This is a genomic window from Clostridioides sp. GD02377, from assembly GCF_045899875.1.
Classification (GTDB): domain Bacteria; phylum Bacillota; class Clostridia; order Peptostreptococcales; family Peptostreptococcaceae; genus Clostridioides; species Clostridioides difficile_A.
In genome coordinates this window covers 1-42,444 of the sequence record NZ_JBJODA010000026.1, presented here as the reverse complement: position 1 = coordinate 42,444, position 42,444 = coordinate 1, and the positions used below count along the sequence as shown (strand labels likewise).

Here is a 42,444-nt window from a genome sequence, read left to right as displayed (position 1 = left end):
AATTCTATGACGCAGGAACCCTGTGACTTTAGTCATGGGAGGTTCAGGAATTAGTTGAAGTTATTAAAAATATAGATAAAGTAGAAGCACAACCTTTACTTAAGGGAATAATAGAAAAATTAAATAGTATAATAGATATAGGTCTTGGATATTTAAGTTTAGATAGAGAGACATCTTCACTATCAGGAGGTGAATCTCAGCGTATAAAGATGGTCAAATATCTGAATAGTAATCTCGTTGATTTAATGTATATCTTTGATGAGCCGAGTGTAGGGCTTCATCCAAAAGATGTATATAAATTAAATAAACTTCTAAAACAATTACGTGATAAAGGAAATACAATTATAGTTGTTGAACATGACCCAGATGTCATTAAGATTGCAGACCACATTGTAGATGTGGGGCCAAAGGCTGGTAAGTATGGTGGAAAAATTGTGTATGAAGGAAGTTATGACAATCTACTTGTAAGTGGAACGGTTACAGGGAATGCCTTAAATAAATCTCTTTCTATTAAAGAAAATGTAAGAGAGCATAGAGGATATTTAGAACTTAAAAACTGCAATACAAACAACTTAAAAAATATATCTATTAAAATACCTAAGGATGTGTTGACTTTAGTTACAGGAGTAGCAGGTGCAGGTAAAAGCACATTAATTAAGGCTGAATTCTTAAAGCAAAATCCTAATACTGTACTTATAGACCAAAGTCCTGTATCAGTAAACTCAAGGTCAAGTTTAGCAACATATAGTGGCATTATGAACAATATAAGAAGCGTATTTGCAAAAACAAATGGAGTGAAGGCTTCTTTATTTAGTTCAAACTCAGAGGGGGTTTGTGATAATTGTAAGGGGTCTGGAATAGTAGAAATGAATCTTGCTTTTATGGATAGTATAAAGAACACTTGTAATATTTGTGAAGGCAAAAAATTTAAAAAAGAGGTTTTAGAATATAAATTTCAAGGGAAGAATATAATAGAAGTTCTTGAAATGTCCGTATTAGATGCGATTGAATTTTTTAGTTTAAGACAGATTAAAACAAAATTACAATGTATTGAAAAAATGGGTATTGGATACCTTACTTTAGGGCAAACTCTCGATACATTATCTGGAGGGGAATGTCAAAGATTAAAGCTTGCTAGTGAATTAAATAAGGAAAGCTCAGTATATATATTGGATGAGCCTACAACAGGACTTCATATGGCAGATATTGAAAATTTTATAAGTATAATTGAAGAAATTGTAGATAATGGAAATACAGTTATAATAATTGAACATAATATAGATGTAATTAAAAGAGCAGACTGGATTATTGATATAGGTCCTGAAGGTGGAGCAAAAGGTGGAAAAGTAATATTTGAAGGAACTCCAAAACAATTGTGCAACAATAGAGTATCATTAACAGCAAAATATATAGTATAATAAATAAAATATAATTAATATAATGATATATTAATGAGTAGAATGGGTATATAAAATGATACTTAAACTTAACAGTAGTAAATAATATGAGAAATATTCAAATTTAATTAAATATAGTGTCAGAAATCCGTTTAGATATCAAGCTTTTAACGGTTCTGGCATTTTTTATTATTTTTAGGGAGAATATTGAGCAATTATTCTCCAATAGTTACTTTTTTGTGCCTACTTGCAAGTTTGATATTATAATCTTAACATGTAATTTATGGAATAATTTATTGATATATTAAAATAAGGGTTATTACTAAATTAAATTTTAAATATTGTTAAGTAAAACTCATAAAAAGGAGTGAGATAAATGATAAATGATATCTTGACATTATTATCTGAGAGAAGTGATTTTTTTATAAAGTTATCTATAGAGCATTTGACAATTTCTATTATTTCTATAATAATCGCAATTGTTTTAGGTGGGATAATTGGTATTATTGTAAGTGAATTTCATAGTTCTTCTAAACCTATATTGGGAACTATCAATTTTCTATATACAATTCCATCCATTTCTATGTTAGGATTTTTAATACCATTTTCTGGGATTGGGAATACTACTGCTGTTATTGCTCTTACTATTTATGCACTATTACCTATGGTTAGAAATACATATACTGGAATCACTAACGTAGATAAAAATATCCTTGAAGCAGCTAGAGGGATGGGAAGTACAGACTTTCAGATACTATATAAAATAAAGCTTCCACTAGCTCTACCAGTTATCATGTCTGGTATTAGAAACATGGTCATTATGACAATTGCATTGGCTGGTATTGCCTCGTTTATAGGTGCAGGAGGACTAGGTGTAGCCATATATAGAGGAATCACAACAAATAATACAGTGATGACAATCACTGGAAGTATACTTATCGCTTTATTAGCGTTAGTATTTGATTTTATTTTAGGATTAGTAGAAAGATTTTTTCAAAGAAAAAGAAAAAAGAAAAATAGAAAAAAAGTTTTTGCCATTCTAGGAAGTTTTATTATAGTGCTAGCCATCTTTACATCATACTTCTTTAACTCTTCAAAAACTCAAACTATTCATATTGCTACAAAACCTATGACTGAACAATATATCCTTGGTGAGATGTTGGATATTTTAATTGAAAAGAATACAGGTTTAAAAGTAGAGATTACACAAGGTGTAGGTGGAGGAACGTCTAATATTCAGCCAGCTATGGAAAATGGGGAATTTGATATTTATCCAGAGTATACAGGAACAGGCTGGAATATGGTACTTAAGAAAAATGAATTATATACTGAAGATATGTTTAATAAACTACAGTCAGAATACAAAAATAAACTTAAGATGCAATGGACTGGTATGTATGGTTTTTCTAATAGTTATGCATTAGCAGTTAGAAAAGAAGTTGCAGAAAAATATAATTTAAAAAATATATCAGATTTAAAAGAGATATCTTCTAAATTGACGTTTGGAGCAGAGTATGATTTTTATGAGAGAGAGGACGGATATACTCCATTGTGTAATACGTATGGATTAAACTTTAAAAATACAGTTGATTTAGATATTGGATTAAAATATCAAGCTATCAATGAGGGTAAAATTGATGTAATGCCTATATTCACAACTGATGGTCAGTATAGTGTTTCAGACGTTGTAGTTTTAAAAGATGATAAAAACTTCTATCCATCCTATCAATGTGGAAATGTTGTTCGTTCAGAAGTGTTAGAGGAGCATCCAGAGTTATCAAAAGTATTTAAAGTGGTTGAAAATATTTTGACTGATAAAGAAATGGCTAAAATGAATTATGATGTAGAAAACAATAATTTAGAACCTAGAGATGTTGCACGTGAGTTTTTGAATAAAAAAGGTCTTTTATAATTGGAGGAAATATAATGACACCTATTATACAATTTAAAAATATTGAAAAACAATATGATGATAAATCTATAATAAATAATCTTGATTTAGATATAGAAAAAGGAGAATTTTTAACTGTTATTGGTTCATCTGGCTCAGGGAAGACAACACTTTTAAAAATGATTAATGGTTTAATTTTGCCAGATAGAGGAAGTATATTGATAAATCAAACAGATATTAAAAACGAGGATTTAATTAAATTAAGAAGAAAAATAGGATATTGTGTACAGGGAAGTGTTCTTTTTCCTCATATGACTGTTGAAGAAAATATTTCATATGTACCAAATCTTCTCAATAAAAAAAATAAATCAGAAGTGAAAAGTGCTGTAGACAAGTGGATGGGGATAGTAGGCTTACCAAATGATATGAAAGTTCGTTATCCATCGGAATTATCCGGTGGCCAACAACAACGTGTAGGTATTGCAAGGGCTCTAGCTTCTTCTCCAGAAATTTTACTTATGGATGAACCCTTTGGAGCGGTAGATGAGATTACACGAAAGCAATTACAGAAAGAGATAAAAGAAATTCATAAAAAAACAGGAGTTACAATTATATTTATTACACATGATATTTATGAAGCCTTGATTTTAGGCACAAAGACTTTGGTATTAAATCATGGAGTTATTCAACAGTATGACACTCCTAAGAATATTTTAAATTCTCCTGCTAATCAATTTGTGGACCAATTATTGAATATAAAAAAATCTATAATAGATGATGAGGATTTAAAAGAATAGATTTAATGAATAAATTAAAAGTTAAATTATCCTGATAAAAACTATTGCCTTAGAGTTAACTTCAAGTTGTATACTTAGAGTGTAAAAAAATTAGATTAGGCATAGGGGGATGAGAAATGAATAGAGAAAAAGATTTAGGTATAGGAGCAGTTTTTCCTATTGGAGAAGAAAATAAAGCATTTGCGCAGTATTTTACAGGAGAATGTTATCTGAATATGCTCACTACTAAGGGCGTGGCAGTTGGTAATGTAACATTTGCACCTTCTACAATAAATTCGTGGCATGTACATCATAAGGGCGGTCAGATTTTACTTGTAACTGGAGGTAGAGGATATTATCAAGAATTTGGAAAGCCAGCTCAGGAATTACATGCAGGTGATGTAGTAAACATACCACCAGAAATAAAGCACTGGCATGGAGCTGCACCTGATAGTTGGTTTCAGCATTTAGCTATAGAGGTGCCAGCTGAAGGTGCTTTCAATGAATGGCTGGAGCCTGTATCTGATGAAGATTATAGTAAACTCAAATAAAAATTTTAGATATGATGTTGAAATAGAGATGATATTAAAAGTAGTAAATATTAATATTTCATATAAAATGTAAATAGCATAGAGTGTATACTGAGTAAATTACTAAATATACACTCTTTTTGTTGTGTATAATAAAAAATTATGCAAAATAGTAGTATTTGAGAAAATAAAATTAGTATAATAAAAGAAACTAAAAGATTAATAATTCAGTATACATATGTAATTTGGGGGAAATAAAATGGAGACTATAATGGTTGTGGAAGATGATGTCATGCTTAATAATGGTATATGTTTTAACTTGCAAAGTGAAGGCTTTCAAGTTATACCAACATATAATCTAAAGGAAGCAAAAGAAAAGTTTAAGACAGAAAAAATAAATTTAATTATACTAGATGTAAATCTTCCTGATGGAAGTGGATTTGAATTTTGTAAAGATATAAGGAATGATTCAAAGATGGGTATTCTTTTTTTGACAGCTTGTGATATGGAATCTGATATTGTAAATGGATTTAAGATAGGAGCAGATGATTATATAACAAAACCATTTAGTATAAACATATTAATGCAGAGAATAAAAGCACTACTTAGAAGATGTGGTAGTGATATACAAGAAAATATTTTAATTGAGGGTGATTTTGAATTTAATTTTGACAAAATGACAGTTAGTAGAAACAATGAAAGTATAGTTTTTTCACCTATAGAATATAAGATTCTAAAACAATTAGTACAACATAAAAATGAAATAGTTACAAGACAAGCGTTGATAGATGCAATATGGGATAGCGATAGTGAATATATGGAAGAACATGCACTAACTGTAAATATAAATAGATTGAGAAAACGAATAGACCAAAAAACGTCTAAACATAAATATATAAGGACTGTCTATGGAATAGGATATATGTGGGCTGGTGAACAAGATGAGAAATAGCAAAACTTCAACGAAAAACTACTATAAAAGTATTTCTATTGTATATTTTATAGTATCTATCTTAACCTTTATAGTTATAAAATCACAAACTAATAAAATCTTGTATATGTATTCTGATTCAATTGATATTATTAAAAATATTGATTGTATTATTTTAATTTTTATAATCTTTATGTTTCTAATATCATTATTTTTTGTATTTAAAATAAGAAGAGATATAGTTGACTTTAGTAATAATATTGTATGTAATATAGATGATTTTATAGCAGGTAATAAAAATATTAAGTTTAATTTAAATGAAGATACTTTAACTGCAAAAGTTCAAAATAAAGTAAAACATATGATAGAGATAATTGAAATTAAAAATAATAAATATGTAGATGAAAAAGAAAATATAAAAACTTTAATATCAGATATATCACATCAAATAAAAATACCAATAGCTAATATATCAATGTATAATGAGACTTTATTGCAAAAAGAATTGGATAGAAAAAATCAAGTATCGTTTTTAGAAAATATGCAAAATCAGGTAAACAAATTAGACTGGTTGGGAAATTCTCTTATAAAAATATCGAGATTAGAAACAGGAATTATATCTTTAAATGTAACTAAAAGCAGAATAAGCGATACTATCGCAAGTGCTTTAAGTGGTGTGTTTTTAAGGCTTGAGGAGAAAAATATATCATTAGAAATTGATTTAGATGATAAGGTAGAGGTTTATCATGATAAAAAGTGGACTGGTGAAGCTTTATTTAATATTATAGAAAATGCAGTCAAATATACGCCTGAAGGTGGTAAGGTAGGAATAAAAGTTGACAAGATGGACATCTTTACTAAGATTATTATAAGTGATACTGGAATAGGTATAGATGAGAGCGATATAAATAATATATTTAAGAGGTTTTATAGAAGTATAGAAGTCACAAATATAGATGGGATAGGAGTAGGGCTATATTTAGCAAGAGAGATTATAAATAAACAGAGTGGGTTTATAAAAGTCGATTCTCAGAAAAATGTTGGAACTACATTCAATATCTATATGAAAAATTGAGAACAATATTAAAAAGTAAGTGTAATGTTTATAAAAAATTTATATTTAAAATCTTTGGAGATAGTGCATATAGTGTTTGTTAGATAACACCATATGCACTATTTTTATTTAAATGTCTCAAAACTGTTATAATTGATGTCTAAAATATAACAGTCCTGTGAGGATTAAAAGATGCTTAGATGATAATATTTAAGTAAGAAATTTATTCTAAGTAAAAAAACTTATCAAATTAGAATTTCGGCATACATTTAGGAAACATATTAAAAAAGTTAGTAGGGAGATATGATTATGAGAATATTGGAAACTAAGAATTTAAAAAAATATTATGGAAAAGGTGAAAATATAGTAAAAGCTTTAGATGGAATAGATATAAGTATAAATAGAGGTGAATTTGTCGCAATAGTAGGGACATCAGGAAGTGGAAAAAGTACATTACTACACATGATAGGAGGTCTTGATAGAGCGAGTAGTGGAGAAGTAATTATTGAAAGTAATAATATATTCAATATGGATGATGAAGAGCTTACAATATTTAGAAGACGTAATGTAGGTTTTGTATTTCAAAATTATAATTTAGTTCCAATACTAAATGTTTATGAAAATATAGTATTACCAATTGAACTTGATGGATGCAAAATAGACACTAAATATGTAGATGAAATAATACAAGTTTTAGGGCTTACTCAAAAAGTGGATGATTTACCAAATAATCTATCAGGGGGACAACAACAGAGAGTTGCTATTGCAAGAGCCTTGGCTACAAAACCATCTATAATATTAGCTGATGAGCCAACAGGTAATTTAGATAGTAAAACAGAACAGGATGTATTAGGTCTTTTAAAAGTTACTAGTAGCAAGTTTAGTCAAACTATAATTATGATAACCCATAATGAACAAATTGCTCAAATGGCAGATAGAATTATAAGAATTGAAGATGGAAAAGTTGTAAATAGAGGTGAGACTGATGTTAGAAAATAACAATAAAGAAATCATAAAAAAGTTGAGTGATAGAAGCTTTAAAGCAAATAAAACGAGGAATTTGGTTTCAGTAATTGCGATAGCGTTGACGACAATTTTATTTACATCGTTATTTACAGTAGGATATAGTATGTTAGAAGCCTTTGATAGCTATAAAGCTATGGAATATGGAACAAATAGCCATGTTCAACTTCAGGATGTAAATAAAAGACAGATTGAAATTATAAAAAAAGATAGTTCAGTAGACAAAAACAGTATTGGTATAATGAAGAATATAGGAAGTTTAAAAAATCCAGAGTTTTCAACACAGACGGTAAATTTGGCTGTCTATGATGAAAAAAGTCTTGAAAATGCTGTAAATGTAGAGATGATTGAAGGAAGTTTACCAAAGAATAATGATGAAATAGTTATGCCTATAGAAGTACTAGATATGTTGAAGTTACCTCATAAAATAGGTACTGAAGTAAAGGTGATAATTTCAAAAGTTAAAGATGGAGTATCAACTGATGAAAAAGAAACTTTCAAATTTATATTAAGTGGATATTTTGGATACAAGACAGCCACAGCAATACCTCTACATGATGTATATGCAAGTGAAGCTTTCTATAATAATTATAAGGAAAAAAATGAAGTAGCGGCTACAAGTCTAGTTCTTAATTTCTTAGATGATAATAATTTGCAAGCTAGATTTGATGAATTAATTAAGAAGATTCAACCATATTCAGGAAAAGCAAGCATAAATCCTGTATATCTAAGTAAACAAGGAACCACTTTTAAAGAAATGATTAAAAATATATTACCAATAATATTAATCATAGCACTTATTCTTTTAAGTGGATATTTGTTAATTTACAATATCTTTTATATTTCAGTAGTTAAAGATATAAAATATTATGGCTTATTAAAAACAATAGGAACGTCACCATATCAATTAAAAAAATTGATTATTAAACAAGCTAATAGACTATGTATAGTGGCAATACCAATAGGTCTAGTATTAGGTTTTTTATTGGGGATGATATTTGTTCCTTTGGTTGGTAAATTTATGGATGGATTAAATAGTAACGCATTTGAATATTTTAATCCATTAATATTCGTATTTGCCATTGTGTTTTCATATATAACTGTAAGACTTTCATGTCAAAAACCTGCTAAGATTGTAAGTTCTGTATCACCTATAGATGCAGTGAGATATAGTGACAAAAGTAATAGGGTTAGACGTAAATCTAAAAAAGGGAGAAATGGTTCCAAACTTCATAAAATGGCACTTTCAAATCTATTTAGAAATAAACGTAAAGCAATTTTAGTTTTAGTTTCTATGTCGTTAAGCTCTATAATATTCTTAACTGTATCTGCAATTATAAGTAGCTCTAATCCAGAAAAAGCTGCTGAAGGTATGATGTTAGGAGATATAGAAATACATCATGGTCTTGTTGATTCTGTAAAATTTGAAGAGAATGATATTATTCCAATTGATGAAAAATTAATTAAAGATATTAAAAATATAGATGGAGTAAGTAAGGTAAGTAAGTTATACAAAGATTTAAGTTATATAGCTTATGAAGGTGATTTGAAAGATGAGATATTGACTCAAGAAGTAGATACAGAATATAAAAAGCAATTTCTTCAAAATAGAAATCCAGATGAAGATGCAAAGGAAAGGGGATTCTTAACTTCTGATACAATTGGATTATCCTCAGGAGAATTACTAAGTAAATTGTCAAAGAATAATATCATATATTCTGAAAAAAATCCTAAGATATTATCAGGTAATATAGATGAGAAGAAATTTGATGCAGGTGGATATGTGGTAATTAATGGGCATAAAGGAAGTAAGATAAAAGCAGGAGACAAAATTAAATTTAAATATTTAAAAGGAAAGAATATAGATGAAGGGTATGTAAATACTGAGTTTAAAGTTATGGCAGTTCTTGATGGAGCAAAGAATTTTCAAATAAGAATGTATATTAATGAAAATGACTTTAAAAATATGGTTGAAAAATCATATATACAAAATCTAATAATAGATGTAAATGGCAATATGAAATCTATTGAAGGTAAAATAAAAAATTTGAATGAAAAATATAATAATCCCTATACAAAGATTTACTCAAAAAATATTTATATAGAAGAAGCACGAGAAAGTCAAAAAGTCATAAAAATCGTAGGTATGAGTGCAGTGTTTATAATAGGATTAATTGGAGTGTTAAACTTTATAAATACGATGATAACGAATATAATGTCTCGTAAACAGGAATTTGCAATGATTGAAGCAGTAGGAATGACAAAAACACAGCTTAAGAAAATGATAATACTCGAGGGATTTTATTATGGTGTAATAATAACGATTATAAATCTTATATTTGGAAGCATGGCTACATTTTTAGGATTTAATATTATGAAATTAAGATACTCTGTGTATACCTATCCAGTAGAAGCACTGATAATAAGTGTATTGATAGTATTCTTGATAACATCTATAGTGCCTTTGCTAGTTTATCATAATATTTCTAAAGATAGTATTGTTGATAGGATTAGAGAAGCTGAATAAAGTTTATATAGAGTGATTTTGATAAGATTTATATAGAGTATTTTGTAATTTCAAAAACGATATTGAGAGTATCAAAATAAACATGTAAGAGAGGCACTTCAAGTTGAAGTGCTTTTTATGTAGGAAAATAAATCAAAACATTAGCAAATAATGTGAAAAATAAAATAAAATAATATGCTATCGTTAAAATAGGAGGTGTTTCAGGTGGATAATAATTTAATTACTATTGAAAAAGCTTTGGATTATATAGAAATACATCTTTTAGATGAACTGTTGGATTTAGAAGCTATTGCTAAAGAAATGGGATATTCAAAGTACCATTTACATAGAATGTTTACATCCATTGTAGGTTTTACTGTTCATAATTATATACAAAGACGTAGATTGACTGAAGCAGCAAGAATGCTTATTTTTACAGAAAAGCCGATTATTGAAATCGCTTTAATTTCAGGGTATGATACACAGCGTTCTTTTTCAAAGGGATTTAAAAAGATGTTTAAGTATAGTCCAAATTTTTTTAGGAAACATAAAGACTTCTTACCAATACAATTAAAATTTGATATCAATAATCGGAAAAAGTTACGTGGAGATATGATTTTAGACATTAAAAAAGTCGATTGTACAGATATAAATATTGTTGGGTATTCTGGTAAAGTAAAAAGAGGATTTCATATTATTGGAAAGTGTTGGAGGGATTTGCATAAAAATAAAGAGCTGATAGAAAACAAAGTAGATTTAGATTTCTTAATTGGAGTCAATGATTATAGTGATTTTAAAGAAATTGAAAATACACCTTCATTTACATACATTGCAGGAGCACAAGTATCTTGTTTTGGTAAGTTACCTAATGGAATGGTAAAATTCACACTGTCAAAAAGTAATTATATTGTTTTTACTTTCATTGGAAAAAATGAAGATAGTATGCAAAATGTTGTGGAATATATTTATCGAGAATGGTTTCCTAATTCAAGTTGTCAATTAAATGAAAATAATTTATATGATTTTGTAAAATATGGAGAAAATGCTGATAATAGTGGTTTGAGCGAAATTCAGTTTTGGGTTCCAATTCTTTAAAAAAAGTAACAATATTAAAGTAGAGAAATTCAAATAAAAATAGTTTTATAACTCTATATGTCAATAAGGAATTTATAAACAATAGAAAAAATTACTTTATTATAAGACTATGATAAAATATAATTAAATAATGTATTTAATTTTGTAAAGGGTGAGGTGTTCTAAAACGAATGAATCCAGAAAATGAATTACTTAGAAATCTAGATAAATTACATACAACAGAATTAGGTATGGTAAGAATTAAGAAAAACCTTTCTTTAGAGACAAATGATGTAGTGGGCTGGTGTAAAATTAAAATAGAAGCTCCAAATACTATTATTAATAGAAAGGGAAAGAACTGGTATATAAGTGTAGATAATTGTATTATAACAGTAAATGCTTATAGCTACACAATCATTACAGCTCATAAAGAAAAGAAATGAATTGCAACATATAGAAATCAGGAGTATTTTATGCTATCTATTGTGTAGTAAATATGAACATTATGAAAACCATCAAGATGAATGGCTTTACTATACTTGATGGTTTTTTTGATATTGTTATACCATTCCATTTTTTTATTTCTTTAGTATATCATTCTTAGTTAAGCCATTTGATTTAGCTTGAGGATTCCATTGATAATTACCCATAAATTTATATAGAAATCTAGGAAAATTAGGTGAAATAAAAATATTATTTTTATCAGGATTATCAAGATTTATATTGTCATTAAGTATATTTCTTGATAATTCTTTTAGTGTAATGCCTAATTTTTTCTTAGGGCCTTTATCCAAAGGTATAGAAGTCAGTGAGCCAAACATCTCTCCAGCACCAATTCCAACACCTTGAACCCATATAAAATTGACCTTTTTACACCAATGTTCTACCATCTGAATTGCCAAATGATTATGTTTACCCTCATAGAATCCACAGTTAACAATTGCATACACTGGGATAGGCTTTTTATTTTGTGTTTTTAAAAACTTTTCACACTCCTCTAAAAAGTGAACTAAATGAGATGGAATCCCATCTACATAAAGAGGAAATGCAATTACCAATCTATCACAATTAAGTATAGAATTAAGAGCATCAGGATATTTAGAAGGGTTATCTACTTTAAATGTAAAAACTTTATTGTCCTTTTGAATAAGTTGTTCTACTTCAGATAAAAAATATTGTGAATTATTTTTATTTACTTTTGGACTACCATTTATCATTGTTATATTCATATAGATTCACCTCTTATATCTTGTATATTTTCATAAAAACAAACAGAGTGTCCTTTCATATTAAAATTTATAGAATTTCCACGTACTAATTTGGTAGCAGTATCTTTTTCAGCTTCTGTAATGTGATTTCCATAGAAGATGGCTTTTAAATTTATCTGTTTGCTATATCTACTTTTATGACGCATCATATTATCTTTCATTACAAAGTATGGTAGGATATAGCTAATACTTTTATCAAGTATGTTTTTTACAAAAGGGCTGAATCCTCCATAACAACATCTGCTTATTATAACAAGCCCATCAGATTCATTTATAAGTTTACCCATATTGCTATAATAATCTTTTACAACACATTCAGTAGGTGTTTTAATCCAGCAGCCAAAACAGCCAATACACTTGTGAATCTCCTTTGTGTTTGGAAGTATTTTTATATCGTCATCAAGTTTAGGTGATAATTTATCTAATTCTTCTTCAGTTAAATCATGTATTAAAAGTCTCATAAGTTTCATCTCCTTTTATGTATGCTTATTTCTAAAAATTATATCTTACAAATTTTTTAGTAAATCTTTACACCAGTTAATTACAAAATTATAATAGTCAACTCCATAAACCATTGTGGAATACATGTATGCATATTGTTCAATACAATGATTTTTTTCTGCATCAATTTTTTGTTTATTTAGTTTATCTGAGAGTGATTCAACCTCAGCTATAAATAGTTTTAAGTTTGTTTCAATTATTTCTTTAGGTAGATACTTGTAAAAGAATATATTAACAAGATGGTCTTGCTTTGTTTTAGAAAATTTTATCGGTTTTTTTAGCCATTCAAGAAAGTATTCTTTACCTGCATCAGTTATAGAATATATTTTTTTTAATTTGCTACCATCAATAGCTTCATGACAGTGGATATATCCCTTTGTTTCTAATCTTTTAAGTGCTGGATAGATACTGCCAAAACTAGCATCAAAAAAGTATGATGTACTATGTGACATCCATTGCTTTAAGTCGTACCCACTTAATTTTTCTTCCATTAAGAATCCTAAAATAATGTATTCTAACATATTGCCTCCTAATATCAATTAGATATATATCGATTCGATATAAATATTATTACAGATAATAAATATTGTGTCAATATGATTTTTAAAATAAACTTAAAAGGAATTAGGAATTAGGAATTAGGAATTAGGAATTAGGAATTAGGAATTAGGAATTAGGAATTAGGAATTAGGAATTAGGAATTAGGAATTAGGAATTAGGAATTAGGAATTAGGAATTAGGAATTATTTATGTAAATAGATTAATATAAAATGTAATTAAACATTAGTGAAAAATTAAAGATAGTTAAATTAAAGTAATGGTCTAATATATGAAATTTATAGTGACTTTATAATTTAAAGATAAACTTGGGTGCTATTGACAAAGAATAAAATTAGCAGTAAAATAATTGCATGAGCAAATAGATTATTGCGCACGCAAGAATCAGCGACAAATAATAAATAAGGAGAGAATATGAGAGAGCTATTAAAATGGGTTTCCATTATAAATAGATATAATACAAATTATATTGACAGGAAATTGGCGGACATTGGAATCAATAATAGCCAATATTTTTATGTGTTACACATATGTATTAATCCAGGTATTACACAAGATACTATATTTGAAAAAATCCTTGTAAATCCTAGTAATATAACAAGAGCTTTGGCGAATTTAGAAAAAGAAGGATTTATCACTAGAAAACCAAGTGTAAAGGATAAAAGAACATGGCATTTATACCCTACAGAGAAATCTTTAGAATGTTATGATGAAATATTAAAAATAACAAATGGATATGTAGAAGAATTGTTGAGTTCATTTGAAAAAGAAGAGAAAGAGTTGTTTATATCAATGTTAGAAAAAGTTGCATTTTTAGCTATTGATATGAATGAAGAAGCAAAATTGGAGGCGAAGGAAATTGGAAGAAAACTATAAAGAACCATTGGAATATGATAAAGTTTCAAAATTATTAACTAAGTATGCAATTCCTAGTATTATAGCAATGTTAGTAAGTGCCTTATATAACATTGTTGACCAAATATTTATTGGGCAAGGTGTTGGGGTATTAGGTAACGCTGCTACAAATGTTACTTTCCCATTAACTACAATATGTACAGCAATTGCCTTATTATTAGGTGTTGGAGGCGCATCTAAATGCTCATTAGAATTAGGAGCTAAAAACTCAGAAAAGGCTACAAAAGCAGCAGGAAATTCAATCTGTTTGATGGCTATTTTTGGAGTAAGTTTGTTTATAATAGTATCAATATTCTTGACACCATTATTAAAATTCTTTGGCTCTACACCAGAAATACTACCTTATGCACACACATACACAAAAATTACATCAATCGGATTACCATTTCTTATAATGTCCACTGGAATGAGTAAGTTGATACTTGCAGATGGAAGACCAAAAGCTTCTATGTTTTGTATGTTAGTAGGAGCAGTCATTAATACAATCTTAAATCCATTATTTATATTTGTTTTTAATATGGGTATTGCTGGGTCTGCTTTAGCAACTGTCATTGGGCAGTTTATATCTTTTGCAATAAGTATTTATTATATAAAGAACTTTCAACATATCAAATTACATAAGAAAAGTTTTAAATTAGAGAGTATAATTTATAAACATATATTTGCACTAGGTTCAAGTTCATGTTTTAATCAATTAGCAATGACTGTAACACAGATAGTTATGAACAATACATTGGCATACTATGGAGCTAGGTCAGTTTATGGAAGTGAGATTCCACTTGCTTGCGTTGGTATTATTATTAAAGTAAATATGATTTTTATATCTATAATTATAGGTATAGCACAAGGTATGCAACCTATTATAGGATATAATTATGGAGCTGAAAATTATAATCGTGTAAAAGAAGCATATAAGTTAGCAGTAGGAAGTGCAACTGTTATAGCTATTATTGCATTCTTATGCTTCCAACTATTCCCACGACAAATTACATCTATATTTGGTAATGGAAATGAGACTTATTTTATATTTGCAGAACATTATTTTAGGACTTTCTTGTTCTTAACATTTATAAATGGTGTTCAAATAATATCATCAACTTTCTTTACATCAATTGGGAAATCAGTACTGGGACTTTTTACTTCTTTGACTCGTCAGATTCTATTCTTAATTCCATTGATAGTAATCTTACCAATGTTTATGGGAATTGATGGAGTAATGTTTGCAGGTCCAATAGCAGATGCTGCAGCGGCAATTGTATGTATATACTTTGCACTTCATGAAATGAAGTCATTAACTATAAAGCAAAATAAGATGATTGGTAATCATAAGGAGATTGTGGAAGTATAAGAGAATCTCTAAGAAATGTAATAAATTAAATTTTATTGATTAATACTAAAATAATATTCATGTATAATTTTAGAGGTGCATTTTCAGGAGCTACAGCGAGATTGCAGAGTATAGATACTTTATCTTACTTGAAAAGATTGTTTAAAAAACACTCAAATCTGCATAATAGCTCATGAAAATGCACTATTTATAATGCTTGTTTTTTTAATAAAACTAAAAAACTATCTCCATTCAGTTACATTACTCAATGGTAATCTAGGTCTCATTGATGGTTCTTCATCAGGATAACCTAAAGATATTGCAGCTACTAATTGATTATCTGTATCTAGCCACTCACATAATTCACGATATGCAAAGTATACATCACAAATCCAAAGACTACCTAGACCTAATTCTACAGCCATAAGTGACATGTTTTGAATGGCAGCTCCAATTGATTGTATGTTTGCCATTTCATAGAAGCGTTCTTCAGCAGATAAGCTTTCTAAAGGTGATTTACCTAATTTGTTTAAAATAAAGATTGTTACTGGAGCTTGTTCCATAATTTCAACTGTGTAATTTGCACCAGCTATATGTTGACGACTCTCTGGAAGAAGTCCATTATCATCAATTTCATTTTGAATACCCTTGCTCATGGCTTTAAGCATAGATTCTTTTTCAGTTTCAGTGACAACAACAAAATGCCATGGTTGTCTGTTTTTAGATGAAGGTGCATTTATTCCAGCTTCAATTATTTTTTCTATGGTTTCATGTGAAATACTTTGATTTTTATATTTTCTAATACTGCGTCTTTTTGATATAGAATCACTTATCATCTTAAGTAACCTCCGTTTATTTTTTGGGAAAATACATTTGAGTTTTAGTTTCCATTTTTAATTATTTTAGCATTAATCAGGAAAAAAGTCATTAATCTTGGTATAGGGTTGTATTTGATATTATATTAAGGACTATATAGAAGACTAAACTATAAAAATTTAGTATTGTTTTGTGAATTATATAAAATTCTATAAAGCAGGAACTTTGTGGTTTTAGTCATGAGAGGTCCAGATGTGTAAAAGAGTAACATATATGTTTTCTATTAAAAGTTACATATGAAAGTATTGGATACTTATAAATATAAAATATTGTGAATAAAATATGATAAATATAATAATCTATATGTTTACATTAGAGAATTTATATACTATAATTATTTAAAACTAAATATGAACACTGAAGAGGTGATGTAGTGAAATTAGATATGGATAGTATGATATATATACTAATTTATATGACATTATTGGTATCTATCATTGGAAGTATAATTTATTTTTGTAAAGACCTCTTAAATCATAGAATTACATATGTTTTAATAAGAAACATATTTGTAAATAGAAATACATACTCTGAAGAAAGATTGCCTAAACAGTATATCGTTTTTCAAAAATATGATATTTGGAGGTATTGTAGTCTGTTTTAATTTGAAATGAATCTATTATAATTCTAAAGATTAAAAATAAAAGGAGATAATAAAATGGATTTCATTTCAAGTATATTACAAGGATTATTAAGTATATTATTTAACTTTACAGGAGATTTTGGGATTTCTATTGTACTTATAACTTTAATAGTGAAGTTAGTACTAATGCCACTGTCATTAAAACAAAGATTTTCTGTAAAAAAACAGCAAGAATTAGCAGAAAAAATGGAACATATAAAAGAAAAGTATAAGAATGATACTAAAGAATTGGAAAAGCAAATACAAGTAAATTCTATAGAAAGTATGAAGAGTATGCTGGGATGCCTTATAATTTTAGTGCAAATGCCAGTAGTATATGCGTTATATCATGTATGTCTAGATATGACAAAGGAATTTACAACAATTATAATTCCATGGATTGCTAATTTAGGTACATTTGATAATTTATTTATATTGCCTTGCATATATACATTAATTATGTTAGCTTCAAATTTGGTGAATTATATACCGTATTTTAAGGTGAATTCTCAAGTAAAGTTTAACAAGCAAATGGCTTTAGTGACTACTATAACAAGTCTTATATTGACTGCTAGAACTCCAGTAGCGATAGGTCTGTACTTTATAACAAGTGCAATTTACTCATTAATTGAAGATATTTGTTTTAGAATATATTTTAATCGAAAAAATAGAATAGTAGCAAAGTAATATAATTATTATTCTAGACATATTTTAGCCTGCTAACTTGAGATATAGTTAGCAGGCTATTTTTATTAGTAATACTATAATAATACTATTAAAAATAGTTGCAAAATAAATAAATTAATATAGACTAAAATAAAGTCTACAAAAAAGAAGCTAGATTTACATAACTGCTGATGATGAAGTTGAATCACTTACAATATTAAAAATAGTTATATAGATTTAATGGAATTAGATATCATGATTCCATATTTAAAATGAATTCTCAGCATGTAGAGTTTCACGTGAAATAGCTAAGATGATTATTAAGACAAGTATATAATTTTAGTTGAGCATTATATAGTATTATTATTTTAGTATAGATTACTTGGATTCTTTTGACTTAAATATTCCTTGCTTATAAAACTGTTTTGAGTAGGGAATAGACAAGGCGAAAAATAAGAGCATAATACCTGCTATTATGATTAAATTATTAATAGATAGTATATCTGCCATTGGTCCAAAAACCATCATACCAAGGGGAATAAAGCCTGTATATATGATGATAGGTAAACTAAGAACTCGACCTTGCATTTGCGGTTCTACATGTTCTTGCAACATAGTCATAGCTGATGCTTGAATAATTGGAATAGAAAAATTGGTAAAAAACATAAATATAAAAAATTGCCAAGCGTGCGTTACAAGACCTAAAATAATTGAAAAAATAGCATAAGATAATATTGCTAAGAAAAATGTCTTATTTCTGTTTTTAAAGCCACCAAAGATTCCTATAACCAATCCACCTAAAACCATACCTAAAAACCCAATCATTTCAATAATAGACAGATACATATAACCCTTGCCAAATGTACGTTCAATCAATAGCCCTATAAGAAAACCTGATGGAACACAAAGAAGCATGAATGCACTATAAGTAAAAAGTATTTTTCTAATGAATTTATTTGAAAAGCAGTACTTTATTCCCGATACCATATCTGTAAAAAATGATACTTTTTCAACTTGCCTTGGTATGTTATGTTTAGGAATCTTGATAAATATCAATAACACAATAGCTATAATTGCAGTAAATATATCGATTAAAAGAATTTGATTTATTTTATTCCCAAAACTAAGGATTGCTGCAGCTACAATAGGAACTATAAATTGTACTATAGATTGTAGACTACCATTTATGCCATTAAAACGCATTAAATGTTCTTCTGGTACAAGTTGAGGAATCATTGCGCTTACAGCAGGTGTCTGCACACCACTTCCCAATGAACGTATAACAGATACTATTGCTATAGCTATCATTTCATTCTTTGTTCCAGTTGATGACATCATAAATAGTATTAGAACTACTGTAGAGATAGCAATTATTGAATCTGATACAATGATGAGTACTTTCCTATTGTAGTAGTCTGCCCATACACCAGCAAAAAAAGAAATTATCATTTGAGGGATAAATGAACATACAGTTAAAATTGTTACCCATATTCCTGATGATGTTTGAAGTGTGACATACCATATAAGGGCCATCTGTACAAGCGATGAGCCAAATAGGGAAATATATTGACTTGCTAGAAAGGTAATTACTTTTTTCTTCCATGTAGAATTAGTATTTTTGTTTTCCATTCTATTCCTCCTTTGATTTGTGTGTTGAATTTTTCTCGCTCTTAAGGATAACACACAAATCAAAGTCTGGAGTTAGAGTGTAGGGTTAAGAAAATTGTTTTTTCATAATTTGAAGATGAGCTTTCATGGTTTTTGCATTATGTTCAGCTTCTTTCAATGAAGTTATCAACTTATCACATACTGATATAATTTCATCATCATCTTTTGGAGTATCGATGACAGTTTTAATATTAGTGTCTGGATTACAAGATAAAGCATTTAACATTCGTAAAATGGCTGAAAGAGAATAGTTCGCACAACGAAGAGAACTTATAATTTTAAGTCGTTTTATATCTTCATCAGTATATACACGATAACCATTTTGTTTTCTTTTTACTTTTAGTAAACCATTCATCTCCCAGTTTCTTAAAGTATCTATTGTAACTTTTAAGTGTTCTGCAGTTTCTTTTCTAGTTAGAAATAGTTTATCTGTTTCAGTAGTAGTTCCATTTAAAATTTGTGCAACTATGGTAAGAGCCTCCTCAGCATTGGATTTTTCTATTTCTAACTGTTGCAAGTATTGGTCTACAAGACAGATAGCTTTGTCAAAGTCTCTATTTGCTGATGTTTTGATAATCTCAAGGGCGTTTTTTCTCAACCCTCTTTGCATAACTTCAATTTTTAAGGCTGTGCGAGCAAATCTAAATTGTTCTATATGAAAATCATTAAAGATACGATATCCATTGGTATTACGTTTAGGTCTAGGTATTAAGTTGAGTTCTTCATATAAACGAACTGTATTAGGATGTACACCAATTAAATCTGCTATTTCTGATGTTGTGTAAGTGTTCATTAGTATTCAACTCCTTTATGTATGTAGTATCAATCATAATATCACTAAACCAAAGTCTGGTGTTATAGTGGAGGGTTTTGCTATCTGTAGTATAGTTAATCTATTATAGCAGTAAGTATATGTTTTTGAATAAGTTCCCATCTATCACGTGGTTTAAAAACTATCTTAGATGGTATGGCTATGACTAAGTCATATTGTGGAATACAACAGATAGCATTTCCCCCAGCCCCCATTGCTGAATACCATAAAACTCCGTCTTTTTCACATAACCACCATAGATAACCATACTCATTAGTATTCATTTTGATTGATTCTTCAATCCATGATTTAGATATAATACTTTTATTATTCCAAATGCCATTATTTAAATACAGAAAACCAAATCGTAACATATCTCTAGCACTTAATGTAAGTCCCCAGCCACCTGTAGAATTACATTGCCTATCTTTTGACCAACCCTTAAGGTTTTTCCCAAATAAATCTTCAAAACCGAAATCATTCATATCATAATCTGGTATCACTTTCATACCAATAGGTTTAAATAAGTGTTCATTAGCAAATTCACGAGCAGATTTGCCAGTAGTTTTCGTGATAATAGCTGAGAGTAGGTGAGTTCCAGCTGAAGAATATTTGAAAGTCCCAATGTTACCTTTTTGACCAAGTTGATTAAGGATATACTTTATCCAATCCTTCTGTTTACAAAGTCTCTCTAATGACTCAGTCATATTTTTAAAAGGGTATGGTGCAGTCATTGTAAGTAAATGGTGTATAGTTACTGCCTTTTTACATATTTCAGAAGGACTACAAATGTATTCAGGGAAAAAATCAACAACTTTTTGGTCAATATCTTTTATATAGCCTTTATCTATTGCAATACCAATTAAAGCAGATATAATACTTTTTGTAACTGAGGCAACATGAAAAGTATCATCAACATTATAACCATTGTAATATTTTTCAAATACTATATTTCCTTTCCTTGAAATAATTATCCCATTTATATTACTGTATTGCGAGATTATTAAGGGTTCAAGTTGTGAGAGTTTTTTTGAACTCATTCCAACGATTGAAGGGTCTACATTTTCAAATGTTAAATCTAAGCAGTTGTTTTTATTCATTATAGATACCTTCCTGTTATAGATTTTGGATTTTCTTTTAGAGAGTTAGGAGAGCCTTCTGCAATTATATAGCCTCCCTTATCGCCACCTTCTGGACCAAGTTCAACAATCCAGTCACAAACTTTTAAAACATCTATGTCATGTTCAACAACGATTACAGAGTTTCCATTTGCCACTAACTCATCCAATAGTTTTATTAATTTAGTAGTATCATATAGACTTAGACCAGTAGTTGGTTCATCCAACACATAAAGGATATTACCAGTTCGTTTTTTACCAATTTCTTTTGCAAGCTTGATTCTTTGAGACTCACCTCCACTTAAAGTAGGAGTAGGTTGACCCAGTTTTATATATCCCATACCTATTTGTTCTAGTACATTTAAGTGTGAAACAATATTTGGAATATCTCCAAAAAAATTTACAGATTCAGATACACTCATATTTAAAATATCATGAATATTTTTATTTTTATATTTAATAGATAAAGATTCGTCATTAAATCTCTTTCCATGACATTCATTACATATATGGTCTATACTCAAGTTACTACCCAGCCATACTTTTTCATATCCACTGCCACTACATTTAGGACAAGCTCCTTTAGAATTAAATGAAAAATGTCCAGCTGTAAATCCTTGAGCTATTGATTCTGGTTGATTTGCAAATAATGTACGTATCTTATCCCATATACCAATATAAGATGCAGGGGTTGAATTCATATTCTTGCCAATAGGGGACTGAGATATCTCTGAATATCCAGAAATATACTTAGTGCCTATCAATCTGTCTGCTATAGTTTCAACAAGTGTATAATCATCTTCATCGCTTATTTCACTATCTGTGCTACTTGTTTGACTATTGATATTGTGGTTATTAAAGTAACTTCTAAGAAGAGGAAGTAGGGTGTCTGACACAATAGAACTTTTTCCACTGCCTGATTTACCAGATATTCCAACCATAGCACCCAAAGGTAATGATACTGTTACATTTTTAAGGTTATTTGTATTTGCATTTTGGATAGTTATACAAGGTATTTTATCAATATTCGTAATATTTTTAGAGGTCAATCTATTAGGCATTGAGTATTTTCCTGATAAATATTGTCCAGTGAGAGATTTATCTGATTGAAGTAGACCTTCTAAATCTCCTTGATACACAAGTTGCCCACCTTCAATACCAGCCTTTGGTCCAATATCAATAATATGCTCTGCCATTTCAATTGTATTTTTGTCATGTTCAACTACTATGACTGTATTACCTAAGTCTTTAAGTTTTTTGATGGATTTTAAGATGTCTATTTTTTCTGATTCATGTAATCCAGCAGTTGGTTCATCAAGCACATAAATTAATGAATCCATCTCTGAATCAAGATGTGAATTTAAAAATAGTCTTTGTATCTCTCCACCACTCAAAGTTGACATTTCTCTGTATAAGGATAAATGGCCTAATCGTGATTCTATTAGGTGGCTAGTTTTGGTCAAAATATCATTTATAAGGTTTGTACCAAATGTATTTAAATTCTCTTGATTCAATAAAGCCTTAAGAAACTCATCAATTTCCAAAATAGTCATTTTTCCAAGCTCACCGATATGTTTTCCATTTAAGAGTACTCCACGTGCTTCTTCACCAATCTTAAAACCATGACAATCCGAACAAGTAGTCATAGTATAAATTCCATTTAAATCTTCACCTCTTTTGTAACGGTTGTGAAATAATTTGGATAAAGAGGAACTTTTTTTACCATTTTCATAATGACCATAGAGTACTTCATTTTTTACTTCCTCAGGTAATTGTAAGAATTGTATTTCTAAGTAATCTTTGAATTTTTTAGATAATACTCTCAAATATCCTGGTGTAATTTTTGCTCTATTCAAGACTTGTTTTAGGGTATCATGTTTATCTAAGACTAGCTTTTCAATATTAATCTCAAAATATGCTCCATGTCCAGAACATTTCATACACATTCCGTCTGAAGAATTGTACGAAAAATAACTTGGTCTCAATCGTTCCTCTTTATGACCACAATTATTACAAACTAGATTAGTGCCTACAGGAGTATTACACATCGTACACATTATCTGTCCTTCTGTTGAGTACAATAGCGTAAGCATATTAAGGATATTGGTTCTTGTGCCTACTGTTGAACGAGGATTACTTTGACGAATAATATTTTGTTGGACGGCTATTGTAGGAGCTAAACCTTGAATATTATCAAATTTATCTTCCTTATCAATGCCTGAAAGTATGCCTAAAGATTGCAGATATTGTTTACGCCCCTCTTCAAATACAATGTCAAACATAAGGCTGGATTTACCTGAGCCACTGACACCTGTTGCAACAACAAGTTTGTCTTTTGGGATAGAAACATCTATATTTTTAAGATTGTGTATCTTAGCTCCATTAATTTTTATTTCTTTCATTGGTTCACCTCATTTTATCAATCTTATCAAAACATAACATAGGGATGTTTGAATCCTTAGTACAAGAATAATTTAGAGTAGGTTATTAAAAAGGTTCTATAGGTAAATATATATCAACTAAGTGCCTATTTTGAGGGTGATTGTTTGGGTTATTAAGATATACTTCAAAAGGAAATGATGAACGTAACTTGTAATTGCCATTTGATAGCCATTCATTATACATAAAATCCCAAGCATCACTGTATTCATGTTTTGAAATATCGAAATGTCCCACAAGATACTTTCCAGAAGGTATTATCATATTACCAATATTATCATTTTCTTTGACAATCTTGTTGTCTGGAATTGTCATACAAATACTAGTTCTTAATTGATGTTCCTGTGTAAATTGAGGATTATCATGGTATATAGCTAATATTTTTGTATTATCAAGTTCAATTAGATTCTGCTCACTTACATATGTAAAGAGCTTTTCTAAGAGTTTTGGGAAAGTACTGGTTAGATTACCATATGAACCAGTATATCTAGTATAAACAGTATTCATATCATCAAGTTCTAGAATTTCAATTTCACCCTTAACCTCTCTAGTATTCTTGCATTTAGGTTTTGATATGCTTCTATTGTACTGAGAAATTTTATATGGTTCTTTGCAATTCTTGCTATAATTATTTCTATATTTTATAGGGCTTATTTTATAATAATTTTTAAATGCTCTAGAAAAAATTGCAGAATCAGTAAAACCAAAGTAGTGTGCAATATCAGTAATTGTCATATCAGTACGATGAATAAGAAAAGCTGTTGCATTTTCTAGTTTTAGTCTATTTACATACTGAGATAAAGTTTCTTTTTCTATAGCTTTGAAAATTCTATGAAAATGAAACTTTGAAAAACCTGCTATATTGGAAAGTTCATCGAGAGAAAGTGGTTCATGTAGATGTTCTTCTATATAGTCTTGTACTTTGCAAATACGATTTAGATATTCTGTTTTACTTTTTGAGCTTGTCATAAATATCCCTCCTCATTGTGTAAACTGTATATATTAACTAAGTGATAGTAATAATATTTTATATATTTGTAATTTATGGAAAATAAGGTGGTATCCAATTTTTTTATAATTAATAAAAAGTATAAGATGTCTTATATTTGTCTTTGTATATATCAGTATGATATTCGTAATAATTAGTATACCATAGTGATTTATTTTTGATTGTGTATTTATATAAATACATAACTTATTATATGGGATAGTTATCAGGTGAATAATAACTGAAGGTAGTTAAGGTAGAGTAGTTTAATATATAGTACAAAAGCATAGAGGATATAAAATAATATTAAAAAATTACATACTAAATTTAATAAAATTTTTATATTAAAAATAATATTAAATTTATTGTTTAAATAAAAAAGTTAAATCTACACCATTAACTTATTATACTTAAAACTTTAAAATAAAAATAATCATCTAATAAGTTATTTACAAATCTAAATACTTTTATAAATGATTATTTATTTAAAATGGAGGAGTGAGAATATGAGTAACAGTTTTTATCAATTAAATTCAGCAGTATTATATTTTAATGAACGAAGTGATGTAAATAGAATAAGATTTAATCATTATGTAATGAGAAAGGAAAATATACAAAGATTAAAAAAGACTTTGCCAAGAGGACAATTTATGATGACAGTAAGAAAAGCTGCATCAGACCTTGATGTATCCATATCTACAATAAGTAGACTTGTAAATGAGTTTATAGATTTAGGTATATTGAGACTAATAAGTAGAGGAGTAAAGGGAAATTGTTGTTCTGTATATAGTTATGTTTGTTCTGAAGATAGTAATACAGAGGTTGTAACGAAAAATAGTGATATTTTCACAAATATAGAGAAATATATTAATGGAACTATTAACAATAATCAAAAATCAATGAAATATAAGCATAGAGATGGGTTGTTCAAGCGTAATAATACCAACACATATGGCTGTATAGATGAAGAGAGTATAGATGAAGATTATGAGTGGGTAATTGATACAGGATGTGAAACAGAAAATGAGACAAAGAAAAAAGAGTTATTAAAAAACAATTTAAAGAAAAAGAATTTAAATAAAAATGCACCTGAAGAATCAACTTACCAAGCTTTAGAAAGTATTCATGAAGTTATTATAAGAAAACTAAATAATGAGTCAGGAAAAAATTTTAAAGTTGATTTAGGTATAACTAAGGAGATTATAGATGAAAGATTAAAAGAAGGGCATTGTTTAGAAGATTTTTATAAGGTTATAGAGTCAAAGGTAAAAAGATGGAGATATACATCTATGGAGATGTATATAGAGCCAGCAATTTTGTTTGGATGTGATTTTGAGTCGTATTTAAGTGAAGGAAGTTCTTTAAGACCTTGTAATTATGGAGATAGATGTGAGGATATGTATGAGTAACTGTAGAGAGATATTTATTAAGAGGTTAGTTTGTTTTTAGTTGATTAAAATATGAGTATATGTAAGGATAAACAGTATATTAAAAAATAGTGTGCATTTTTTTAGTGAGAAGTGCACACTATTTTTTTAATATATTGGAGAAATATAACCCATTTGAATTGCTTTTGTGATAGCTTCAACTGATGAAGAAACATCTAGTTTGTCATATATATGTTGTAGATGATTTGATAATGTTCTTTCACTTATGTACAACTCGTCAGCAATCACTTTTCTTTTTTTACCACTACAGATAAGCTGTAATATTTTTTTCTCCATACTTGTCAAATCTTCAATAATTATTTCATCGTTTTCAGATGTAAAACAAGTTCTACCTTGATATACCTTTAATAGAGAATCAATTAAACTATCAGGACTAATATTTTTATTAAGGAATCCGCAGATACCTATTTTTTTAGCTTCATATTTATAAACAGGCAGGTCATATCCTGTTAACATTATTATTTTAATGGTAGGGTTAATCTTTAATAAATTATAAGCTACTTTTAATCCATCATATTCGCTTAAGTCTTTAAGATTTATATCCATTAAGACAATGTCTATTCTTTTACCTACAATCACTTCTGATAAATTATGAACATCTTGTGTAGAATAAAATTGTTCAATTTCATCATATTCTTCTAATGCAAGGGACAAGCTCTTAGCAAAAAGTGTATGGTCATCAACTAACAAAATATTTATAAGAACCATCTCCTTTCATAGGAATTGTAATTTGTACACAAGCACCATGGGGGATGTTATCAGATATGTTTATTGTTCCTCCTAGATTTTCTACTTGTTCTTTAATTGATACAATTCCTTTATGCTTTGTTGTATCTAAAGAGATTTTAGATATACCTAGATGAGTTTTGAGGGATGTATTTGTAACACCATTATCACTAATATTCAATTTTATTATATCTTTTTCAAGTGATAAAGTTATCCATGCATGGCTACCATTTGAATGCTTATATACATTTGTTAGCAGTTCTTTAATTAAACGGTATATCAATATATCGTATGGCTCAACCAAAAATAAAGTATCAGAACATATAAATGAAACTGAAATATCTCTTTGTGAAAAAGTTAAGGAAACACTTTCAATCAAATTCTGATAATTTTCTTTTACTGTTAGATTTTTTAATATTACAGGATGATAGTCTTGCATTTGCTTTCTTATACGTGTATTTAAATCATTAAGTGTATCACATATAATATCCTGTATTTCTGGGCGATGTGACTTGCTAGTCATATTTTTTATTGAAAGCAAGTCTTGCAATATATCATCATGTAAAAAATTAGAGAACTCTGTCTTTAGCCGTTCCTCTTGTTGTAATCTATCTAATGCTAGAGTATACTTACTATCTTTAGTTATTTGTTTTTTTTCATATTTTAGATTAAATTCCAAAACAATATTACAAATAAAAATTAACATAAACAAGGTGTTTATAGCTATCAATATTATAGATAAATTGCCACCACTAAATATTACTATCATACTAATTAATGTGATACTTATAAAAAGAAGAATAATCCTTTGTTTTAGGCTAAAGATTGTTGAAAGAGGAAAACTATCATTTTCTCTAAGTACAATCCCATGAATACTCATAGAAAATATCAATACAGTTAGATAGATTCCAAAATTACTAATATGATTTGAAATTTTTATTGTGAAAAAGTAATAAATAATAAATCCTATTAGTGTTATAAATATAGAAATAAATATAGGCTTTTTTTCACTTCTTATGACAAAATCAACCCTTTTCCAATGGTAAAAAACAATATATAAAAAGCATGCTATACTTACTACAAACTGTAGTCCATACATACCAGCATATATTCTTTTAGAAATAAATGTTCCTATAACTGTACCAAAGCAAGTGATAAATAATAAAATATCTGTTATCTTGCGAAACTTATATCCGCTACCTTGAAACAAGAATAAAAGTATAAATTTGATGGAGATATACAATATAATTGGGCTTAATATTTCAAAAATAATAGTACTTACAGGTGTTGCTATAGAGGATAAGAGTAAATACCAACTATCAAGCATTAACAATCCACAAAACAATGAGATAGTATTATTTTCTCTGACATTACAAGATGTTATATATGTAATATCTATAAGTAATAATGTTGAGATTATCAAGGGAATGATGCTTTGTATATTTAGATAAGTTTCAACATTTGTAGACAATACCATAAAGAGGAGTGATAAGATATAGTTTCCTAAAAATAGTATTTTTAAATTAAAGTTTGGCAATTTTATACACCTCCTTATAGATTTATAGTGTGTATTATATTAGGCTCATGACTATATCAAATTTATGAGTTTATAATTTTTATTATATAAAATATTTATAAATAAATAAAGTGGACTAAATCGTCACACATTTAAGTATGACGATTTAGTTAAATATCATTTTTTTAATACGATTTTACAACAGGTTTTAGTAGTGAGTATGTAGTATATTAAATATACTATGGCAGTTAAGAAAATAGCAATAATTACAGGTATGTATTGTGAAAACGAGCTTCCAAGTAAATTTTGCATCAAAGCAGTTTTATAGACCAAAGTAGCAAATACACAATCCAATATTCCAAGTAAAAATGGAATATTAAAAAATGGCAACACCTGCTTCTTGATAATTTTTTTTATTTGAACATTAGTGTAGCCCATTTTTTGTAAAATATCATAGTCAGACTTTGAATCTGAAACTACTGATATATTGTTAAAGTATAAAATACTTCCAACAGCAATAAAAAATAAAACAACAAGAAATCCTATTAGCAGGAATGTAGAGCTATTAATTGATAATAAGTCATTAATCCTGTGGGAATGACCTTGTAAATAAGGACTTTTATTTAAATAATCTGAGATGTCACTATATAAATTTTTGTTATTTTTAATTGATTTACCATTGATACTTACAATACTTGTTACTGGTAATTTATTTTGAGCTATTTTCTTATATATACTATCACTAACAACGAGAGTTCCAACACTATTACCAAAAGAGATGGCATTATTTAGAGATGTCTCTTTTACTATTATAGGTGTTTTTGTATCATTGATGAGTAGTGGATAAATCATTCCATTTTCACTACTTCCATCATTATTCGGTTGATACTTTACCAAAATACATTCATTATCTCTTAAAGGAGTAAGTTGTTTTAGTAGTTTTGTTCGATTTTGTCCCTTTAATAAAGTGCAGTAATCAGAAAAAGATATACATTCAAACCCTGCCTCTCTAGGAATAACTTTTTTTAATGAACTATTATTAGATAAATCATTCCTAGGTGTACCAATCGTATACTCAAGTGGAAGGTCTTTTGTTGAAGATTTTACCTTATAAATATCTGTCTGTGTAAAAGTAACATCGTCTGTATTCGATGTATATTGACTTACAATTTGTTTTACATCTTCAATTTGCTTATTTCTTTCTACTCTAAATTCTATCTCTGAAGGTGCAATACGTGAAATTGATGCAATAGGATAATATAAAGAGAGTGCCATGACACTTGAAACTGTTAAAGTAGCAGCACAAAGCAGTGTAAGCATAATCAGAGTCTTAGAATTTGAGCGAATACGATAGATAAAGTTTGGAGTAGTTATTATCTTTATATCTGTATAGAAAGCTTTTTTATTTTTTTTGCTATGTTGCATAATGTATGGAAGAAAGGAACTGATAAAGAGAATTGTACCAACTACAATAAGAATCATAGTTATCAAACCTATTTGATAAAATCCTATACGTATCCATGCTGACTTAGTTCCACGAAGAATATCTAATGCTAGACAATAGCCACTTAAAATCAGAATAAAGCCTATAAAAGCTGGAATTTTTCGGAACTTCAACTTTTTTTCTGCACTTTTTTCATATCGTACTAATTTTATAAGTGAAGTCTTAAAAATAAATTTAGCGTTTGATATAGCTATTACTAAAACAACTAAGACTATAAAGAGTGTTGTTTTAGATATTGCACTCATATTAAAAAATGGGATTTGTGAATTGTCAATTGACAAATTGAGAAGTGCATTAATTCCAAAGACAATACCTTTATGAACCAATGCCCCTAATATCAATCCAACAATAAGAGCTCCAATACAAGTTAATATATTCTCAAAAGTAAGTAGTGATAGGACTGTAAACTTACGGTAGCCAAGTAAAGTATATATGCCAAGTTCTTTTGTACGACGTCTCAAGAAGAAGCGATTTGAATATGTCATATAGAAGATAACAAATACCATTAAAAATATGGAGATAACATTACACATAGACTCGACTCTGCCGTCAGTTGAAATCTTTTCTAACATTACCTTATTAACAGAAAATGAAGTAAATGCAAAAAATACAGTGATAACAAAAGAGACTGAAAGCATATATAGAGAATAGAATGAAAGGTTCTTTTTAAGGTTTTTTATTGCCATGTAAAAAATGTTCATTAAATTATCCTCCTATCTTTTAGTATCCAATTTTGTAATTTCTTTAATAATCAATTCATAAAATGTACGCCTGTTGTTTTGTTGCTTGTCTAGTTCTTTAATGATACAACCATCTTTAAAAATCAAAATTCGATTTGCAAAACTAGCTGCATAGGCATCGTGTGTTACCATTAAAATTGTTGTTTTCAATTCCTCATTTGCTTCTTGTAGTGAGTAGAGTAGCTCAGTGGCTGAGTTGGAATCTAAAGCACCTGTTGGTTCGTCTGCAAATAGAATGCTAGGTTGTTTAACTATTGCTCTAACTGCTGAAGCTCTCTGCCTTTGACCTCCAGATAATTCATTTGGATATTTGTTTAATTGAGTAGTTATACCAAAGCGTTCGGCTAGACTTCTTACCATGTTTTCTATTTTATCTGGATGTAGTTTTTGAAGTGTAAGGGGTACCGAAATATTCTCGAAAATTGTAAGGCTATCTAGTAAAAAATATTCTTGAAAGATAAAACCTAAATTATCTCTACGAAAATCAGCAGAACTGGTATCATTAAGTGATTTCAAGCTTACATTGTTTATGAAAATATCCCCACTTGTTGGTTTATCAATTGTAGATAATACGTTAAGAAGAGTTGTTTTTCCAGAACCAGAAGCCCCCATTATCCCTATAAATTCTCCTTCTGATACATTGAAAGATACCTTATCTAAACTTGGTTTTTGACCTTTAGTATAAATTTTAGTTATGTTATTTACTTTTAATATGGTATTCATTGTATATATCTCCTTTCATCTTTATACAGTCAAATTATATATTAACTTTATTGTTAATTCATGAGTAAATCACGCAACAATTTTTTGTAAAGCAATAAGGAAATTATTATCAAAGTATTGAAAGGGTAGATTATTATCAAGATATATAATGTTTAGTACATTTTTACTAGCTTTGAGTTAAAGTGTATGTGATAGAGATACAATATTGAAAAAACAAAAAATAAAATAAAAGCCATAAATACATGAAAATCCAGTATCTATGGCTTTATAATAACTAATAAAAGTATGTACTTTATTAATTATCTATTTCAAACTCTAATATCTTACCAGTAATTGCATTGATTGTTATCTCGTATTCAGTATTTCCTTTTCTTATTTCACCTTCATATTCTTTATCATCTTCATCATATTCAAATTTTACTATTTTCCCACCAGGTACTTTATCTAGCATTATTGATTTAGCTTTTTCAGCACCAATAATAGAACTATTGTCATTAGTATTAGAGTTATTGTTGTCATCAAAGTCATCATCATCAGAATCTTTGTCCATATCAATATCTACAATTCTTCCATCAAATGCATTTATCTCTAATTCATATGTTTTTTTATTCTTTACTATTTTAGCTTCATATTCATTATCTTCAGCATCGTATTTGCAATAGATTAAATTACCATTAGGAATAGCATCTAGTGCTATAGATTTAGCTTTATCCAATGATATATTTTTTGTACCTAAATTGTTATCATTTAAGTCATTGTCTTTTTCAATTTCTATTATTTTGCCAGAGTATGCATCAATTTCTATTTCATATACAACATTATCTTTTAGAACTTTGCAGTCATATTTATTATCATCTTCGTCATAATAACAAACTAAAATATTGTTTCCTGGAAGAGCTTGTTTTAATATATTTTTAGCCTGTATTAAAGATATTTTCTTAGTTTTATTTCTTATATCAACATTTTTTAGTTTTAAAATATCTTCAAATGCTTTTTGGTTATATCCTCCTCCTACTTGTGTTATTTTATCTATGTCTTTATTTTTAATAAATTCTTTTTGACTATTTACAAGGCTACCATTAGATATCATTATAGGTGAATTTTCTTTAGCAGCTAGTACTCCTATTGATAATGAATCTACTAGTGCATTTTCTTGATTAATACCATCTTTGGCTACAAATATATTATTTATTTTCTTGTCCTTATAAAATTGTTCGATAATTTTTGCGTTAGTATTGTTTCTATCTGAGCCACTAATTCTTTCTTTGTTTGGATATTTTTTTACTATGTTGTCTGATAAGACCTTATTTCCTCCAACTATATAGGATTTCTTTATAGATTTATTATTTAAGAAATTTATACTGTTGTTATTACTATTTTCATCTGATACTAGTATTATAGGCATATTGTGTACTGCTGCAGGAGAAGCTATACTAACTGCATCAGATAACCCCTTTAATCCATTTACAACAGCAATATTTTCTACCTTTTTTATCTTATCTATTTCTTTAAGTACATTTGTAGACATTTCATATATATTATTTCCTGCTATTTTATTTATTTTTATGTTAAGTGATTTTATTTCATTTTCTACTTTATCAGAAATACTATTTCCACTATCTACTATGTACACGTTGTCTACACCAAGTCTCTTAAGTTCAGCTTTAGTCGAACTCTCGATACTATTACTGTTTACTAAAAGAATAGGTGCATTCTTTAGTATAGCAAATGGATTTGCACAAAGAGCACTTTGAATAGAGTTACCATTAACTAGAATAGCTGTTTTTGATTGAACCCATCCCAATTTACTTACTTCCACAGCTGTTTCAAATCTTGTTTTACCTATTAGTCGTTCTTGTTTTGTAGCGTTATTTGCAAAAATTACTGAAGAACTAGAAAAAAACATAACACCCGATACTAATATAGCTAAACTTTTCTTATTCATATTTTTACCTCACAATCTTTAAAATTTTATTATTTAGCATTACTTAGTAAAATATAATCTTAAAATCAAGTTGATACTTAATCTAATATTATAAAATCAACAGATAAGATTATTTAAACATAAAATTTTCCTATTTATATTTAATATTGTATCATAAATATAAATAGGAAAATGTTTTTTAAAAGGGGTATACACTATTCATTTTTATCATTTGACAAATAAGTTTTTCTCCATTGCTTCATATTTTCTAAAACAGGAACAAAACTTATTCCTAAATCTGTTAGAGAATATTCTATTTTATCTATGCTTATTTTTCGTATTGGTTGTAGCTATCTATTAGCCTATATTGCGGGAATTGGTGTTTTGAGTATATTTATAGCAATGCTTATGGACTGGGGTTTCCGAAGTATATGTTTCTTGTGGCGTTGGAGAAGTGGGAAGTGGAAAGAACATTCAGTAGATTAATATCAAAAACTATATTTCTATAATATTTCTATCAAAAATAAAAAAATCTATTGACTTGAAGTTAACTCCAAGTAGTAAAGTATAATTATGCAAGAATTATATATATTCAAAAGAGAAGTTAAGAGAGAAATAAAACAAATAAGTTTTAAAGGGGGAAGTAAAGCAATGGAGGCAAAAAAATTAGGTTTTGGATTAATGCGTTTACCAATAAAAGATGAAAATGATGTTACAACTATTGATATGGAATATTTAAATAAAATGGTTGATACTTTCTTGGAGAGAGGATTTACATATTTTGATACGGCCTATGTATATCACATGGGAAAAAGTGAGATAGCACTGAGAGAATCTTTAGTAAAGAGACATAAAAGAGATAGCTTTACTGTAGCTACAAAACTACCATTAATGGTTTTAAAGAAAAAAGAAGAACAAGAGACTATTTTTAATGAGCAGTTAGAAAAGTGTGGTGTAGATTATTTTGATTATTATCTTCTACATAATATAGGTGTGTCACATTATGAAATAGCTAAAAAATTTGATAGTTTTAAGTTTATTGAAGAAAAGAAAAAGGAAGGGAAAATAAAGAATATTGGTTTTTCTTTTCATGATAGTGCAGAATTATTAGATGAAGTCTTGACTGAGCATCCAGAAGTAGATTTTGTGCAATTACAGATTAACTATATAGACTGGGACAATGAAAGCATACAGTCTAGAAAATGCTATGAGATAGCAGAGAAACACAATAAACCTGTGATTGTTATGGAACCAGTAAAAGGTGGTACACTTGCCAAAATACCAGAAAAAGCAGAGAAGTTATTCCATGACTATAATTCAGATATGTCAATACCATCTTGGGCAATCCGTTTTGCAGCAAGTAAAGACAATGTAATGATGGTCTTAAGTGGAATGTCAAATATGGAACAATTATTAGACAATACAGGGTATATGCAAGACTTCAAACCATTCACAAAAGATGAATATAATGTTATAGATGAAGCTGTAGAAATTATTAATGAATCAATTGCAGTTCCATGTACTGCCTGTCAGTATTGTGTAGAAGGATGTCCAAAGAATATTGCTATTCCAAACTACTTTGCATTGTACAATTCAGAAAAACAAGCTCTTAATACTGGATTTTCGACACAGATGGTTTACTATAATAACTATACTAAGACTTATGGTAAAGCATCAGATTGTATTGGATGTAAACAATGTGAGGAAAGTTGCCCACAACATATTAAAATTATAGATGCCTTAAAGAATGTGGCAGAAATCTTTGAAAAATAATTAGTAGATATAAATAAGCAGGATAAATAATTATATGTAGATAAATAGGGTAAATAGTTTTGATAATTTACTAAATATAGATAAACAGAATAAGCAATTTCGCTAGAATATTATTTAAGTTATTTAATGATATTTTAATCTATACAATATCAAGAGAGAGGTATATATGTATGACGATTTCAGAAGTTAGCAAAAAATACGAGCTTTCAGCAGATACTTTACGATACTATGAACGCATTGGTCTGATACCACCTGTAGGTAGAAATAAAAGTGGGATTAGGTCTTTTACAGAAAAAGATTGCGAGTGGGTTAATTTTATAAAATGTATGAGAAGTGCAGGCCTTTCTATTGAGACACTGATTGAATATGTGGCTATGTTTCAACAGGGAAATAGTACTATTCAAGCGAGAAAAGAACTTTTGATAGAACAGAGAAATCAATTAGCTAAAAGAATGGAAGAAATGCAAAAAACTTTGGAACGATTAAATTTTAAGATTGATAGATATGAAGAAGGTCTTGTTGAAAAAGAAAAGACATTAGAAAACAGTATGAATAAATAAGTGGAGGAAGTATATTATGAGTAAAAATGTATTAATAGTGTCTGCAAGCCCTAGAAAAGGTGGAAATTCTGATTTATTGTGTGACCAATTTATGCAGGGGGCATTAGAATCAAAAAATAAAGTAGAGAAGATATTTCTAAAAGATAAAGATGTTAACTATTGTACTGGATGTGGTGCATGTTATGAAAAAGGAGCAAGTTGTACACAGAAGGATGATATGGGAGAAATTCTTGAAAAAATGATTAAAGCAGATGTGATTGTTTTGGCAACTCCAGTTTATTTTTATACTATGAATGGACAAATGAAAACTATGATTGATAGAACTTGTTCTGGATATACTGAAATTTGTGATAAAGATTTCTATTTTATTGTTGCAGCAGCAGATAAAAATGTGGATGATATGGAAAGAACAATAGAAGGATTTAGAGGGTTTACATCATGTTTAAATGGGTCTAAGGAAAAAGGTATAGTATATGGTGTAGGAGTTTGGCATGTAGGAGAGATTAAGGGAAGCGAGTCAATGAAAGAGGCATATGAAATGGGCAAGTTGGTATAGTATGTTTGTATATAATAAAGGACAGATTAATTTTAATCTGTCCTTTATTTACAATATTTATTTAAATACCTAGTGCCACTCGTATATTTTAATAATCACTATAAAAAATTATACAGATTCCTGCATGATGTTATTTTCTTTAGTAATTAATTCTTCTAGACTTTTCCAATCAGTATCTTCCATATTTGCAAAATAATGACCACTTCCTATACAAGTTAAGTAAGACTTTCCATCCAATTCAAATGAAGAACCACCAATACACTTTGAATTACATTTTTTACAAGTTCGAGTTTTAGTGATACTCTCCTTAATAGTTTTAGAGCATTCCTCTACAGAATTTTTATATGAATTTAGATGAAAAAGATTTGCTTTAACTCTCCATTTTTTTTCGTTACATTCAATAGTAAATAAGCTACGTTTTGGTTTTTTAGTTGAATATACTATTTTGTAAGAACGAGCCCCTGTCTTTGGCTCAATTTTGCAATCTAATGATTTGCCAAGTTCATGTAAATCACAAGCAATATTATAATCTTTACCACTTAATACTTTTAACATTTCCTCTGTTGTTTCTGCTGTTAATTCACTTTTACCCATATTAAAAAATCCCCCTAATAAATAATAATTTCATATAAGAATAATTAATATCAGTATATTAAATAAATTTATTGAAATCAATAAAATAACTACAATCTTACATTATTGGGCATAGAATGAGAGCTAATGCTTTATTAGAAAAAAGACTTAATAGTATGAAAATTTACTTAGACATGATACAATTCTATAAAAGATTTAAAAAATAGGAAAGGAGAAAGTTGCTGGGAGATAATCAACATAATAATTTAATCATAGATTATGAACTTATTATGAGAGGGGTAATGTTGTGAAGTAAGATTATTAAAAGGGAAACTTGTAAGTTCTCAGCAATGGTGATGGGTATTGATAATTTTTTGGTTACTATTATATTTGGCTATTATATTTTCAATAGGCTCTATGATAACTAGAGTAAATAAGGTTTGGGTAAAGGTTTTATTATTTATAGTAGTTGGATTGTCAACTATAGTCCTTTCATACATAATAACTTGATGATTTGAGATTAAGAAGCCAGTTTTAATCTATAAATTCTCAAAACAAGAATTCTCAAGTTGGTAAAATTCTAGATATGAGAAAAAAATTGACATTAGGAAAAAGTAATTTTGAAACATTTTCTTACAAAAATATTTAGATGTTACTAGTTTGAATGACTTCACAAAATTTTATATATAGGTAAAGTTTGGCATGTTAATTGCTTTAATAAAAGTTAACATGAACACAAATAAATATAATCATCTGAGTATTGATTATTTGAAGTTTTAGATTTGAAATTTAATCTAAAGGTTCATATTGATATTGGTGTTTAGGAAATTTTATTTTCCTGTAAATATAACCTAATAATAGGAGGTGAAGTTATGTCAAAAGTAGTAATAGCTACAGAGAAAGCTCCAGGAGCAATTGGACCATATTCTCAAGCAATACAAGTTGGAAATATAGTTTCTACATCAGGTCAACTTCCAATAGATATGAAAACTGGTGAGTTAGTATCTGACCCAAAAGAAGCAACAAAAGCTTCTTTAGATAATGTAAAAGCAATATTAGAGCAAGCTGGTACAAGTATGGATAAAATATTTAAGACTACAGTATTCGTAAAAGATTTAAAAGATTTTAATGATATTAATGAAGTGTATGCTACATATTTTAAAGAAAATCCACCAGCAAGATCATGTGTACAAGTTGCTCAATTACCAAAAGATGCAGTTTTAGAAATTGAAGCAATGGCAGTATTATAACAATAACAATGATAACAAAACTAATGAAAATTAAAAACTAATAAAAAAGTCTACAATTAAAATAAAAAAGTTTATATTAAAAAGTCTATATAAAAATCTATCTAAATATTTAACTATTGAGCTTTTCTCATGTAATGTATATTTTGTGCCAAAAATATATCTGTTACAAGAGGAAGGCTTTTTTGTGTTTTATATATATTTTAAAAATTGACTATATGTTAAAATATAGCTAAACTGATAATTTGGTAAATTAAATTATAATGGGGGAGACTATGTTAAGTAAATTAAAAGAATTTCAACAAGAAATGATAAAATACACTGAAACAGTAGCTAGTGTATTAGATGTAGATATTGAAATAGTTGATGACAGATTGATAAGGATTAGTGGCACAGGTCTATATAAATCAAAGATAAATGAAAGCGTTGTTACTGAGGGTTTTATTTATGATAAAGTTATACAGACAGGTCAGGAATTAGTCGTATTGGATATATGTGATAATCAGCTTTGTATAGAATGTTCCCATTACATGAAATGCCTAAATAAAGTAATAATAGCAGTTCCAATAAAATATAATAATCGTACTATAGGGGTAATTGGTGCTATTAGTACAGATAAAACTAAAAAAGTAGAAATAAGTGCAAAAATAGATAATTATTTAAAATTTATCAATCATATATGCGATTTAATTTCCATGAAGATAGAAGAACATGAAGCGTCAAAAAATAGTAGCAGAAAAATGAATATGATGATAGAAATAATTGAAAATGTTGAAAAAGGCGTTATAATACTGGATATAAATAGCAAAATATCCTATATAAACAACATAGCTCTAAAAAAATTAGATATTGAGAAAAATATAATCGAAAATATAGTGAATATAGTATCAGTTGAATCATCCTCAAATGGACATGAATTGCTAGAAATTGATATTGATAACAAAATTTATAATATAAATGCCAAAATAATTCCTGTATATCCATATATAAATCAATATGACAAAATAATAATATTTGACAAGACATATATCAACCATAAAGGACATGGAAAGGTAAATAGTGGATGGGGAAATAGTGATATAGAGTCTATAATTGGAAATTCAGAAGCTATGGTGAAAGTTAAAGAGAGAACTAAGAAATTAGCAAAATCAAATTCGACTGTCCTTATAACTGGTGAAAGTGGTACAGGTAAAGAACTAATTGCTAGAGCTATACATGCAGAAGGTAGTAGATGGAATAAGCCATTTATTGCTATAAACTGTGCTGCTATTCCAGAAAACCTTCTTGAAAGTGAATTGTTCGGATATATAAAGGGAGCATTTAGTGGAGCTAGTAGTGGTGGTAAGGTAGGTAAATTTGAACTTGCAAATGAAGGTGTTATATTTCTTGATGAAATGGGCGATTTGTCCATGCCTTTGCAAGCAAAGCTACTTAGAGTCTTACAAGAAAGAAAATTTGCGAGAATTGGGTCAAATAAACTTATTGATTTAGATATAAGAGTAATTGCAGCTACAAATAAAAATTTACTGAAACTAGTAAATGAAGGTAAATTTAGGGATGATTTATACTATAGACTAAATGTAATTCCTATAAATTTGCCACCCCTTAGGGAAAGAAAAGATGATATTGAAGCAATAATGATGAAATTTGCTTCTAAATATTCTTTAGAATTAGGTATTCAATTGAATAAAATAGAAGAAAATGTTATGAATATGTTGATTAACTATAATTGGCCGGGAAATATAAGGGAACTGGAAAATGCAGTTGAGTATATGATGAATTTAGTTGGAGATGATGGAATAATATATAAAGATATGCTTCCATTAGATATTTTGAACTATTATAATATTAATGGAAATGTATGTAAGAGTACAGGTATAACGTTTGAAAATGATATAGTTGAAGGGATAGTAGAAAATCAAGAAAGGATACTCTCAATTAAAGAATTAGAGTTGACTTACATAAGTAAGTTGTTGAATAAGTATGGAAGAGATACAAAGACAAAGAAAAAAATAGCAAAAGACTTAGGCATAGGTTTGGCTACATTATATAGAAAATTGGAAGAAGAATAGTAGTAACATAAACAATCAAAATATAAAATTATAGAAGGTCATAACCATATATTTATAGAAAATAAAATACAGTAATATATCTAGCAAAATGATAGACATATAAAGAACAAGACATAATAAAGGAAAAATTAAAACAAAGAAACGGTTTCTCGAATTGATAATTCTCGTATTGATAAAAATTTCCCAATATGAGAATTTTTTCTTTTATAAATCTTATTTTTCACATTCAAAATTTATAAAAGTTAAAGAAATTTTATAAAAGTATGTAATTCCAACATAAAAAAAATATTTTTAGAATAAATAATATTGGCATAGCAATTGCTTTACTAGAAGACACAAAGATAAAAACTTAAAATGATACCGAAAAATTTGAAAGGGGAATATAAAATAAATGAGAGAAATAAAATGGAAATTAAATAATCTACCTAAATCTGAGGAAAAAGAAAAAGGGATTGAATTTTTAAAAGATGAAGAAATTGCAAAGGCTAAAGCTTTCCATGAGAGCTTTCCACAATATGAAAAAACTCCTTTAGTTAAATTAGATAACTTAGCAAAATCACTAGGAGTAAACGGAATATATGTTAAAGATGAATCTTATAGATTTGGATTAAATGCATTTAAAGTTTTAGGTGGTTCTTATTCTATGGGTAGATATTTAGCTCAAAGATTAGATACAGATATATCTGAATTAGGATATGACAAATTAACTTCAAAGGAAATAAAAGAAAAATTAGGAGAAATAACTTTCTTTACGGCTACAGATGGAAATCATGGTAGAGGAGTTGCTTGGACTGCTAATAAATTAGGTCAAAAATCTGTTGTATTAATGCCAAAAGGTTCTTCTGAATTTAGATTAAATAAAATCAAAGGAGAAGGAGCAGATGCTAGTATAACAGACTTAAACTATGATGATGCAGTAAGATTAGCTAATGACTATGCAGAAGCTGATGACCACGGAGTAATGGTTCAAGATACAGCATGGGACGGATATGAAGAAATTCCAGCATGGATAATGCAAGGATATGGAACTATGGCTAAAGAAGCTATAGAGCAATTAAAAGAATATGGAGTAGACAGACCAACACACGTATTTGTGCAAGCAGGAGTTGGTTCACTTGCTGGTGCAGTTCAAGGATATGTTGCTTCAATATACGACGAATGCCCAATAACAGTAGTAGTAGAAGCTGATGAAGCTGATTGCTACTATAAATCAGCAGAAGCAGGAGATGGAAAACCAAGATTTGTTGGAGGAGATATGCCAACTATAATGGCTGGTCTTGCTTGTGGAGAACCAAATACTATAGGGTTTGAAGTGTTAAAAAATTATTCATCAGCATTCGTTTCAGCACCAGACTGGGTTTCTGCTAAAGGTATGAGAATACTAGGAAATCCTCTAAGAGGAGATGAAAAAGTAATTTCTGGAGAATCTGGAGCAGTTACAACTGGAGCATTAGTTTCAATCCTTGAAAGTGAAGATTTAAAAGACTTAAGAGAAGCTTTAAAATTAGATGAAAACTCTAAAGTATTATTAATAAGTACAGAAGGAGACACTGACCCTGATAAATATAAAGATATAGTTTGGAATGGTGAGTGCCAAAGCAAATAAAAGACTTAAAATAAGAACTAAACAAAATTAAAATAAAGTCTAAATAAGGATTTAATAAATAAAATATAAAGAAGTGAAAAATCAATAAATTAAATAAAGTATGAGTAAATTAAAAAAGTAAAATATCAAAGTGAAACATCATCAAATTAAAAATTATATGGGGGAATATCAAAATGTTAAATGAAACAAGAAAAAAACAATTAACTGAAGTATGCCAAGATTTAATAAGAAATGCTAGTTATTCAGGTCAGGAAGAAAATGTAGTAAAAGCAATAGAAGAAAACTTTGCTTTACTAGGTTTTGATAGCTGGTCAAGAGATAGATATGGAAATATAGTAGGATGCATAAAAGGAAACAAACCAGGTAAAAAAATATTATTTGATGGACATATAGATACAGTTCCAGTTCCAGATGCAAGTAAATGGAGTGTTCCTCCTTTTGAAGCGAGAATAGTAGATGGAAAAATATATGGAAGAGGAACTTCTGATATGAAAGGGCAAGTAAGTGCTATGATGGCAGCTGTTTCATACTTTGCAG

At 28.3% G+C, this 42,444-nt stretch carries 38 protein-coding genes; 22 read left to right on the top strand and 16 right to left on the bottom strand.

Annotated features, from left to right (window positions below):
- Positions 1–209: 209 nt before the first annotated feature.
- The 10 genes from Q3304_RS18615 to Q3304_RS18570 all read left to right on the top strand — a co-directional run bounded on the left by Q3304_RS18615 (position 210) and on the right by Q3304_RS18570 (position 11,625).
- Positions 210–1,418, top strand: a complete 1,209-nt coding sequence (locus Q3304_RS18615) for an ATP-binding cassette domain-containing protein (RefSeq protein ID WP_407815148.1) — start codon at positions 210–212, stop codon at positions 1,416–1,418.
- Positions 1,419–1,773: 355 nt separating this feature from the next.
- Positions 1,774–3,309, top strand: a complete 1,536-nt coding sequence (locus tag Q3304_RS18610) for a glycine betaine ABC transporter substrate-binding protein (protein WP_074180024.1) — start codon at positions 1,774–1,776, stop codon at positions 3,307–3,309.
- 14 nt (positions 3,310–3,323) lie between these two features.
- Complete coding sequence (locus Q3304_RS18605) at positions 3,324–4,085, top strand: ATP-binding cassette domain-containing protein (protein ID WP_407815149.1); 762 nt, start codon at positions 3,324–3,326, stop codon at positions 4,083–4,085.
- 116 nt (positions 4,086–4,201) lie between these two features.
- The gene (locus Q3304_RS18600; RefSeq protein WP_054277615.1) at positions 4,202–4,615 is read left to right on the top strand and encodes a cupin domain-containing protein; all 414 of its coding nucleotides are present in this window, start codon (positions 4,202–4,204) and stop codon (positions 4,613–4,615) included.
- A 238-nt stretch (positions 4,616–4,853) separates the two neighbouring features.
- The gene (locus Q3304_RS18595) at positions 4,854–5,546 is read left to right on the top strand and encodes a response regulator transcription factor (RefSeq protein ID WP_407815150.1); all 693 of its coding nucleotides are present in this window, start codon (positions 4,854–4,856) and stop codon (positions 5,544–5,546) included.
- Positions 5,547–5,718: 172 nt separating this feature from the next.
- On the top strand, positions 5,719–6,600 hold the full coding sequence (locus Q3304_RS18590; protein WP_161803446.1) for a HAMP domain-containing sensor histidine kinase: 882 nt from the start codon (positions 5,719–5,721) through the stop codon (positions 6,598–6,600).
- Between the two features lie 288 nt (positions 6,601–6,888).
- Positions 6,889–7,578: an ABC transporter ATP-binding protein gene (locus tag Q3304_RS18585; RefSeq protein ID WP_167640634.1), complete on the top strand. Its 690-nt coding sequence runs from the start codon at positions 6,889–6,891 to the stop codon at positions 7,576–7,578.
- Positions 7,565–10,129 carry an ABC transporter permease gene (locus Q3304_RS18580; RefSeq protein WP_407815151.1) on the top strand — a complete coding sequence of 855 codons (2,565 nt, stop codon included), beginning with the start codon at positions 7,565–7,567 and terminating at the stop codon, positions 10,127–10,129. The genes Q3304_RS18585 and Q3304_RS18580 overlap by 14 nt, the downstream gene beginning before the upstream one ends.
- A gap of 204 nt (positions 10,130–10,333) precedes the next feature.
- Positions 10,334–11,203 (top strand): helix-turn-helix domain-containing protein, encoded by an 870-nt coding sequence (locus Q3304_RS18575; RefSeq protein WP_407815152.1) that lies wholly within the window; start codon positions 10,334–10,336, stop codon positions 11,201–11,203.
- A gap of 170 nt (positions 11,204–11,373) precedes the next feature.
- A complete protein-coding gene (locus Q3304_RS18570; protein ID WP_054270784.1) occupies positions 11,374–11,625 on the top strand; it encodes a DUF3781 domain-containing protein in 252 nt (83 codons plus the stop codon).
- 135 nt (positions 11,626–11,760) lie between these two features.
- On the opposite strand, the gene Q3304_RS18565 is transcribed toward Q3304_RS18570, so the two are convergent.
- From Q3304_RS18565 to Q3304_RS18555, 3 genes are read right to left on the bottom strand one after another with little or no spacing between them, the layout of a single operon-like run.
- A complete protein-coding gene (locus tag Q3304_RS18565; RefSeq protein WP_407815153.1) occupies positions 11,761–12,411 on the bottom strand; it encodes a hypothetical protein in 651 nt (216 codons plus the stop codon).
- Positions 12,408–12,911: a flavodoxin family protein gene (locus Q3304_RS18560; protein ID WP_407815154.1), complete on the bottom strand. Its 504-nt coding sequence runs from the start codon at positions 12,909–12,911 to the stop codon at positions 12,408–12,410. The genes Q3304_RS18565 and Q3304_RS18560 overlap by 4 nt, the downstream gene beginning before the upstream one ends.
- A 45-nt stretch (positions 12,912–12,956) precedes the next feature.
- Positions 12,957–13,472 carry a PadR family transcriptional regulator gene (locus Q3304_RS18555; protein WP_054277607.1) on the bottom strand — a complete coding sequence of 172 codons (516 nt, stop codon included), beginning with the start codon at positions 13,470–13,472 and terminating at the stop codon, positions 12,957–12,959.
- 451 nt (positions 13,473–13,923) lie between these two features.
- Between Q3304_RS18555 and Q3304_RS18550 the strand changes: the two genes are divergently transcribed.
- A complete protein-coding gene (locus Q3304_RS18550) occupies positions 13,924–14,385 on the top strand; it encodes a MarR family winged helix-turn-helix transcriptional regulator (RefSeq protein ID WP_407814936.1) in 462 nt (153 codons plus the stop codon).
- Entirely contained in the window at positions 14,369–15,772 is a 1,404-nt protein-coding gene (locus Q3304_RS18545) for an MATE family efflux transporter (RefSeq protein ID WP_407814935.1), read from the top strand. Before Q3304_RS18550 ends, Q3304_RS18545 begins: the two co-directional genes overlap by 17 nt.
- 221 nt (positions 15,773–15,993) lie before the next feature.
- Here the strand turns inward: Q3304_RS18545 and Q3304_RS18540 are convergent, their stop codons facing one another.
- A complete protein-coding gene (locus Q3304_RS18540; protein ID WP_407814934.1) occupies positions 15,994–16,587 on the bottom strand; it encodes a nitroreductase family protein in 594 nt (197 codons plus the stop codon).
- 698 nt (positions 16,588–17,285) lie between these two features.
- On the opposite strand from Q3304_RS18540, the gene Q3304_RS18535 reads away from it, so the two are divergent.
- On the top strand, positions 17,286–17,936 hold the full coding sequence (locus Q3304_RS18535; protein ID WP_407814933.1) for a YidC/Oxa1 family membrane protein insertase: 651 nt from the start codon (positions 17,286–17,288) through the stop codon (positions 17,934–17,936).
- 357 nt (positions 17,937–18,293) lie between these two features.
- Here Q3304_RS18535 and Q3304_RS18530 read toward each other — a convergent pair whose 3' ends face one another.
- The 5 genes from Q3304_RS18530 to Q3304_RS18510 all read right to left on the bottom strand — a co-directional run bounded on the left by Q3304_RS18530 (position 18,294) and on the right by Q3304_RS18510 (position 24,920).
- On the bottom strand, positions 18,294–19,544 hold the full coding sequence (locus tag Q3304_RS18530) for an MFS transporter (RefSeq protein WP_407814932.1): 1,251 nt from the start codon (positions 19,542–19,544) through the stop codon (positions 18,294–18,296).
- A gap of 85 nt (positions 19,545–19,629) precedes the next feature.
- Positions 19,630–20,376, bottom strand: a complete 747-nt coding sequence (locus Q3304_RS18525) for a MerR family transcriptional regulator (RefSeq protein WP_167640627.1) — start codon at positions 20,374–20,376, stop codon at positions 19,630–19,632.
- A 95-nt stretch (positions 20,377–20,471) separates the two neighbouring features.
- On the bottom strand, positions 20,472–21,494 hold the full coding sequence (locus Q3304_RS18520) for a serine hydrolase domain-containing protein (protein ID WP_407814931.1): 1,023 nt from the start codon (positions 21,492–21,494) through the stop codon (positions 20,472–20,474).
- Positions 21,494–23,914, bottom strand: coding sequence for an excinuclease ABC subunit UvrA (locus Q3304_RS18515; protein WP_407814930.1), 2,421 nt, complete (start codon positions 23,912–23,914; stop codon positions 21,494–21,496). Before Q3304_RS18515 ends, Q3304_RS18520 begins: the two co-directional genes overlap by 1 nt.
- 85 nt (positions 23,915–23,999) lie before the next feature.
- Positions 24,000–24,920, bottom strand: coding sequence for a GyrI-like domain-containing protein (locus tag Q3304_RS18510; RefSeq protein ID WP_054270772.1), 921 nt, complete (start codon positions 24,918–24,920; stop codon positions 24,000–24,002).
- A 525-nt stretch (positions 24,921–25,445) separates the two neighbouring features.
- Between Q3304_RS18510 and Q3304_RS18505 the strand changes: the two genes are divergently transcribed.
- Positions 25,446–26,348 carry a conserved phage C-terminal domain-containing protein gene (locus Q3304_RS18505; RefSeq protein ID WP_407814929.1) on the top strand — a complete coding sequence of 301 codons (903 nt, stop codon included), beginning with the start codon at positions 25,446–25,448 and terminating at the stop codon, positions 26,346–26,348.
- Positions 26,349–26,474: 126 nt separating this feature from the next.
- Here the strand turns inward: Q3304_RS18505 and Q3304_RS18500 are convergent, their stop codons facing one another.
- Positions 26,475–27,095: a response regulator transcription factor gene (locus tag Q3304_RS18500; protein WP_407814928.1), complete on the bottom strand. Its 621-nt coding sequence runs from the start codon at positions 27,093–27,095 to the stop codon at positions 26,475–26,477.
- On the bottom strand, positions 27,067–27,993 hold the full coding sequence (locus Q3304_RS18495) for a sensor histidine kinase (protein ID WP_407815457.1): 927 nt from the start codon (positions 27,991–27,993) through the stop codon (positions 27,067–27,069). The genes Q3304_RS18500 and Q3304_RS18495 overlap by 29 nt, the downstream gene beginning before the upstream one ends.
- Positions 27,994–28,342: 349 nt before the next feature.
- Here Q3304_RS18495 and Q3304_RS18490 point away from each other — a divergent pair, with 349 nt between their 5' ends.
- Positions 28,343–28,564 (top strand): hypothetical protein, encoded by a 222-nt coding sequence (locus tag Q3304_RS18490; RefSeq protein ID WP_227832095.1) that lies wholly within the window; start codon positions 28,343–28,345, stop codon positions 28,562–28,564.
- Positions 28,565–28,806: 242 nt separating this feature from the next.
- On the opposite strand, the gene Q3304_RS18485 is transcribed toward Q3304_RS18490, so the two are convergent.
- The 4 genes from Q3304_RS18485 to Q3304_RS18470 all read right to left on the bottom strand — a co-directional run bounded on the left by Q3304_RS18485 (position 28,807) and on the right by Q3304_RS18470 (position 33,837).
- Positions 28,807–30,834 carry an FtsX-like permease family protein gene (locus tag Q3304_RS18485; RefSeq protein ID WP_407814926.1) on the bottom strand — a complete coding sequence of 676 codons (2,028 nt, stop codon included), beginning with the start codon at positions 30,832–30,834 and terminating at the stop codon, positions 28,807–28,809.
- A 12-nt stretch (positions 30,835–30,846) separates the two neighbouring features.
- Complete coding sequence (locus Q3304_RS18480; protein ID WP_407814925.1) at positions 30,847–31,596, bottom strand: ABC transporter ATP-binding protein; 750 nt, start codon at positions 31,594–31,596, stop codon at positions 30,847–30,849.
- A 295-nt stretch (positions 31,597–31,891) separates the two neighbouring features.
- Entirely contained in the window at positions 31,892–33,541 is a 1,650-nt protein-coding gene (locus Q3304_RS18475; protein ID WP_407814924.1) for a cell wall-binding repeat-containing protein, read from the bottom strand.
- A 194-nt stretch (positions 33,542–33,735) separates the two neighbouring features.
- Positions 33,736–33,837: a winged helix-turn-helix transcriptional regulator gene (locus Q3304_RS18470; RefSeq protein WP_407814937.1), complete on the bottom strand. Its 102-nt coding sequence runs from the start codon at positions 33,835–33,837 to the stop codon at positions 33,736–33,738.
- Between the two features lie 334 nt (positions 33,838–34,171).
- Here Q3304_RS18470 and Q3304_RS18465 point away from each other — a divergent pair, with 334 nt between their 5' ends.
- From Q3304_RS18465 to Q3304_RS18455, 3 genes are all read left to right on the top strand, one after another.
- Positions 34,172–35,293 carry an aldo/keto reductase gene (locus Q3304_RS18465; RefSeq protein ID WP_407814922.1) on the top strand — a complete coding sequence of 374 codons (1,122 nt, stop codon included), beginning with the start codon at positions 34,172–34,174 and terminating at the stop codon, positions 35,291–35,293.
- 170 nt (positions 35,294–35,463) lie between these two features.
- The gene (locus Q3304_RS18460; protein ID WP_054270765.1) at positions 35,464–35,853 is read left to right on the top strand and encodes a MerR family transcriptional regulator; all 390 of its coding nucleotides are present in this window, start codon (positions 35,464–35,466) and stop codon (positions 35,851–35,853) included.
- Between the two features lie 16 nt (positions 35,854–35,869).
- The gene (locus Q3304_RS18455; protein ID WP_054276997.1) at positions 35,870–36,409 is read left to right on the top strand and encodes a flavodoxin family protein; all 540 of its coding nucleotides are present in this window, start codon (positions 35,870–35,872) and stop codon (positions 36,407–36,409) included.
- Positions 36,410–36,517: 108 nt separating this feature from the next.
- Here the strand turns inward: Q3304_RS18455 and Q3304_RS18450 are convergent, their stop codons facing one another.
- A complete protein-coding gene (locus Q3304_RS18450; protein ID WP_054270763.1) occupies positions 36,518–37,003 on the bottom strand; it encodes a hypothetical protein in 486 nt (161 codons plus the stop codon).
- Positions 37,004–37,854: 851 nt separating this feature from the next.
- Here Q3304_RS18450 and Q3304_RS18445 point away from each other — a divergent pair.
- The 4 genes from Q3304_RS18445 to Q3304_RS18430 all read left to right on the top strand — a co-directional run.
- Positions 37,855–38,232, top strand: a complete 378-nt coding sequence (locus tag Q3304_RS18445; protein ID WP_003421988.1) for a RidA family protein — start codon at positions 37,855–37,857, stop codon at positions 38,230–38,232.
- 272 nt (positions 38,233–38,504) lie between these two features.
- Positions 38,505–40,301, top strand: a complete 1,797-nt coding sequence (locus tag Q3304_RS18440) for a sigma 54-interacting transcriptional regulator (protein ID WP_054270761.1) — start codon at positions 38,505–38,507, stop codon at positions 40,299–40,301.
- 391 nt (positions 40,302–40,692) lie between these two features.
- Positions 40,693–41,907 (top strand): diaminopropionate ammonia-lyase, encoded by a 1,215-nt coding sequence (gene dpaL / locus Q3304_RS18435; RefSeq protein ID WP_054270760.1) that lies wholly within the window; start codon positions 40,693–40,695, stop codon positions 41,905–41,907.
- A 173-nt stretch (positions 41,908–42,080) separates the two neighbouring features.
- Positions 42,081–42,444, top strand: a 364-nt coding sequence (locus Q3304_RS18430; protein WP_407814921.1) for a M20/M25/M40 family metallo-hydrolase, incomplete at its 3' end; no start/stop codon positions are given.

Bases quoted from the DNA above. Each gene is read 5' to 3' on its own strand.
- Q3304_RS18540 (WP_407814934.1), bottom strand. From the start codon at position 16,587: ATGATAAGTGATTCTATATCAAAAAGACGCAGTATTAGAAAATATAAA.
- Q3304_RS18440 (WP_054270761.1), top strand. From the start codon at position 38,505: ATGTTAAGTAAATTAAAAGAATTTCAACAAGAAATGATAAAATACACT.
- Q3304_RS18445 (WP_003421988.1), top strand. From the start codon at position 37,855: ATGTCAAAAGTAGTAATAGCTACAGAGAAAGCTCCAGGAGCAATTGGA.
- Q3304_RS18535 (WP_407814933.1), top strand. From the start codon at position 17,286: ATGGATTTCATTTCAAGTATATTACAAGGATTATTAAGTATATTATTT.
- Q3304_RS18510 (WP_054270772.1), bottom strand. From the start codon at position 24,920: ATGACAAGCTCAAAAAGTAAAACAGAATATCTAAATCGTATTTGCAAA.
- Q3304_RS18585 (WP_167640634.1), top strand. From the start codon at position 6,889: ATGAGAATATTGGAAACTAAGAATTTAAAAAAATATTATGGAAAAGGT.
- Q3304_RS18460 (WP_054270765.1), top strand. From the start codon at position 35,464: ATGACGATTTCAGAAGTTAGCAAAAAATACGAGCTTTCAGCAGATACT.
- Q3304_RS18515 (WP_407814930.1), bottom strand. From the start codon at position 23,914: ATGAAAGAAATAAAAATTAATGGAGCTAAGATACACAATCTTAAAAAT.
- Q3304_RS18610 (WP_074180024.1), top strand. From the start codon at position 1,774: ATGATAAATGATATCTTGACATTATTATCTGAGAGAAGTGATTTTTTT.
- Q3304_RS18525 (WP_167640627.1), bottom strand. From the start codon at position 20,376: ATGAACACTTACACAACATCAGAAATAGCAGATTTAATTGGTGTACAT.
- Q3304_RS18530 (WP_407814932.1), bottom strand. From the start codon at position 19,544: ATGGAAAACAAAAATACTAATTCTACATGGAAGAAAAAAGTAATTACC.
- Q3304_RS18550 (WP_407814936.1), top strand. From the start codon at position 13,924: ATGAGAGAGCTATTAAAATGGGTTTCCATTATAAATAGATATAATACA.
- Q3304_RS18495 (WP_407815457.1), bottom strand. From the start codon at position 27,993: ATGAGTATTCATGGGATTGTACTTAGAGAAAATGATAGTTTTCCTCTT.
- Q3304_RS18485 (WP_407814926.1), bottom strand. From the start codon at position 30,834: ATGAACATTTTTTACATGGCAATAAAAAACCTTAAAAAGAACCTTTCA.
- Q3304_RS18505 (WP_407814929.1), top strand. From the start codon at position 25,446: ATGAGTAACAGTTTTTATCAATTAAATTCAGCAGTATTATATTTTAAT.
- Q3304_RS18480 (WP_407814925.1), bottom strand. From the start codon at position 31,596: ATGAATACCATATTAAAAGTAAATAACATAACTAAAATTTATACTAAA.
- Q3304_RS18450 (WP_054270763.1), bottom strand. From the start codon at position 37,003: ATGGGTAAAAGTGAATTAACAGCAGAAACAACAGAGGAAATGTTAAAA.
- Q3304_RS18570 (WP_054270784.1), top strand. From the start codon at position 11,374: ATGAATCCAGAAAATGAATTACTTAGAAATCTAGATAAATTACATACA.
- Q3304_RS18600 (WP_054277615.1), top strand. From the start codon at position 4,202: ATGAATAGAGAAAAAGATTTAGGTATAGGAGCAGTTTTTCCTATTGGA.
- Q3304_RS18560 (WP_407815154.1), bottom strand. From the start codon at position 12,911: ATGAGACTTTTAATACATGATTTAACTGAAGAAGAATTAGATAAATTA.
- Q3304_RS18605 (WP_407815149.1), top strand. From the start codon at position 3,324: ATGACACCTATTATACAATTTAAAAATATTGAAAAACAATATGATGAT.
- Q3304_RS18500 (WP_407814928.1), bottom strand. From the start codon at position 27,095: ATGGTTCTTATAAATATTTTGTTAGTTGATGACCATACACTTTTTGCT.
- Q3304_RS18595 (WP_407815150.1), top strand. From the start codon at position 4,854: ATGGAGACTATAATGGTTGTGGAAGATGATGTCATGCTTAATAATGGT.
- Q3304_RS18590 (WP_161803446.1), top strand. From the start codon at position 5,719: ATGTTTCTAATATCATTATTTTTTGTATTTAAAATAAGAAGAGATATA.
- Q3304_RS18475 (WP_407814924.1), bottom strand. From the start codon at position 33,541: ATGAATAAGAAAAGTTTAGCTATATTAGTATCGGGTGTTATGTTTTTT.
- Q3304_RS18520 (WP_407814931.1), bottom strand. From the start codon at position 21,494: ATGAATAAAAACAACTGCTTAGATTTAACATTTGAAAATGTAGACCCT.
- Q3304_RS18490 (WP_227832095.1), top strand. From the start codon at position 28,343: ATGGAGATATACAATATAATTGGGCTTAATATTTCAAAAATAATAGTA.
- Q3304_RS18455 (WP_054276997.1), top strand. From the start codon at position 35,870: ATGAGTAAAAATGTATTAATAGTGTCTGCAAGCCCTAGAAAAGGTGGA.
- Q3304_RS18580 (WP_407815151.1), top strand. From the start codon at position 7,565: ATGTTAGAAAATAACAATAAAGAAATCATAAAAAAGTTGAGTGATAGA.
- Q3304_RS18465 (WP_407814922.1), top strand. From the start codon at position 34,172: ATGGAGGCAAAAAAATTAGGTTTTGGATTAATGCGTTTACCAATAAAA.
- Q3304_RS18555 (WP_054277607.1), bottom strand. From the start codon at position 13,472: ATGTTAGAATACATTATTTTAGGATTCTTAATGGAAGAAAAATTAAGT.
- Q3304_RS18615 (WP_407815148.1), top strand. From the start codon at position 210: ATGGTCAAATATCTGAATAGTAATCTCGTTGATTTAATGTATATCTTT.
- dpaL (WP_054270760.1), top strand. From the start codon at position 40,693: ATGAGAGAAATAAAATGGAAATTAAATAATCTACCTAAATCTGAGGAA.
- Q3304_RS18565 (WP_407815153.1), bottom strand. From the start codon at position 12,411: ATGAATATAACAATGATAAATGGTAGTCCAAAAGTAAATAAAAATAAT.